The following is a 57,671-nucleotide window of genomic DNA, read 5'->3' as shown; positions in this document are numbered from 1 at the left end:
AAAAATGGATTGCGTGGGTGTCTGTATGAAATTATCACAACGATTAAACACGATTTGCAAACTGATTCCGCCCGGCAGCCGCCTGGCGGATATCGGTTCTGACCATGCGTTGCTGCCGACATGTGCCGTGCAGGAAGGGCGAGTGGTTTCGGCCATTGCGGGAGAAGTGAATCGCGGGCCTTACGATGCTGCTGCGAAGCAAGTCGCGGCAGCGGGACTGCAAGACAAAATTTCCGTAAGACTCGGAGATGGCTTAGCTGCGATTCAGGCAGGAGAAGCGGACGTGATTACCATTGCAGGCATGGGCGGCGCATTGATCGTTCGCATTCTGACTGAAGGAAAGTCCAAGCTGGAGGGCGTGAGCCGTCTGATTTTGCAGCCGAACGTAGGGGAAGATTTGGTTCGCCGCTGGCTGCTGCAAGAGGGATGGCTGCTTCGCGGCGAGACGATCCTGGAGGAAGACGGCAAAATCTATGAGGTACTGACAGGTGATCGCAGCGAGTCGGCGGAAGAGGAAAATGCCAAGCTTTATGCGGATACAACGGTCGGAGAACCTTCGGTAACGCTCGACCGCGAGCAATTGCTCGATTTCGGTCCTTTTCTTGTGCGTGCGGCTTCACCTGTGTTTCATGAAAAATGGATCGGCGAGATTGCCAAGTTGGAGCGGGTTGCCGGTTCAATGGGGCGCTCGGACACCGATGATGCAAGAGGTAAGAAAGAAGCCCTTGAGCGTCATATCGAACGACTTAAGGAGGTGCTGGCATGCTTGCCAAAGGACAAACCGTCATTCAATTGATGGAAAAATTCGCGCCGAAATCATTGGCTGTCGAGAACGATAAAATCGGTTTGCAGCTTGGCACGTTGAATAAGGAAATTACGAAAGTTCTGGTTGCGCTGGATGTCACGCCGGAAATTGTGGATGAGGCGATTTTGCTCGGCGCAAACCTGATCGTGGCCCATCATGCGATCATTTTCCGTCCTCTTGCCAATCTGCGCACGGATACACCGATGGGCGCTCTATACGAGAAACTCATCAAGCATGATATCGCCGTTTATATCAGCCATACCAATCTGGATGTAGCGGAAGGCGGCATGAACGACTGGATGGCGAGCTTGGTTGGAATCGTAGATCCGAAGCCGCTTGAAGAGCTGCAGAGCGAGCAGCTATACAAATTGGTCGTCTATGTCCCGAAAACGCATCATCAAAGCGTATTGGACGCTATTCTTGCTGCCGGAGCAGGAGCAATCGGTAATTATTCGCACTGCAGCTTTAATACGGAGGGAACCGGAACGTTCCTGCCGGGCGATCGTGCGAATCCGCATCAGGGCAGCGTAGGCAAGTTGGAGCGCGTGGAGGAAGTTCGAATCGAGACGGTTCTTCCGGAAAACCTGCGTTCCAAAGCCGTACAAGCGATGCTCAAGGCTCATCCTTACGAGGAAGTGGCTTACGACCTGTACGCGGTTGAACAAAAAGGCAAGTCGTACGGACTCGGACGCATCGGCAAACTGGCAGAACCGAAGACATTGGCGGAATTGACCGAAGTCGTGAAAAAAGGCTTCGACGTGCCTGCGGCTCGCGTTGTGGGGGACCCGGAACGTTTGGTGAAAAAAGCAGCCGTACTCGGCGGCTCGGGCAGTCGATACATTCATCACGCGATTCGCCAAGGCGCGGATGTGCTGATTACCGGCGACATCGACTATCATACGGCGCATGACGCGCTGATGGCCGGGCTTGCGATTATCGATCCGGGACATAATTCGGAGAAAATCATGAAGCGCGAAGTAGCGGATTTGCTGGGTCGAATGCTGGCCGAGAACGGCAGCGAAACGACTGTGCATGCGTCGGAACCCAACACGGAACCTTTCCGATTCGTGTAAAGAAAAAACGCTTGTCACCTGCATTTTTTTGAGGTATACTAAATGCCGTTGCTTAAGGGAAGTTTAACAGACAATCGCCGGTGTCGCGTAAGGCGGCACGGGAGGAAAGTCCGGGCTTCGTAGGGCAGGATGCTGGATAACGTCCAGTCAGCGCGAGCTGAAGGATTAGTGCCACAGAAATGGACCGCCGATGGCCGCCTCCGGGCGTGCACAGGTAAGGGTGGAACCGGAGTGTAAGAGACTCCGAGGGGCGCTGGTGACTTCGTCCCTGGTAAACCCCATCCGGAGCAAGACCTAATGAAACGCGGTTTTCGGCTTTGCCGGAAACAGCCCTTGCCCGGGGTGCGTTTAGGTTGGTCGCTTGAGCCGTTTAGCAATAAACGGCCTAGACAGATGATTGTCGCTCAAAGCGGGAGGGTAGTTCCCGTCTGCACCGCAAAGCAGCACAGAACCCGGCTTACGGTAAACTTTCCGAACTGACGCAACCCGACAAGCTTCTTGATCGACCGAGCAATCGGCTGCTTCAAGAAACGTGAGAATTGTTTGCACGAACAATCCGATCGGCGGCGTCCGGTACCTTCATTAAGAAGGTACCGGACGCCGTTTTGCGTTGCGATCGTTTTATTCCAAGACGGTCGCAAGAATCGCCGAAAAGTTTTGAAATCGGCATGGCGGTTAAGTAAAAGGTGAACGGCTAATTTAATGGCTCACAGATTCAAATGTTGAGGTTACGTCAAAAAAAATCGAGAGAATCCTGCTTTAAGAACGAATATTGATGATAGGCTCACATTTTCTTATTCAAAAAGCCCAAATGGCTCTTTTTATTGAAAAATGTGCACAAAACATCAACTTGAATAAGAAAGTCAGGCAGGGATCGATTTATGCTAGAAGTGTGCAATAAAGCGCATTGCATGTAATATGAACTTCTCTTAGATGCTGAGGATATAAACGACGTCATGATAAAGAGCTTAGGTATCAGTCCAAAACCAAGAACATAAGCAATCTTGAATTTCAAATGGCTTAGACTTTAACAATGCCAATAGGCGAAGGGAGAAATTCAGTGTAGGAGAAGCATTTCGAAGAAATGCACTTCGGAAGCATATGTTATTGGCGTTCGCCTTTGCATTTGGGAAGTTTCCTTATTCAAATCCAATCCAGCTTCCCAAATGCAACACGCGACCTGAAGCCTTTCGAAGAAAGGCACATCGAAAGCATACGCTAACGAATTTCTCCCGCAGCCGCTAGGTTTCCTTACGGATAGGAATTTAATAAGCGACTCTGCATGTCGCCACCTTCGCAACTGGTTGCGAATGGTCCGCTTGCGACTCGATGTGTCGCTACCTTCGCAACTGGTTGCGAATGATCCGCTTGCGACTCGATGTGTCGCTACCTTCGCAACTGATAACTATTGTTTATCAGTTAGCTTTATTGCCTGCGCGCCGGATGCTTTTGCTTAAAATTTATGCTACGATGGACGGAGCAAGAATTGGGTTTGCAAGGAAGCCCGGTTCGCGCCGAGCGCGCGATCAAATACCAAGGGGGAAACGCCGTTATGTCAGCGCCTAACGTACAGAAATTATGTGAATCAACCAGAGAAAAGTTGAAAGCCGCCAGTCTGAGAGTCGAAGCTTTTTTGAACGAGTATTCGCTGCCTCAGCTTGCGGAGTCGCAGGACGAGGAAGAAGTTGCTTACTACAAGGGATTTTTGTCTGATCTTCGCCATCTGCTCGTGTTCTCGGAAACGTCCTCCGAAAAAATCGGGGTGCTGCTTCGTCGGGCCAATTTCGACGTGAATTCCGCGGAAGATACACTGTACAAGGTGTACCATAACGTCATCAATAGTTTCTTTTATCCGAAAAACGAATGTTACGCCGAAGATGGCCGTTACGCGTACACGGGGCAGGAAGCGATTCGTTTCCGCAGACAGATTGCCGCTCCGGCGCGCGAGATCATTCTCGACGTAACCAAAACATATGAAGAGCTGCGCGATGACCTGGACTATTACGAAAGCGATTATTTGAGCCAGCGTCGCATGAGCGCGCCGCGCTCGTAAATAGACGGAATCCCGGATAACCGGTCCGTAAGTCCCTTTGCAAACCTGGTCTGTCGGGTCTAAGCTGGATTTAACACCGAGGAAGGGGAATGCTACCGATGATTATCGAACCGAAGACAGCCAAGCAGCTTATCGAATTCCAATGGATGGATAGCATGAATTTGGACAAGTCTTCTCTCAATAATATGGCACAGGGCAAGATCGACTCTTCTGTTTTCGCGGCGCTTTTGCAGCAAAAAATGGAGCAGTCCGGGACAAGTTCGATCTCCGCGGAAGAACTGCTCAAGACGCTGGCGGCCATTTCGCTGCCTGCCGATCAGGTCGATTCGCTCAAAAAAGGCGCGATGTCGTTAAACGGAGCTTCTTCGTTGGACGGTTCGTCTGCCAAGATCGAGATGCCGCAGGTATCGGAACCCAAGGTAAGATCGGGTACGCCGAATACGGGAGCGGCGCAATACGCGGACATCGTGCAAGCCGCGAGTGCCAAATACGGCATTCCGCAATCGCTTATCAACGGAATCATCGATGCGGAGTCTTCGTTTAATCCGAATGCGCAATCCGGAGCCGGAGCGAAAGGCTTGATGCAGTTGATGGACGGCACGGCTGCCGGCCTGGGCGTAACGAATTCCTTCGATCCCGAACAGAACATCAATGGCGGTTCCAGCTATATCGCTTCGATGTTGATTCGCTTCGGAGGCTCCCAGCGTCTTGCACTTGCTGCTTATAATGCAGGACCCGGAACGCTTCAACGTCTTGGAATCCGTACCGAAGAAGATCTGAACGCCAAGTTCGATCAACTTCCGCGCGAAACGCAGAAATATATCGGCCGGGTTGAATCTGCCCAAGCCAAATATATCTGAGACGTTCCAGGATCAGGTAAAGATCAAAGAGGGAAAGCTGCTTGTAGCTTGTCTTGTCGAGACGAGATGCCGGCTTATCCTTTTTGATCTTTTTGCCGTTTGGAAGAATCGGCGATACGCGTTAAGATATAAGAATCGACGTAAGGAAAGAAGGTTCAAAGCATGTTGAATTTTGACCAAGCGGCGTCGACCCCGACTGATCCGGATGTCATACGTACCATTGCCGAGGTGATGGAAGCGCATAGCGGAAATCCGTCGTCGATCCATCGGGGCGGAGAAGCGGCGTCGAAGCTGCTGGAACGATCACGAGAGGTGTGTGCGGTTGCTATCGGAGGCGTGAAGCCCGGAGAGATCGTTTTCACTTCCGGCGCCACCGAGAGCAACAATCTGGCGATTAAAGGCATGATGCTGGGTCGAAGCGACGGGAAAAAACATATCGTAACGACAGCGATCGAACATGCTTCCGTATATGAAAGTTGTCAGCAGTTAGAGGAGTTGGGGTTTGAAGCCACTTACGTAATGCCTGGAGCTGACGGTGTCGTGTCCGCCCAAGCCGTGCTGGCTGCTGTTCGAGAAGACACGGCGCTTGTTAGCGTGATGCATGTGAACAACGAAACGGGCGCGGTACAGCCTATTGCCGAAATCGGCCGACAGTTGAAAAAGCTTCACCCGCGCGTCCGTTTTCATGTCGATGGCGTACAGGGTTTTAGTCAGCTTTCACTTGATTTGAACCAAGCGGGGATCGACCTGTATAGTTTATCTGCCCATAAGATCCGCGGGCCGCGGGGAGTCGGTATTCTTTATGTGCGCGAAGGCGTTCGTTTGCTCCCCCTGTTCTCCGGAGGCGGTCAAGAAAACGGTCTGCGGGCAGGAACGGAGAATGTGGCAGCTATTGTGGGCGCGGCGAAATCTTTCCGTTTAGCGGCAGAAGGACGAACGGAACGTGCAAAAAAAATGAATACGCTGCGTGAGACGGTTGCGGCCGAAGTCAATCGGCATGCCGGACTTCGATTGACTGAGCCGGAGCAATCATCGCCGCATATTATACATTTTACATTTCCGGGCTTGAAATCTCAGGTGATTCTGAATACGCTGGAAGAGCTTGGAGTGCAAGTGTCCGCCCAATCGGCCTGTTCGGCCAAAACGGAGAAGCCGAGCCGTGTGCTCAGCGCGATGGGGCGGGGGCATGAAGAAGCGATATCCGGTATTCGAATCAGCTTGGGCGACGAACATGGGCAATCCGAGATTCGAGAGCTGGTGAAAGTGATCGGCAGTGCCGTAGAACGTCTTGCACCGCTTGAGGGGAGAAAAAGATAATAGATGAAGAAATATGATTATTTACTGCTTCGTTTCGGCGAAGTTACGCTTAAAGGGCGCAATCGTGCTCGTTTTGAAAAGGCAGCGGTCGAACATGTTCGCGCGTTGATGCGTCCGTATCCCGATGCGAAAATCCGCCGCGAATTCGGACGGATTTATGTCGATCCCGGCAGCGAAAACGTCGAAACGTTGATTCCGATCCTGCAAAACGTATTCGGAATGACGTCGCTCAGTCCTGTTCGCGCCGTGCAGCCTGAACTGGATGAAATCATCCGTGCAGCCGGAGAACTGATCGAAGCCATGAACCTGGATCGGGAAACGACGTTCAAAACTAATGTTCGACGGGTGTGGAAAGACTTCCCGCATCCCTCGCAGGAATCCAATCCATTGGTGGCGACTCCGCTGCTCAAGCGTTTTTCGTTGTTGAAGGTAGATGTGCGCAACCCGGAGTTGGAACTGAGAGTCGAAATCCGGGATAAAGCCGCCTATGTGTACGGAGAAGTGATTCCCGGCGTCGGAGGCTTCCCCCTTGGCACGAACGGCAAAGCACTGCTTCTTCTGTCCGGCGGCATCGATAGTCCGGTGGCCGGCTGGTCCGCGCTTCGGCGCGGGCTGGAGCTGGAGTGCATCCATTTCCACAGCTATCCGTTCACGAGTGAGAAAGCCAAAGAAAAAGTCATCGATCTGGCGCAGGCACTGGCTGAATATGCGGGCAAAGTGCGATTGCATATCGTGCCTTTTACCGAAGTTCAGACTTCCTTTACGCAAATGGGCCAAGATAACCTGATGATCACGTTGATGCGACGGGCCATGCTGCGGATCGCGACGAAGGTTGCGGAGCGAGAGAAAGCACTGGCGTTGGTAACCGGTGAAAGTTTGGGTCAGGTAGCCAGCCAAACGTTACCCAGCATGAACGTGATCGAACGTGCGACCGAGCTGCCGATTCTTCGGCCGCTGGTGATGACGGATAAGGATGAGATCATCCGTCTTTCGCGAAAAATCGGAACGTACGAGACGTCCATTTTGCCCTATGAAGATTGCTGCACGTTGTTTGTTCCGAAGTCTCCGACAACCAATCCGAATTTGCGCATCGTGAACAAGATCGAAGCCGTGACTCCGAATTTGGAGCGTCTGATTGAAGAAGCGGCAGCCGGGACGGAGACGATCGAGTTGTTGGCGGGCGGTTCGCGTTTGCGTCGTGAACAAGCAGATGCCGAAGCGGCGATCAAGCAGGACTGGTTCTGATCGCATTTCTTTAAAATTTTGCCTAGTGACTGAATAAACAGCCGGAATATTCCGATAACAAAAGGGAAGGACGCGTTCTCGCGCTCCCTCTCCACGCAAGGCGACGCGAAAATTCCGCAAGGAGAGAATCGGATGCCAAACAATAACAAGAAGGCTGTCGGAATTTTTGTTTTAACTGCCGGACTCATCATTCTTTTGGGACAGTGGGGCGTGTTTGCTTTTCTCGGTCGCGTCTTCTGGCCGCTTCTGATCCTGATTCCCGGCGTAGCGCTGCACTTGGCTTTCGCGGTCCGCACGCTTCCGGCGTGGGCGCTGGTTCCGGGCGGTACGTTGACCGTATACGGGATAGTACTCTCGCTGTGCAATACTTGGGGCTTTGGTTTGATCGAAGTGTTATGGCCGGCGTTTCTTTTGGGACCGGGTGTCGGTCTCTATGAATACGCGCTGCTCGATGCACAACGTCCGAAGGGTGTTTATTATGCTTCGCTAGGCTTGATCGGGTTGTCGATCATCTTGTTTGTTTTCAGTTTGCTGGGTCCGTTTTTTCTTTATGCTTTCTCGATTATTCTGATTCTCGCAGGATCCTGGCTGCTGTTTTGGCCGGAGTCCAAGAGCGGTAAACGCAGCGGATGGCGCAAAATGTAAAAAGGCTTGAAATTTCATGAAAATCATGTATAATCAAAGGGATTGAGGAGCGTCGGCAGGATTGCCGGACGCTTCTTTTGCGAGAACCACTAGCATCCGTTTTTTAACATTTTTAATAGAGAAGGGAACATTCCATTCATGCATTCGAGAGAACAAATCCGCAATATCGCGATTATCGCTCACGTCGACCACGGTAAAACGACGCTGGTGGACAAACTGCTGCAACAATCCGGTATCTTCCGCGACCACGAGCATGTGCAGGAGCGCGCCATGGACTCCAACGATCTCGAAAGAGAACGCGGTATCACCATTCTGGCGAAAAATACGGCGATTACTTATAAAGATTACCTGATCAACATTGTGGACACTCCAGGACACGCCGACTTCGGCGGCGAAGTGGAACGGATCATGAAAATGGTTGACGGCGTTCTGCTCGTCGTTGACGCTTACGAAGGCTGCATGCCGCAGACTCGTTTCGTATTGGGCAAAGCTTTGGCGCACAACCTGACTCCGATCGTAGTTGTGAACAAAATCGACCGTCCGGCAGCTCGCCCGTCGGAAGTCATCGACGAAGTGCTCGATCTGTTCATCGAACTGGGCGCTAACGATCACCAACTCGACTTCCCGGTCGTGTACGCTTCCGCGCTGAACGGTACGTCCAGCAAAGATGCGGCGCAACAAGACGACAACATGCAGGCGATGTATGACACGATCATCGAAAACATTCCGTCGCCGACGGAAAGCACGGAAGATCCGCTGCAATTCCTCGTTACGCTGATGGACTACAACGAATACCTGGGCCGTATCGCGATCGGTCGCGTTAACCGCGGCGTGATTCGTCAAGGTCAATCCGTTGCCGTCATGACGCGTGAAGGCGGAATGAAGCAAGCGCGCATCGAGAAGCTGTTCGGATTCCAAGGCCTGAAGCGTATCGAGACCGAGCAAGCGGGCGCGGGTGACATCATCGCAATCGCAGGGATCAAGGACATCAACATCGGCGAGACGATTGCTGATCCGCAAAACCCTGAAGCTCTGCCGGTCCTCAAGATCGACGAGCCTACTCTGCAAATGACATTCCTGGTCAACAACAGTCCGTTCGCGGGCCGCGAAGGCAAATGGGTCACTTCCCGCAAGCTGCGCGACCGTCTGTTCTTCGAACTGGAAACCGACGTAAGTTTGCGCGTCGAAGAAACCGATAGCCCGGATGCTTTTGTCGTATCGGGCCGCGGCGAACTTCACTTGGGCATCCTGATCGAAAACATGCGTCGCGAAGGTTACGAAATGCAAGTATCGAAACCTGAAGTTATCGTGCGCGAAGTTGACGGTAAAAAAATGGAGCCGATCGAACGTCTCCTGATCGATGTACCGGAAGAAAGCATGGGCGCGGTTATGGAAAGCCTGGGTATGCGCAAAGCCGAAATGGTCAACATGATCAACAACGGCACGGGCCAAGTTCGTCTGGAATTCCTGATTCCGGCTCGCGGTCTGATCGGTTACCGTACGAACTTCCTGACTCTGACACGCGGCTACGGCGTCATGAACCATGCGTTCGACAGCTACGGCCCGCTGATCGGCGGTCAAGTCGGCGGACGTCACCAAGGCGTTCTCGTATCGACGGAAAACGGCAACGCAACCCTGTACGGCATCCTCGGCGTCGAAGATCGCGGTACATTGTTCGTTGAACCGGGCGCAGAAGTTTACGAAGGCATGATCGTCGGCGAGCACACGCGCGACAACGACATCGTCGTTAACATTTGCAAAGAGAAACAACTGACTAACGTACGTTCGGCAACCAAGGACGATACCGTTAAAATGAAAACACCGCGCCTGTTCTCGTTGGAACAAGCTTTGGAATATCTGAACGACGACGAATATTGCGAAATCACGCCGAAAAACGTTCGTCTGCGTAAAAAGATCCTGCAAAAAGGCGAGCGCGAGCGTGCGGAAAAACAACGCAAGCAAGCTCAAGCTAACGCATAATTTTTTGAACAAAGCAAGCAATCGGTAACTTTTCCCGCGCCATCGACGTCTTTAAAAAAGGACGTTCGGTGGTCCGGTGAACAGGGTCCGCCGCCGGGGTGGCGTGCGGACCCTGTTTTCATTTGTGCGAAAGAACGCTTGCGCCTTTCGTGCGGATCGTACAAGAGAAGGAGCTGGGTATGAAATGGGCAACACAACAGGCGGCGGCTTGCCGCCGCGTTCAAGCGGTAACCGCGGGCGTTCTGCTGAAGCTGCTCCGCCTCGTCGGAGTTCAGGATCTTCCGGCGGCAACGGTGGAGGACGCAAACCACCTACCCCGAAACGCAAAAAGAGCGGCGCAAAACGTTTTTGGACGATTTTCTCAATCGTGCTTATCTTATTGATCATAGGCGCGGGAGTTTATCTGGGATGGATTTATCAAAAATCGCAGTCGATCGGCGAGGCGGGAGAGCCAGTTAAGCCGGCGAATACCCAACCGATCGCGATGGCGCTGCTTGGAACCGACTTCCGTTCGGAAACGGGATCGCACCTCACCGATGTCGTGATGGTTGCGGCGATGAATCCGAATACGAATACAGCTACGATCGTTTCGCTGCCGCGCGATACGCGTATTGAACTTGAGGGCTACAAAGTTCGCAAAGTTAACGCGTACTACCCGACATTCCTCGCTCAGGAGAAAAAAGGCGAGACCGAAGCGAAAGAAGCCATGCAGCGAATGCTGGGCAAATATTTTGATATCCCGCTCGATTACGTCACGGTGGTCAACTTCCAGAGCTTGCGCGATATCGTGGATGCGCTCGGAGGCGTCGATGTCGATGTCACGATGGACATGTGTTACAAAGACACGGCCGACGGTACGGATATCGATCTGAAAGCCGGGCCTCAGAAGCTTGACGGCAAAAATGCGCTGGACTACGTCCGTTATCGGAAAACGAACTGTAACCCGCCAACCGGTCCTTCGGACGACTTTAGCCGCAACCAGCGTCAACAACAGGTGATCGGCGCCATTATGGACAAAGTACAGTCGTTTAATGCGCTGACCAAGTCAGGTTCGTTGATTGATGCGGTTGCCGGTAATACCGATACCGACTTGGAGAACAAGCAGATTCTGAACCTGGTGAAGACGTACTGGGATATTCCGAAAGAAAACATCAATTTCCCGAAAGTGACGGGAACCTGGAATAGCCCTTATGTCTACATTAGCGATAGCGAGCTTGCCGCTGCCAAACAAGCGTTGAAGGATGAATTGGCCGGTAATCACCAGCCTGCCGTACCCGCTGCCGGAGAATGATTGAATGCCTGATTCACGATATGTTATAATGAGGCGAGCATTTAAAGATTCCGATCAGACGCCGTATAGGAGGCCTTGTGATGTCCGAAGCCGTTACGCAAATGACCGAATTCCTGTTCACGCAGCTGCAGAGCGATACGTTCGCCCTGCTGGCTACCGTTGATGCCGAAACCAACGGTCCGACTTCAACGGCTATTTCTTGGTTGTATGCCGTTAATCCGGCGACGCTGCGTTTTGCGGTCGATCATCGTTCGCGTCTGGTTCGTAACATATTGGAAAACCCGAAGGTGACCCTTACCGTCTTTGGAGGCGAGAAAATGTTTGCCATCAACGGGACCGCGCGCGTGGCGCAAAATCCGCTTCAGGATGTTCCGTTCAAAATGTGCTGTTTCGACGTGAATGTCGAAGCGGTTCGCAATGCTTTGTTTTACGGGGCTCATTTGTCTTCGCCTCCCGAATATACCCGTGCGCTGGACCGACATGCTGCCGAATTGCTCGACGGCCAGGTCATGAGTGCCATGAGAAAAGCCTAGCGGCTCGCCGCGGGCTTTTTTTCCTTCATTCGACGTTTTATTGAAAGGGGGTGGTGAACGTTTCGATCGGTGCTTCTTGAATCGTTCGACAATTCAATGAAGACTCGCGGTTCCACTAAGCCTCGGGAGGGATTTCTCGTGAAAAAGCTCTTTGTACTCGATACCAATGTTCTGCTGCACGATCCCCGATCCATCTTTTCGTTTCAAGAACATGAAGTGGTCATTCCGGCTACGGTGCTGGAAGAGATCGATTCGAAAAAGAGGCTGGCCGACGAGATCGGGCGTAATGCGCGGAGCGTATCGCGGGAATTGGACGCCTTGCGGGAACGCGGGCATTTGCACGACGGAGTAGAGCTGCAATCGGGCGGAATGCTCCGGGTTGAACTCAATCATCGCAGTTTCCAGAGCATGCAGGATTTCTTCGGCGAAATGACGAACGATAACCGCATTCTGGCTGTTGCGCTTAATTATCATAAAGAACAGGAAGACCTGCCGGAGGCGCAGCGGCGTCTGGTGGTCATGGTGAGCAAAGACGTGTTGGTTCGGGTCAAAGCCGACGTGCTTGGTCTTGTCGCGCAGGACTATATGACGGATCGCACGGCCGATCCGGATTCGCTCTACGCGGGTTATGTACCGTTAATCGTGCCGGACGAAATCGTAGATCGCTTTTACCGGGACAAATATTTGTTTGTCTCGGATATCGGCGGTCCGGCCGAGCAGCTCTATCCCAACGAGTTTGCCATTCTCAAGGATGAAGGCGGAAGCAAGTCGGCGTTGGTCAAGCTAAACGCAGACGCGAAGCGGTTGGAGCCGTTGTTCCAAGGACATGATCCGGTATGGGGAATTGTCGCTCGGAACGCGCAGCAGCGCATGGCATTGGAACTTTTATTGTCGGAAGACATTCCGCTGGTCACGATTACGGGCAAGGCCGGAACGGGCAAAACGCTGCTGGCTCTCGCCGCCGCTTTGATGAAGGTCGAAGATGAGCGAAAGTATAAAAAGCTGCTGGTTGCGCGCCCCGTCGTCCCGATGGGCAAGGATATCGGTTATCTGCCGGGCGAAAAGGAAGAAAAGCTTCGCCCGTGGATGCAGCCTATTTACGATAATCTGGAGTTTTTGTTCGATACGAAAAGCGCCGGGGATATCGATAAGATTTTGATGGGCATGGGCAGCATTCAAGTCGAAGCTTTGACGTATATCCGCGGGCGCTCGATTCCGTCGCAGTTCATCATTATCGACGAAGCGCAAAATTTATCCCGTCATGAAGTGAAGACTATCATCTCGCGTGCCGGCGAAGGCAGTAAGATGGTGCTTGTCGGGGATCCGGATCAGATTGACCACCCGTATCTGGATACGGCCAGCAATGGTTTGACTTATGCGGTGGAGCAATTCAAATCGCAAAAGCTGGCGGGACATATTCACTTGGAAAAAGGCGAGCGTTCCAAGTTGGCCCAACTGGCGGCAGACTTATTATAGAAGAAAAACAAGCAATCAAATTCCAAGAATCCGGGTTTTGCTACCGGATTCTTTTTTTGGTTAGAAAAAGGATCGTTTGGTACAATAGGAAAAGCAGGAAACGGAGGGGACAGAATTGAAGCGAAAAAACCATTTCGTGCTATTCGGCATATTGCTGCTTGCTCTAATCAATCTGTCGCCGTCTCTGCCCGAGACTTCGCAGACCGGGCCGCGGCAAGAGCCGGATGAAGGATCTGCTGCGCTTCGAGGGGGAGAATCCCGACAGCCTTTACGCGAGATCGAAGTGTATACGATGATGGGCACGTCGGAGTTTAACGTGTTGAAAGCCTTGAATGAAGAGTATCAGCAGCGATCCGGTGCCGTTGTTACTTTGGTGAATATCGCTCCCGAGCAAGCTTACAAGACATATCGCGAAGCGTATGCTGCCGGCAGGGAACCGGATGTATTGATGCTGGATGGAGCTTGGGTTGCCGATTTTGCGTCTTCCGGTCGTTTATTGCCGGCGGATTTGTATGAGGGGGGCGCAGGGGCGGCTTCGGATTCGCTTCCGATTTCCGCGGCCTCAGTCGAATGGAATGGATATCGTTGGGGCGTGCCGCTCGACTTCGATCCTTACGGTGTGATTTGGAACCCCGAACAATTCACAACGACTGCAGGCGAACTGCCTCGGAATTTGGAAGAGTGGAGGAGCTGGGAAGAAAGCCTTCTTTCTACTTCTGAAAAGGCACAGAATGCCACCAAGCCGGTTGTTGGATTTTCAAATGGAGACGTTCGTGCATTTGCAGCTTTAATTGCTTTATGGAAAGGTACGGAACAAGAAGAGTCCGAACAGTCTTTGGATGAGGCTTTAGCTTTGGCGGATCATTTGAGAGATCGAACGTACCTGCACGGAGTGTCCGTGCAGAGTGGACAAATGCTTTCTGATTTTCGAACACTGGTCGAATCTGACGAACTGCCGCTAGCGGTTGATCGATTATCTCGTTTGGGTACGCAAGATACTCCAATATCGCGACTGGCTCCGATTGCTTCTTCGTTCAAGACGGCGGCTTTGCGTGGTTTGGGTATCGCGGCGAATACGGATCGCGTGCGTGAGTCATCCCTTTGGATTGCCTACATAACAGGTCATGAAAATCAATCGTCTTGGTATGAATCCACGGGACATTTGCCTATGTTGCGGGCAATTTACGATGAACCTGCGTATCTTTCTTTACAACGATGGATACCGGATGCCCAAGTTGGACGTTCTGCGGCAGACTCCAAAAAGACGGCTGCTCGCGAAGGTTCCTGGAGTCGATCTTTGGATCGTTTTTACGAAGGGACATTAGGAATTGACGGCCTTGCCGAATTTTTTCAGCCCTGAAGTTCTTGTAAAATGAAGCAAACGCCCTGCCTATTTTCGGCAGAGCGTTTGTTTTTGCGTCGCGGATAGATCGGTTGCGCGCGTCCCGGCTCAAAGAACCAGGCGAAGAGAAATTTTAAGATGGCCGTCCGCCATTTCGACTTCGCGTACTTCGACCGGAGCAACCTGTTGCGGATAAAATCCCAGATCATATTTTTGTTCAAGTTCCGCGCGAGTGCTTGCAGGAAGTTCCAACCCGTTAAATACCAGTCGATCCACATGGAACAAAACAGCGTTTTGGGGTTCCGTTTCAAGCGTATATCGACCTTCGATGCGCAACGTAAGCCGATCTCGCCGGCCTTCGGCGACAACGAGTCCGTCTTCGAAGCTAAAAGCAAAGTTTTCGAAATCCGAATTTTGGGATCGAAGGAAATCGTTCAACTCCTGATCCGTAAGCTCGATCGTGTACCTCGTCCCTAACCCGGATACTTTAAGCTTGCCGCTATCTTGCAGGTAGCCGGGCAAGTTGTTGCTGGCAGCGGCCAATTCGGAGAAATATTCATCCACCTCGTAAAGGCCCACATTATCCCAATACGTATTTAACTCTTCGGCAAGCCGATTCAAGCTCTCGGGATCGTCGCTCGTCAGCAAGCCGTCGTCAATATCTTTTTGGAGAGCGAGCAAGCGGCTGCGCTGCTCCTCGATGCCGCTTTTGACTTCCTCCAAGCGTGCGGAATTTGCGGCAAGTTGATCACGACGTTTTTGCAGGGCGTCCGTGTCTTCGCGGAAACCGGTCAAAATTTTCTCGTCATGGCGGATAGCCAGGCGATAATACGTATATAAACGATTAAATTCGCCAAATGAACGAGCGTTGAGCAAAGATAAAAGGAAAGGTCTTTGCTGCTGCATATACTGCGTTCGAACGATTATACCTGTACGCTCCTGATTTTCCGAGATCCGTGCCTCAAGTCGTCGAACTTCTTCGTTCAATTGCTTTCTTTGCTTGGACAATTCATTTTGTTCCTCGGCAATTCGCTGCGTATCCCGCTGCAACTCGTTCAGGGATAGCGTATCTTGGAGCAGTTTGCGTTGCTCCGGTGTCCATTCACCAGGCATTGCTTCGGCGACGGCCGAACCGGCCGGGGCACCGCAAATGAGCACTGTTGCGAGCAGCCCGGCACATAGACGTTTTGACACAAAGGAACCCTCGCTTTCCAGTACTGCATTAGACGCATTTTTTCAAACGTAATTATGATGACTTCTCTGCTATGGTAAAATAATGGCTTATAACAGGTTTTTCTTAATTTAATTATACGGCTGACCGGTACGGGCGTAAACCGCGTCAGGAGGTCAATCCGATCGGTAAGGGGGATTAAAATGCGAATCGAAGTCATCGGCGGGGGTTCGCTCGGCCAATTGTTTGCGGCATCAGCAGCGAGGGGCGGGGCAGAGGTGGTATTGTACACCCGCACGATAGAACAAGCGGAGCGGATTATGGATTCTGGGATTCAAGTAAGCGAAGCGACGGAGCATGACGCGTGGAAAATAAGGTTTCCTTCAATCGTCGCTCGCACGGTGGATCATTTTTCTGAAGCGGACGGTAAATTGCGTTGGATCGTGTTGGCCGTTAAGCAAAAACATCTGAATGATTCATTGCTTGCCAAGCTTCAATCGAATGTTCGAGCACAAGATCGGCTTTTTTGCTTGCAAAACGGAGTGGGTCATATCGAGCGTTTGATGGAGGCTTTGCCTGAAGTACCCGTGTATGCCGCTGTAACGACAGAGGGGGCCCGCAGAATTGATGCCGCATCTGTCTTTCACGCGGGCAAAGGGAGCACTTCTTTCGGAAGGACGGCATCTGCTCGGCAACAATCATCGGTTGAGCAGGTGCAGGCGGAGAAAATGTTGATGGACGCCTTTGGTTCGGGAGGATTATCGCTAACCGTGTCGAATGAAATCGAGAATGCGATGTATCGAAAACTGCTCATTAATGCGGTGATCAATCCTTTAACTGCCCTCTGGAAAATAGAAAATGGTGCTTTGCTGGAAAAGGAAGAGCGAATAACGACCATGCGGGCTGTGTTTGATGAAATTATGATGATTTACTCCGCCGCCGGAATCGAAGCTCCTTTAGTTTGGTGGGAGGAACTGCTGGGCGTTTGTCGGGCGACAGCCCGTAATCGATCTTCGATGCTGGAGGATGTAAGTCGCGGAGATCAGACAGAAGCGGCCTGGATCAGCGGGGGCGTCGTCGAACTTGCCCGTCGTGCGGGCAAACAGGCGCCGATTAATCAGACTCTTCTGAATCTGATTGAAGGGTTGGACAAATAGACATTACGAATCGAAAATTCGTTGAAGCAGGAGGAATGATATGTTTCAAACGGTCTCCGGCGTGCTGATTACCCTATGCGTCTTGCCTTTTTTGCCCTTCGTGCTCGTCTATGCGATTAGCGCGCTTCGTAAGGAACCGAAAAAACAATCGTTTCAGCGGGCCATGGACTTTACGACGCCCTTTTTGATTTTTGCGGTTTCTGCTCTTTATAATTACGTTTTTCATTCTTCTATAGGTTTCTATGCGCTGCTGCTGATTCTGTTGATTATTCTAGGATTGCTTGGGAGCGCTCAAAATCGTAAACGCGGACGTGTCGAACCGGGTCGGTTGGCGAGAGGGTTTTGGCGTATGAGCTTTCTTTTATTGGCACCTTGCTACATTCTGCTGGGGATTTTTGGTTTTATCATGCATATCGTAAATAGCTAACATTACGATGTTACATAATGAAAACAAAATTAAAAATAAAACCGGATTTTTTGCCGGAAAATCAAGGTTTGAGACAGGAAATGTGACAGAAACAGAGCGATGATTGAAAAAAAGCGCAAAATTCTGAAAAAAGGTTATAGATTTTTTTTGCGGTGCGGGGTATAATCAATAAAAAAATTAATCTTTTTTTAGGGGGAAAGTTGCAGGATGAAAAAGAAAAGCTGGATGATGCTTCTGACGCTGGTTCTTGTAATCGGCACGGTTCTCGCGGCATGCGGAAGCGCCGAAGAGACAACTACTACGGATTCGGGTACACCAACCGAAACGACGACAGGTGAGGGTGCAACTACCGAACCTGCTACCGATGCCAACCTGGCAGCTGACCAAACCCTGCGCTTGAACCTCAGTGCAGAGCCGCCGACACTTGATCCGGCACAAGCTCAAGACAGCCAAGCCAACACTGCGCTGCGCTTCATGTATGAAGGTCTTGCGACGATCGGCGAAGACGGCCAACCTAAAGCAGGCGCCGCTGAAAGCTGGGATATCTCGGAAGACGGCCTGACTTACACGTTCCACCTGCGTCAAGGCGCAACATGGAACAACGGCGATCCTGTAACAGCAAACGATTTCGTATTCGCTTGGCAGCGTGCGCTGAGCCCGGAAACTGTTCCGGCTCCGGTATATGCTTACCAATTGTACTACATCAAAGGTGCTGAAGCTTTCAACACCGGCGAAACAACAGACTTCTCGACTGTAGGCGTTAAAGCCGTTGACGAGAACACGCTGGAAGTAACACTGACGAACCCGACTCCTTACTTCTTGGGTCTGACTTCGTTCTACACGTACTACCCGGTTCACCAAGCAACAGTTGAAGGCAACGAAGCTTGGGCTGCTGACCTGAACACGATGGTTACCAACGGACCGTTCACGCTGACGACTTGGACTACGGGTTCCGAGATGGGTTGGACGAAAAACGACAAGTATTGGGATGCTGCCAACATCAAGCTGACGAATGTTACGGCTTCGATCGTAAACAGCGGCGCTACTGAAACAAGCCAATACCAAGGCAATGAAATCGATTACGCTGGCGCACCTACCGGCGAAATCCCGACTGACCAAATTCAACCGCTGTCCGAGCAACTGAAAGACGAGTTCAAACTCACGGACATCGCTTCGACTTACTACTATGAGTTCAACACGAAAGAAGCACCGTTCAACAACGTTAAGATCCGTAAAGCCTTTGCAATGGCAATCGATCGTCAATCTCTGATCGACAATGTTACAAAAGCGGGTCAAACTCCTGCATTCGGTTTCGTTCCGACTTCGATCGCAGGCCTGAACAACCAATCGTTCCGCGACGAGCATCCGGATTCCGATTACTTCAAGGAAGATGCAGCAGCAGCAAAAACACTGCTTGAAGAAGGTATGAAAGAAGAAGGTTACACGACTCTTCCTCCGATCACTTTGCTCTACAACACAAGCGAAAACCACCAAAAGCTGGCTCTGGCCGTAGCTGACATGTGGAAAAACAACCTGGGCGTAGAGATTCAAACGAAAAACGAAGAATGGTCCGTATTCCTGGAAAGCAGAAAAACGGGTAACTTCCAAATCGCTCGTGCCGGTTGGTCTGCCGACTACAACGATCCGATGACTTACATGGATATGTTCGTAACAGGCGGCGGCAACAACAACACCGGTTTCGCAAACGAAGAGTATGACGCTCTGATCGACGCTGCTTACAAAGGCGGTAACGACCCAGAGAAACGTATGCAGGATATGGCTGCCGCAGAGAAAATCCTGATCGGCGACAACATGGTTATCATGCCTGTTTACTACTACACTCAAGCATCGCTGACTAAGCCTTACCTGAAAGGCGTAACGACTGACTTCTCCGGTGCGATCAACTTCACTCGCGCTTACCTGGAACAACAATAAGACTTCTAAAGTCTGATTGGCACGACCCAAGTTAATAACAGCTCGGGATATATATGGAAACACATATATATCCCGATTTTTTTGCATGTTCGTCAAACTTCCATTTTTGCTCTTGCTTAACCAGTAAATAGGGTTGAAAATAATGAATGTGCAATTATAAATCAGGTAGGTTACTATTAAGCAGAATGAACAAGGAGGAGAGGTTCGCAGATGGCACGCTATGTAACCAGCAAGCTTCTATATACGCTGCTCTCGCTGTTTATCTTGATTACAGCGACATTTTTCTTGATGAAAGCAATTCCGGGCGATCCGTTCATGTCCGAAAAAGAAGTACCCGCTCCGATCCGAGCGCGACTCGAAGCGCAGTATGGTCTCGATAAGCCTCTGATGACCCAGTATGTGAATTACCTCGGTAATATCGTACAGGGTGATTTGGGGATTTCGATGAAAAAACTCAATCAAGAAGTCGGTAACATCATCGGTCAAACCTTCGGTGTTTCGCTTCGTTTGGGTCTTATTGCCGTTGTCGTATCGACGATCGTCGGCGTAACTTTAGGCTTGCTTGCCGCGTTATATCATAGGAAATTCATCGATAGCTTAGTCATGGTGGTCGCCGTCATAGGCATAGCGGTGCCGAGTTTCGTGCTCGCGTCGCTGCTGCAATACACGTTCGGCTTGAAACTGGGCTTATTCCCGATTACGGGAACGAAAACTTTACTTGGATATGTCCTTCCGGTTATGGCTTTGTCCGCAGGTCCGATCGCGTATATCGCGCGTCTGACGCGTTCGAGCATGCTGGAAGTTTTGAATGCCGACTATATCAAAACGGCTAAAGCCAAAGGTTTGAAATGGCCGGCCATTCTTTGGAAGCACGTGATTCGCAACGGTATCCTGCCTGTTGTTACTTACGTCGGTCCTATGACAGCTAACGTTGTTACGGGTTCGGTCGTCGTGGAACGGATCTTCGGGATCGGCGGTATCGGTAAGGTGTTCGTCGATAGCATCACCAACCGCGATTACACCTTGATCATGGGCATTACACTCTTCTACGGTATCATCTTGATGGCTGCGCGCTTCATTACCGATATCGTTTACGTACTCGTCGATCCTCGAATCAAATTGACATCGGGCAAGGAGGGCTAAGCAAGTGGCGAATGACAACATCACAAATAAGCAGTCTCTTCCCGCTTTGACGGCGGCTGACTTCGAGCCTGTTAATATTAATGAACGCGAATCCGAAGTCATCAAGCGCGAAAGCCTAACGGCTTGGCGCGATACTTGGGAACGCCTGCGTCGCAATAAGGTAGCGATGAGCGGCCTTGTGGCGCTGATTGTAATTATTATTGCATCGATCCTCGGGCCTTACGTGGCTTACTGGGTACACGGTTATGACTACCAGACGAACGACCTGATGGCAACCAACCAAAAGCCGTCGGCTCTGCACTGGTTCGGTACCGACGACCTGGGCCGCGACATGTTCGTCCGCACATGGTCCGGCGCCCGGATTTCCTTGATCGTCGGCGTCGCTGCGGCGCTGATCGACTTGTTGATCGGGGTTATCTACGGCGGAATCATGGGTTACTTCGGCGGCCGCGTCGATACGATCATGAACAAGTTCTCCGAAGTTCTGTACGCAATTCCTTACCTGCTCGTTACAATCCTGCTGCTGGTTGTATTTGAGCCAAGCTTGGGTACGATCATTCTGGCATTGACGATTACAGGCTGGATTAACATGTCCTGGATCGTTCGCGGCGAAATCATGAAACTGAAAAGCCGCGAATATGTTCTGGCTTCCCGTTCGATGGGTGCGGGCACGGGCCGACTGCTGTTCCGTCACCTTCTGCCGAATGCGAGCGGTCCGATCATCGTTACCTTGACCTTGTCGGTTCCGAACGCGATCTTCGCCGAGTCTTTCTTGAGCTTCCTCGGCCTGGGCGTGCAAGCTCCGATCTCGTCCCTGGGTTCGATGGTCGAAAACGCTCTGACAGGCTGGATGTATTATCCTTGGCGGATGTTGTTCCCTGCAGTTCTGATCAGCGTAATCATGCTGGCGTTCAACCTGTTGGGAGACGGACTGCGCGATGCGCTTGATCCGTCGCTTAAAAACAAATAATTCGCAGATTTTATAAAGAAGGAGGCGTCAGCCATGGGAGCCATGACGGGAAAGAATCTGATTGAAGTCGAAGGACTGAAAAAGTATTTTAATGTAGGCGGCGGCAAAGTACTCAAAGCGGTCGACAACCTAAACTTCTTTATTCGCGAAGGCGAGACGCTCGGGATGGTAGGCGAATCCGGTTGCGGGAAATCGACAGCCGGACGTACCATTCTTCGGTTGTATGAACCGACCGGAGGCAGCGTTCGTTTTAACGGTACGGATATTTACAAGCTTTCCCCGGGTAAAATGAAAGCGATGCGTCGCGATATGCAAATGATCTTCCAGGATCCTTACGCTTCGCTCAACCCGCGCTTTACGGTATCGGATATCATCGGCGAAGCTTTGGATATTCATAAAATGGCAGGCAGCTCGGGCGAACGCAAAAAGCGTATCGAAGAACTGCTTGACCTGGTAGGTCTGAACACGGATCACGCCACGCGTTATCCGCACGAATTCTCGGGCGGACAACGTCAACGGATCGGGATTGCCCGCGCTTTGGCGGTTAATCCTAAATTCATCATCTGCGATGAGCCGATCTCTGCTCTTGACGTATCCATTCAAGCGCAGGTCGTTAACTTGCTGCAGGAGCTGCAAGACCGTCTTGGACTGACTTACCTGTTCATCGCGCACGATCTGTCGATGGTTAAGCACATCAGTGACCGCGTAGCCGTGATGTACCTGGGTAAAATGGTCGAATTGGCGGACAGCGAAGAATTGTACAGCAATCCGATCCATCCTTACACCAAATCGCTGTTGTCTGCGATTCCGGTTCCGGACCCGGAAGTCGAATCGCAAAGAAAGCGTATCTTGATGTCCGCCGAAGGCGGCGGTCCGATTCGTTCGGCCGATGAAAAAACCGAAGAAACGTCGCTGGTCGAAGTTTCGCCGGGACACTGGGTTGCCATGCCTCACTAAGTTGGTTTTGAGTAAAGCAAGTATCACCGCCCTTTCGAACGGATGCCGTTCGAAAGGGCGGTATTTTCTTTTTCTTATGAAAAATAACTTTCTTCCGAAAAGGATGAAAGTTATTTTGACGACTTGGGAGCGATTGGGTACAATCAAGAAGGGTTTAAGCAGATTGCAGACAGGAGGCAAGGCCAGACATGAATGTCATTCCGCAGGCGCTTCGCAAGGGTTCGGCCTTGGGAGAAGATTACGTGCGTGGGCAACATGCACATGAATTATACGAATACGATTTACAAAGCGATCAATCGCTTCAGCATCGTGCTGAATGGCTGGATACCGCTCATCGTCCGCGTGTTGACCGCAACGCGCTGGTAAAGGTGTTGACGTCTTACAACGCAACCTATAACGATGATCCGGCCGTACGTGAGTCGTTGGAGAAATTAAAGGACGAGCAGTCGCTCGTCGTCGTAGGTGGGCAGCAGAGCGGATTGTTTACCGGTTCACTGCTCGTTGTATATAAGGCGGCAACGATTGTCCATGCTGCTCGTATGGCTTCGCAAAAGCTCGGTCGTGAGGTCGTGCCGGTATTTTGGATTGCCGGCGAAGATCATGATTGGGACGAAGCCGATCATACTTATGTGTTGACTTCGGAGCTTGAAGTACGCAGACTGCGCATGGAATCTTGGCATGACGGGAAATCTTCGGTCAGCCAGGTTGCGGTTCCGAAGAAAAAATGGGAAGAAGCCATTACGGAACTTGAGCTTGTCTTGGCAGACTCCGAATTCAAAACAGAGATCTTGGAGCTTTTGCGAGGCGAGCTTGCACAGGCATCGAACTTAAGCGAAGGTTTTGCCAGATTGGTGGGCCGTTTATTCGGTCGTTACGGTCTGGTGTTGGTTGATTCTGCCGATCCGGCGCTGCGGGCGATCGAACGTCCGATGTTCAAGCAATTGATCGAGCGGAGCGACGAATTCGAACAGGCTTATCTGACTGCCGCCGCACGAATAGAAGAGCTTGGTTACGAGCAGCAGGCTCAAGCCGTAGAAGGCGCAGCGAATCTGTTCTATATCCATGAAGGCCAGCGCATGTTGTTGTATAAGCAGGACGGAAAATTCATGGATCGTCGCGGTACCGTCATTTTTGCCAAAGAAGAATTGCTTGATCTATTGGAACGATGTCCCGAGCGATTCAGCAATAACGTCTTGACCCGTCCGCTGATGCAGGATTATTTGTTCCCGGTGCTTCAAGCGGTGTTGGGACTGGGCGAGATCGCTTACTGGGCAGGTACGAAGGACGGATTCAAGGTCGCAGGCATGCAAATGCCGATTTTGCTGCCCCGTATGTCGTTCACGCTGCTTGATCCGGTGACGAAGAAGCATATGCAGCAGTACGGTTTGACTTTCGAGGATGTCATGGAGCGTTTTGAATCTCGAAAAGAAGCTTGGCTGGCCGAGCAGGATAAGCTGGGCATGGACGGAATGTTTGAACAGGTAAAAGCCGAATTTGAACGTTTATATGCACCGTTGATTGGACGCTTGGGTGAACTTCAATCCGGCCTGTCGAGTCTGGGGGAGAAAAATCAGGCGAAGATCGTCGATCAAATTTCTTTTTTACAGACCAAAACCAAACAGACCATCGCCCGGCAAAACGAAGCGGAGCTGCGCAGATGGGATCGAATGTACAAAACGTTATTCCCGCTGGATCGTCCGCAGGAGCGCGTGTACACCGTCTTTTATACGCTGAACCGCTATGGCTTGGATTGGATCGACACGCTGATGAGCGTTGAACCGGATCTGACGGGCGGGCATCGGATTATCGAAGTATAAGCGAAGAAACAGGAGGGATACGATGAGTTCGTTGGCGAAACAAAACAGCATCATTGCCGATATCAATCTTGCTCCGGAAGGTCGCTTGAAGATCGAATGGGCGGCGGCGCATATGCCCGTGTTGAATCGGATTCGGGAACAATTCGAACAGGATCAACCTTTTAAAGGGCTGAAAGTATCCGTTTGCCTGCATCTTGAAGCGAAGACGGCCTATCTGGCCAAAGTCATTCAAGCGGGCGGGGCGGAAGTGACGATTACGGGAAGTAACCCGCTATCGACCCAAGACGATGTGTGCGCGGCATTGGTTGAAGACGGAATTACCGTTTACGCGAAATACCAACCGGCTCCGGGAGAATTGAAAGCCCTCAATATCAAAGCGCTCGAAGCAGAGCCTGATTTGATTATCGACGACGGCGGCGACCTGGCGACTATCCTGCACGGCGAGCGTCCGGAATTGCTGAAGACTATTCGCGGCGGGGCGGAAGAGACGACGACCGGCATCATCAAGCTTCGCTCTCTGGAGAATGAAGGTACGCTAAAGCTCCCGATGATCGGCGTCAACGACGCGTTCTGCAAATCGTTGTTCGATAACCGCTACGGCACCGGACAATCTGCGTGGGACGGCATTATGCGTACGACCAACCTGATCGTAGCCGGCAAAACGGTTGTCGTGGTCGGCTATGGTTGGTGCGGAAAAGGGATGGCTATGCGTGCTCGCGGGTTGGGAGCCAACGTCATCGTGACCGAGATCGATCCGATCAAGGCCGTTGAAGCGCACATGGAAGGTTTCCGCGTCATGACGATGAAAGAAGCAGCTCCGCTCGGCGACTTCTTCATTACCGTAACCGGAAATAAAGCCGTGATCGCGGGCGAGCATTTCGACGTGATGAAGGACGGGGCGATCCTGTCCAATGCCGGTCATTTCGATGTTGAAGTGAACAAGCCGGATATGGAAGAGCGGTCGGAATCGATCCGCACCGTGCGTAAGAATATCGAAGAATATCAATTCAAGGACGGACGTAAAATCTACCTATTGGCTGAAGGTCGATTGGTGAACCTGGGCGCGGCTGATGGCCACCCGGCGGAAATCATGGATATGACGTTCGCTCTGCAGGCGTTGTCGCTTCGGTACGTGAATGAGCATTACGAAGAAATCGGCAATCATATGATCAAAGTTCCGTTCGAGCTGGACGAGCAGGTTGCGCGCTACAAATTGGAAAGCATGGGCATTCAAATCGATGAACTGAGCGACATGCAAAAGCAATATCTGCAAAGTTGGAACGTTTAACCAGCATGCGGCCAGGCCGTTATTTCCCTGCAAATAGGGAGTAACGGCCTCTTTTTTGTGAAAAACAGAGAATGAGTTCGAAAAAAACGTCAAATTCGGCGAAAAATCGTGAAATTTGCGGAAGGACTTTGATTTTGCTCGTCGAATCTATTATGCTGTAAGTGGTGGAAAGTGGTATGAAGTGGAGGAAAAAAGGCGAGGAGTGGTCAAGCGGTGCTTATGGGGGAGTACAAACATAACATCGATGACAAGGGACGGATCATCATGCCGGCCAAATTCCGCGAAAAATTGGGCACGGCTTGCGTGATTACGCGCGGACTGGACCAGTGCCTTTTTGTTTACTCCGGACAGGAATGGGAACTTCTCGAACGCAAGCTGAATAACCTGCCCTTGATGAAGTCCGATGCCAGAGCGTTTACCCGGTTTTTTTTCTCGGGTGCGGCAGAGTGCGAATGGGATAAGCAGGGAAGAGCAAACCTGCCCGCCAACTTGCGCGAATACGCGCAATTGGACAAGGAATGCGTCGTGATCGGCGCAGGAAGCCGGGTAGAAATTTGGAGCCGAGACAACTGGGACCGTTACTACAAGCAGTCCGAAGAGTCTTTCGGCGACATTGCGGAGAAGCTATCCGATTTCGATATTGACTTTTAAATCGTATATTTATTAATTCGACAGCGTACGTCTGGGGGATACGAAATTGTTTCATCACATCACGGTACTAAAGGAAGAAGCGGTCGCAGGGCTAAACATTAAGCCGGACGGCATTTATGTCGATTGCACGCTGGGCGGAGCCGGGCACAGCGCATTGATTGCGTCGCAGCTGGGTGAAGGCGGTCGTTTGATCGCGTTGGATCAAGACGATTGGGCGCTCGATAACGCACGCGAGAAGCTTGCGGCGTATGAAGATCGGGTGACGCTGGTCAAGACCAACTTCCGGGAATTGGAGCATGCGCTGAAGAAGTCCGGCGTTCCGCTTGACGAAGAAGGCAATCCGCAAGTGGACGGTTTTTTGTTTGACCTTGGCGTTTCTTCGCCTCAATTTGACGAAGCATCTCGAGGATTTAGCTATAATCACGAAGCGCCGCTCGATATGCGAATGGATCGTTCTTCCGAGCTGACGGCGAAAATCATCGTTAACGAATGGTCGGAGGAAGATATCGCGCGTATTTTGTATCGGTACGGCGAAGAGAAATTCTCGCGTCGCATCGCGGGCAAGATCGGGCAGTATCGAGCGAAACAACCGATCGAGACCACGACGGAACTTGCGGAGATTATCAAGGAAGGCATTCCGGCCGCGGCAAGAAGAACGGGCGGTCACCCGGCCAAGCGCAGTTTCCAGGCTTTGCGCATTGCAGTCAACGATGAATTGTCCGCTTTTGAAGACGCGCTGCATGCTTCGGTCAAATGTTTGGCGAAAGGCGGGCGCGTGAGCGTCATTACTTTCCATTCGCTCGAAGACAGAATCTGTAAACAGATTTTGCTGGGCTACACCGGCAAAAACGTTGCTCCTCCCGGATTCCCGGTGGAAGTGTACGAAGGACCGAACAGCATCAAATTAATCAACCGCAAGCCGACTTTGCCTACGGATGAAGAAATCGAGCAAAATCCGAGAGCGCGTTCGGCCAAACTTAGAGTGGCGGAAAAAACGAAATAAAATTTGACTTCCAAAATGAGGAGATTGATCAATGGCACAGACACGCGGAAATCTGGCGATCCGGGAACGGGAGAAGCAGCAATCTTCACAGCAGTACCGGCAAAAGACAACGGTAGTGACCCGCCGGGTCGAACTCCCGATGCGGGAAAAAATGCTTTATCTGGCCAGCGTGCTGGTCGCGGTCGCCTTGTGCAGTATCGTGGCATGGCGATACGTACATATCTATGACCTGAATCATCAGATCGCGTCGGTTCAGAGCCAGACGAATCAAATTAACAAGGATATCGCGCAGGCACAGCGCGATCAGCAGGAACTGCGTCAGGATATCGTACCGAAAGCACTGGCCTTGGGTCTTGTCCAAGCGACGGAACACGAGCCGATCTTCGTCGAGCGTAAAAGCGGCGAATAATCGCAAGCACCGGCAGCAGACGCGAATAATGAGTAAAGAAAGCGGCCATGGCGCCTTTCGGCGCCTAGCCCCGCGCGAAAGCGTTGATCGAAACAAGCAGGAGGTTCTATCGCCATGCTGACAAAAAGAGTAAGAATGCGCACGCTGTTAATCGGAGGGGGGATTACCCTCTTTTTTCTCGTTCTGGTCGGAAGAGTTTTTTTTCTTCAGATTATTCAAGGCGATTTCTGGCATAAGCAAGCCGTCGATCAATGGTCGGCTTCCAAGATTCTGCGTTCGGAGCGAGGCGCCATCACGGATCGCAACGGCAAAGAACTTGCCGTAGACTCGCCGGCCTATTCCGTCGTGGTGGAACCTAATATTATCGGTAAGCGGGGAACCGCGGACGACGTCGTGGAAATCCTGCACAATAAGCTGGGCGTATCCGAAGATAAGCTGCGGGAGATGGTTTCGCGCACTTACGAAAAGGACAGCGAGTCGGGCACCTATAAAAAAGGCGATCCCAGCGTCTGGGTCGAGGTTCGTCCGCAAGGCTGGAAGATCGACGGCGATCTCAAAGCGGAGATCGAAACGGAGATCGCCGCGGTTCGAAAAGAAAAGGAACTGAGCGAAACGACAGATATCGGCATCGTTTTCGATGATCAGATCAAGCGTTTCTATCCCCAGCATACGCTGGCGGCCAATGTGCTCGGCTTCGTCGATAACGACGGAAATCCGAAGTACGGCATCGAGTCCTACTTTGAAGACCAGTTGAAAGGCGAGGACGGCAGGATCGCTTATCAAAGAGACGCCAAAGGCGTCGAACTGCCCGAAGGCAGCAGCGAGGTCGTCGCACCGAAGGACGGCACTTCGATCCAATTGACGATCGACAGCACCATTCAGTATTATGCCGAGCAAGCGGCGAAAAAGGCTTTCGAGCAATACAAGCCGAAAAGTGCTTCCATCATCGTGGCCGATCCCAATACGATGGACATTTTGGCGATGGTGAATATGCCGACGTTCGATCCGAACGAATATTCCGGCGTAAAGGCGCTTGAAGATTTTAATAATCTGTCCGTTACCGGACAATACGAACCGGGTTCCACGTTCAAGATCGTGACGCTGTCCGCGGCGGTGCAAGAAGGAAAATTCAATCCCAATGCCGAGTACCAATCGGGCGCTATTCAAATCGGCAGGCAGACCGTGCACGACGTCAGCCGGAATTGGGGAACCATTTCTTATTTGAAAGGCGTCAAACATTCAAGTAACGTGGCGTTCGTCAAATTGGGGATGGAAATGGTCGGAACGAGCAAACTGACCGAATACATCAAAAACTTCGGATTCGGCGAGCCGACCGGCATCGAATTGCCCGGCGAACTCAAAGGCACGATGAACGTAACCGAAAATAGTCCGTTGATCGATCAGGCTGCGATCACGTTCGGACATAACGTGGCCGTAACCCCGATTCAGCAGATCGCGGCGATTTCCGCGGTAGCCAACGGCGGCAAATTATTGAAGCCTCATATCGTCCAATCGGAAAGCAATCCGCAAACGGGCGAAGTGATCAAACGGAACGAAGTCGAAAAAGTTCGCGACGTGATTACGCCGGAAACGGCAAAAGCCGTCAGCGGTTATCTGGAACAAGTCGTGTCGGACCAAGAAATCGGTACGGGACGAAACGCATATATCCCCGGTTACCGCGTAGCGGGCAAAACGGGTACCGCCGAAAAAACGGGTACCGTCGATGCTTCGGGGAATGCTTACGACAAAACGCGCTCGGCCGTTTCTTTTATCGGTTACGCTCCGGCGGACGATCCCAAAGTGGCGATCTTCGTTATGTTGGACGAACCGGAAGATCCGAACGCGAGCGGCGGCAGAATCGCTGCGCCGATCGCCAAAGAAATTTTGTCCCAAACGCTTGAATATATGGGCGTCGCCAAAAAGTTTTCCGACACCGAAATTCAAAGCCAAAGCGAAAACGCCGAAACCGGAGAAACGCTGCTTAAAGTCACGGCTCCGAATTTGTTGAAAATGAAGCTTGAAGACGCGAAGTCGAAACTTCTGGACGAAGGCGTCGCTTACGAGCAGGTAGGAGCAGGGGCAACCGTTCTTGAACAGTATCCTTCCGCAGGAAGCGCGATGTATGCCGGACAAAAAATTTATTTGCTCACGGAAGACAAAGACGAAATGAGCGTGCCTGACCTGACCGGATTGTCGCTTCGGGATGCCGTCGATATTTTGACTTTGTTGAATGTATCGATCAGCACAAAAGGTTCGGGGTTCGTTTCCGAACAAAGATTGACCCAAAATGCCGAAGGCCATCGGATCGTGGTCCTGACGCTAAAGTCGGCGAAAACGACGATAACAGGTACGGAAGACACCGAATCCGAAGACGTGTCTATCGGCGGGGAAGCCGTGGCCGACGAGCCTGTCGAAGAAAGCGCGGAGACCGAAACCAGCGATCCGGTAATCGACGGCGGAACCGTTGTCCCGGCCGATCCCGCGCCGGAAAGCGATGCAGCTCCGCTCAACTGAGGGAAGCACTGCCCGGGCCTGCCATTGGCGGGCTCGGGCATTTTGCGGCTCGGGCATAAGGGAACGGCGGAGGCTGCTTAAACATGAATAATGAAATAAGGGGAGAATAGGCTATGCGATTGGACCAACTGGCGCAACAATTGATTACGGCTCGATTGATCGGCAACGGAGATACGGAATGTACGGGGATCGAAATCGATTCCCGTAAAGCGGGTACGGGTGATTTGTTCATCTGTTTGCCCGGGTTCACCGTAGACGGGCATGACTATGCGAAGCAAGCCGAAGAACAAGGCGCGGTCGCGCTTGTCGTTGAACGTGAACTGGATACGAAGCTGCCGCAGCTGCTCGTGCGGGACAGCCGTATGGCGATGGCGGTGTTGGCGAACGCGTTCTTTAACGAACCGAGCCGCAAAATGCGCATGATCGGCGTAACCGGAACGAACGGCAAAACGACTACGACTTACTTGATCGAACGCATCATGCAAGATCACGGCGTGAACACGGGCTTGATCGGCACGATCCAAATGCGCTACGACGGCGAGACGTTCCCGATGTCCGGCACGACGCCGGAATCGCTGGGACTGCAGCGTTCGCTTGCGGACATGGTCAACCGGGGCGTGGAATGCTGCGTCATGGAAGTTTCTTCTCACGCATTGGAGCAAGGACGCGTGAAGGGAACGGATTACCGCACGGCCATTTTCACCAATTTGTCTCAAGATCATCTGGATTATCACCACTCGATGGAGGAATATCGCGCAGCCAAAGGCTTGTTCTTTTCTCGCCTGGGCAATGCGCTTCCGGCGGATTTGTCCGAGCGCAAATATGCAGTATTAAATGCGGACGACGAAGCATCGGCGGAATATGCGAAGATGACTTCCGCGGAAGTCGTCACTTACGGCGTGGAACAGGATTGCGACGTTCGTGCTTCAGAAATTCAGATCACGGCTAAAGGAACGTTTTTCCATGTGGATACATTCAAGGGCTCGGCCGACATCCAACTGCGCATGGTCGGCAAATTCAATGTCTATAACGCCCTGGCTGCGATTACGGCTGCGCTGATCGAAGGCGTGGAGCTGGATCGGATCAAGCAAAGTCTGGAGTCGGTTGCAGGGGTAGACGGTCGCGTGGAAGCGGTCGACGCCGGACAGCCGTTTGCGATTATCGTCGATTATGCGCATACGCCTGACGGTCTGGAAAATGTGCTGAAAACGGTTGTTGAATTTGCGGAAAAGCGCGTATTGTGCGTTTTCGGCTGCGGAGGGGACCGCGATCGGACGAAACGACCGATCATGGGACGCATTGCGGTGAAATACAGCGATATCGCTTACGTAACTTCGGATAACCCGCGTACCGAAGATCCGGATGCCATTTTGAAAGATATCGAAGCAGGCTTGATTGAAGACGGCGTAGAAAAATCCCGTTATACTCTGGTTGTTGATCGTGCGGAAGCGATTCGCTTGGCTGTTGCCGAAGCGCAGCCCGGAGACGTGGTGCTGATCGCGGGTAAAGGACATGAGACGTATCAATTGGTGGGCAAACAGGTGCTGGACTTCGACGATCGTCTTGTTGCAGCGGAAGCCGTAAGGGGAGTCGCAAAGTGATTGAACGGACACTCGGCCAGGTTGCCGATATGTGCGGAGGCCGACTGATCGGTACGGCCTCCCCGGAAAAAAAGATTGCCGGAGTCGCTATCGATTCCCGCAAAATCACGACCGACGTTCTTTTCGTGCCGCTTGGCGGAGCGAATGTGGACGGACATGCGTTCGTCGAAGGTTCTTTGCAAGCAGGCGCCGGAGCTTCGCTGTGGCAGCGTGGACGCGAAGGGGCTCCCGAAGGTGCATTGATTGAAGTCGAGGATGTGCTTGAAGCTCTTCAACAATTATCTTCCGCGTATCTGCTTGAGAGCGGTGCTAAGGTTATCGGAATTACAGGCAGCAACGGCAAAACGACAACCAAGGATATGGTGTTTGCTCTGCTGGGCGATTCTTTCCGCGTTCACAAAACACAGGGGAATTTCAATAACCATCTGGGGCTGCCGCTGACTTTGCTGTCGATGCCGGAAGATACCGAGATTGTCGTGCTTGAAATGGGCATGAGCGATCTTGGCGAGATTGCCTTATTAGCCAAGATCGCGCCTCCCGATGTTGCGATCGTCACGAATATCGGAGAGTCTCATCTGCTCAATCTGGGCAGTCGGGAGAATATCGCCCGTGCCAAATTGGAGATTGCTTCGGGAATCAAGCCGGGCGGTCTGCTCGTGTACAACGGCGATGAACCGCTGATTCCGCTTGTGTTGAAGGAGATTGAACATTCGCTGCCTGAAGGGCTTCGTACGTTTACGTTCGGCCTGGAAGGTACCAACGACGATTATCCGACAGGCATGATGCGCCGAGGCGGAGGCATGACCTTTTCTGCTCGCAGCGAAGGAGACCTGTGTTTCTCCCTTCCCGTACTCGGCAGCCATAACGTAACCAACGCGCTTGCGGCGATGGCCGCAGCTCGCACCTTTGGTGTCGGGTCGGCCAAAATGAAAGACGGGCTTGCGACGATGCAATTGACGGGCATGCGAATCGAGCGTTTAGTCGGCATATCGGGGCTGACGATTTTGAACGACGCCTATAACTCAAGCCCGACTTCGGCGCGTGCCGCAATCGATGTGCTTGCCGCGCTGGACGGATACGCCTCAAATATATTGGTACTTGGCGATATGTTGGAGCTGGGCGAACAAGAGCGCGAGTATCATCGGGAAATCGGACGTTATGCCGCGAAGGCGGGAATCCGTGCGATTTATGCGTACGGGCCGTTGTCTGCCGACTCGGCAGAAGGTGCCCTGGAGACGATGGGAGCAGGGTCCGTGCATGCTTTCCTCGACAAAGAGGAAATGATCGCCCATCTACGCCGGAATTTGAAGCCGGACGATGCCGTTCTGGTCAAAGCTTCGCGCGGCATGAAGCTTGAAGAAGTGGTCTATGCCCTGCGCGACGAGCCACTAGTTATAGAAGGAGTTTAATAGACTTATGGATTTGCAGCTTTTATTTGTGACGGCCGCTGTTTCATTTATTCTTGCCGTATTGGCAGGCCCGCTGTGCATCCCGTTGCTGCAAAAACTAAAGCTGGGTCAGCAGGTTCGCGGCGAAGGGCCCCAAGGGCATTTGAAGAAGGCCGGAACGCCTACAATGGGCGGTGTAGTCATTCTGTTGGCTTTTACGCTGGCCTTCGTCAAATTTTCCGTCGTCAATACCGAATTTTATGTGATATTGGTTGTAACGCTCGGTTTCGGGTTGGTTGGTTTTTTGGATGATTGGATCAAAATATTGAAAAGACGTTCATTGGGTTTAACCTCTTTGCAAAAATTGCTGGGACAGCTTTTGTTTTCCGCGGTTGCCTGCTGGTTGCTGATCGACTCGGGCCATAGCACGGCGTTGTCGATTCCGGGCACCTCGTTCTCTTTTGATTGGGGAGCATGGTTTTACTATCCGTTTATCGTGTTGATGCTGCTGGCGATATCCAATGCGGTCAATTTTACGGACGGCGTAGACGGCTTGCTTTCGGCGGTCAGCGTTCCGGCGTTCGGCGCCTACGCGCTGATTGCCGTGCAGGCGACGCAATTTCCATCAGCTCTCGCGGCTTCTGCAATGGCAGGCGCGGCACTAGGTTTTTTGGTGTACAACGCGAATCCGGCCAAAGTATTCATGGGAGATACCGGGTCGCTCGGCATCGGCGGAGCGATCGGAATGATTGCGATTTTGACCAAGCACGAGTTTTTGTTCCTGATTATCGGCGGCGTCTTCGTCATCGAAATGCTGTCCGTCGTGCTTCAGGTCATTTCTTTTAAAACGCGCGGCAAACGAATCTTCAAAATGAGTCCGATTCATCACCATTACGAATTGTCCGGCTGGTCGGAATGGCGAATCGTCGGGATTTTCTTCGCCGTATCGTTGATTTTGGCGGCTATCGGACTTTATCTGGATAAGGGGCTGTAGAGAGATGGAACATCCAAAGGAGTATGCAAATCGGGAAGTTGTCGTTTTGGGTCTGGCTCGAAGCGGCGTGTCGGCGGCCAAAACCATGCACGCTTTCGGCGCAAAAGTGACGGTTAATGACCGTAAACCTCGCGAAGAAAGTCCGGAAGCCGCCGTGCTTGAAGACCTGGGGATTTCGGTGGTCTGCGGCGGGCATCCGGACGATTTGATTCGTTCGGACGTCGCTTTGGTTATTAAGAATCCGGGTATCCCGTATTCGGCTCCGCCTATTGCCAAAGCTTTGGAGCTTGGAATCGAAGTCGTGACGGAGGTTGAAGTCGCTTATCACTTGTCATCGGCCCCGATCATCGGCATCACGGGTTCGAACGGGAAAACGACCACGACGACCTGGATCGGCAATATGCTGGAAGGTGCCGGATTAAAGCCTATCGTTGCAGGCAATATCGGCACCCCGCTCTGCGATGCCGCGCTGGAAGCAAAAGACGACAATTGGCTTGTTGTCGAATTGAGCAGCTTCCAGCTCAAAGGCACGCAGACTTTTGCTCCGCGGATCGCTTGTCTGTTGAACGTGGCGGAGACGCATCTGGATTATCATGGTTCCATGGAAGATTATACGTCATCCAAGGCCCGGATTTTCGTCAATCAGACGCCGGAAGATACAAGCATCATTAACTGGGATGATCCATTCTGCCGCGAACTGGTGCCTTATTTGAAAGGGCGGGTCCTTCCGTTTTCCTTAAATGAAGAACTGAAGTTGGAAGGCGTCTATGCTTCACCTTCCTATCCGGCAGACGGAGAAGCGGATGATATAGAGCGTCTTATCGTGTATCGGGATGCGGCCGGAGAGGTTCACGAGATCATTAGAACCTCGGAACTCGGCATTCCGGGCGCATACAATGCGGCGAATGCGATGGCGGCTTGCGCAGCGGCTATTGCCGCCGGAGTGAATCCTGCCGCGTTAAAAGGCCCTCTGAGCAGCTTCGGAGGCGTGGAGCATCGTCTGGAAGCCTTGGGCGAACACGGAGGCATTCTTTACTACAACAACTCGAAAGCAACAAATTCCAAAGCGACGCTCACGGCATTGTCGGCTTTTGACCAACCTGTCGTTCTGATTGCGGGCGGTCTTGACCGCGGTTCCGACTACGAAGAACTGATGCCGGCCATGCAAACGAAGATCAAGGCGATCGTTACGTTAGGGGAGACGCGCGAGAAAATCGCAGGCGTTGCCGGACGCGCGGGAGTCGAGCGCATTTCGGTGGTAGAGCCTATGGAAGATCCGGCAGATACGCTGCGCCAAGCCGTGCGCGAGGCTCGGCGATTGGCGGAAATCGGAGATACCGTGCTGTTGTCTCCGGCTTGTGCGAGCTGGGATATGTTCGCATCATTCGAGGAGCGAGGCCGCCTGTTCAAGGAAGCCGTTCGCTCGATATCCGAATAGACGGGAGGACATCGTATGCGCGTCGTATTGACCGGAGGCGGGACGGGAGGACATATTTATCCGGCTCTTGCCATTGCCGAACAGTTGAAGACAGACAGGCCCGACACCGAGTTTTTGTATATCGGAGGCAAGCGGGGATTGGAAAATTCAATCGTTCCCGAAACCGACATGCCGTTCGAAACGCTTGATATTACGGGTTTTCGGCGAAGTTTGTCAGCAGATAACATCAAGACCGTGCTTCGTTTTTTAAAAGGCGTGCAAGCTTCGTCCGAGTTGTTGGAGAAGTTCAAACCCGACGTGGTCGTAGGAACCGGCGGTTATGTATGCGGACCTGTGGTCTACGCTGCCCATAAACTGCGAATTCCGACCTTGATTCACGAACAGAATGCGATTCCCGGACTGACCAATCGTTTTCTAAGCCGATACGTGAGTACGGTCGCCGTAAGTTTCGACGGCACGCAGGATCAGTTTCCCAAGGCTAAAAGAGTGATGTACAGCGGGAACCCGAGAGCCACGACGGTTCACCGGGCGAATGCCGCCGAAGGATTCCGTTTATTGGGATTGTCCCAAGGAACGCCTGTCGTGCTTGTGGTTGGCGGAAGTATCGGGGCAAAAGCGATTAACGAGGCCATGCTGCAAATGGTCACGGATATCGTGCGCATGCCGGACGTGCACTTTGTGTACGTGACGGGTAAACGGTATTACGAAGAGGCAAAGCGCAGTTTGGAAGAGGCACCGTGGGTAATGCCTTCCAACCTGCACGTGCTGCCTTACGTGGAGCGCATGCCGGAAGTGCTGGCGGCGTCCATGCTTGTCATCAGCCGTGCGGGAGCTTCATTCTTGGCCGAAGTGACTTCTCTGGGGATTCCCGCCGTATTGATTCCGTCGCCGAACGTGACCAATAATCATCAGGAAGTCAACGCCAGGGCGTTGGAGGACGACGGAGCAGCCATTGTGATTGCCGAGCGGGATCTCAGCGGGGAAAGTCTTTTAAGGGCAGTGGAAGCAGTCGTTCAAGATGAGTATTTGCGGCTCAGAATGGCTGAATGTTCGGCAAGGCTCGGCAAGCCGGATTCCGCGGCCGTGATCACGGCGGAGCTTCGAAAGTTAGCCGTGCGGGCCCAAGCCATTCGCCGGGGCGCTTTGTGAGCAACCTTCGTCTTTGCCATCGAGCGCGGCACGTGTATAATGAACGTAACACAAAATTCCGTCGCCCGAACAGGCAAGCCCAACCGCAAATAAGATTGGGCTTATATGGAAGAGACGTAAATTCCGCGTACTGTGCAATTAACCGCTTGGCTTCGTCTTGTCGTGCTTCCGGGACGGACGTCTGGCGGCCGGATGGAGAATGGCCATGCTGAAAGTCGTTAAACCGATCGAAAATCAAGAGCAAGAGTCGCGCAAGCCCGGACGCAAGGGACGCTGGAAACTTTGGCTGCTCCTGACCGTTCTGCTGGTCGCAGCGTTGAGCGTTATTTTTTTCCGCTCTTCGCTAAGCCATATTCAGCAGATCGAAGTCGAAGGCAACGTGTACGTCGACCGCTCGGCGGTGATCGAAGCGGCGGGACTGCGTATCGGAGGTCAATTCTTCGCGTCGAGCGCAACGAACGTCGAGCAGCGGATCGTGTCGAATCTGAACGCGGTCGAGTCTGCGACGGTAGAGAAGCGGTTTCCCGGGAAGATTCTGCTTCGCGTAGACGAGTACAGTCCGGTCGCTTACGAGCTGCTTGAGGACGGCAGCGTACAGGCTCTATTGGGCAGCGGCGCCGAGATTCCGCTTCGGGATCAGGGGCTGCCGGCCGAAAAGCCGATGCTGACTGAATGGGAGGGGAAAGAAGAAGAAAAGGCAAGGCTTTGCCGCGTGTTGGCTTCGGTGCCGGACGGTTTGTTATCCGATCTGTCCGAGATCATGCCGGCTTCCACGGAATCGTATCCCGACAGAATCCGAATTTACACGCGATCGCGTTTTGAAGTGGAGACCACCGTGTCCCTGCTCAAAGACCGCTTGGAAATTTTGGACGGCATTACCGAAACCCAAAGTCCGGGATCGATCAAAATGTTCGAAGCCAATGTTTACGTTCCTTTCGTAAATGCCGAACTCGAAACCGAGTCGGGCGAATAAGAGCCTTAAGGCCTGCTACTCCCGGATTATAAAAGATGCTATAATGTTTGCTGTATTCTCGCAAAAAGATACACAAACTGCATAAAAAAATTCGAAATGAAAGAGGGAAAGTTTAAGCCGTGTTGAATTATTCTATGAAGATACGAATAAAGCCCGGCTTTAAACGAACCAAGTGATCAATTTTGCAAACGGGAGGTGCCAAGGGCTTGAGCAACAATGACATCATTGTTAGTTTGGACATCGGTACATCCAAAGTTCGTGCTATTATCGGGGAAATCAGTAATGGAACCTTTAATATTATTGGAGTTGGATCGGCCGATTCGGAAGGAATCCGAAAAGGCGCCATCGTTGACGTCGATCAAACCGTCCAATCGATTCGCGGCGCCGTGGAACATGCCGAGCGAATGGTCGGCATTCAAATAACGGAAGTTTACGTCGGCATATCGGGCAGCCATATCGGATTGCAAGCAAGTCGTGGAGTCGTAACCGTATCGAACGAGGATCGCGAGATCGGAGAGGACGACATCGAACGCGTAACCAAAGCCGCCGAGGTTGTGGCTCTTCCGCCGGAACGTGAAATCATCGACGTCGTTGCCAAGCAGTTCGTGGTTGACGGCTTGGAGGGAATTCAGGATCCGCGGGGCATGATCGGATCCCGCCTGGAGGTGGAAGCTACGATCGTCACCGGCGCCAAGACGGCTATACATAACCTCTTGCGTTGCGTGGAGAAAGCCGACCTCAAGGTGAAAGAACTGGTGCTGATTTCCCTCGGGGCCGGCCAGCTGGCACTTACCAAGGATGAAAAGACGATGCGTACGGCGATGCTCGACATCGGCGCGGGACAGGCCACGATTTCGATTTTCGAAAATGGCCATCTTGCAGCCGTATCGACGCTTCCGATCGGGGGCGAATACGTAACGAATGACATTGCCTACGGTTTGCGCACAGTAACCGATCAAGCGGAAAAGGTTAAGCTGAAGTACGGTTGCGCCATGATGGCGGACGCTGCGGCGGACGTCGTATTCAAGGTCAATCGGATCGGCAGCTCGGTCGAGAAGGAATATACCCAGGAAGACTTGGCTGCGATTATCGAGCCGCGTGTTCAGGAAATTTTCCAACTTATCCATCAGGAGATCCATCGTATGGGTTATCGGGACATCTCCGGGGGGTATGTACTGAGTGGCGGAACCGTTGCGATGCCGGGTGTTTTGCAGGTCGCGCAGAGCGAACTTTCGGCATCCGTCAGACTCGCGGTGCCTGATTACATCGGCGTTCGCGACCCGGCTTTTGCCAGCGGAATCGGTATCCTGTACAGCGTGATTCGCAAGAATCGCAGTCGGGGCGCCGCAGTTCCGGGTAAAAAGCCCGTGAACCGTCCTCAATCGAGCCCAAAACCGGAGACGGGCCAGAAAACCGGTTTCCTAGAAAAGCTCAAAAATATGTTTAGCGAATTTATATGAAGAACACAAAAACGAGCCCATCCAAGGAAAACGAGGGGGAGATGGAGGAATATGTTGGAATTCGATTTCGAAATGGAGAGCCTGGCACGCATTAAAGTGATCGGCGTTGGCGGTGGCGGCAGCAATGCGGTCAACCGCATGATCGAGAACGGCGTGCAAGGCGTGGAGTTTATTACGGTCAATACGGATGCGCAAGCCCTTCATTTGGCCAAGTCGGAGCACAAATTGCAGATCGGCGATAAGCTGACTCGGGGTCTTGGCGCGGGGGCCAATCCGGATGTCGGTAAAAAAGCGGCAGAAGAATCCCGTGAACTGATCAGCAACACGCTCAAAGGCGCGGATATGGTATTCGTCACCGCGGGTATGGGCGGCGGTACGGGAACGGGCGCGGCTCCGGTCATTGCGGAAATCGCTCGCGAGTGCGGCGCGCTGACGGTGGGGGTCGTCACGCGTCCGTTCACGTTCGAAGGCCGCAAACGCGCCGGTCAAGCCGAGCTGGGCATTGAAGCGCTGAAGGAAAAGGTAGATACGCTTATCGTCATTCCGAACGACCGGTTGCTTGAGATCGTCGATAAGAAAACGCCGATGCTCGAAGCCTTCCGTGAAGCGGATAACGTATTGCGTCAAGCCGTTCAAGGCATTTCCGATTTGATCGCGGTTCCGGGTCTGATCAACCTTGACTTCGCGGACGTGAAAACGATCATGACCGAGCGCGGTTCCGCGTTGATGGGAATCGGGGAAGCAGCAGGCGAAAACCGTGCGGCGGATGCGGCGCGCAAAGCGATCATGAGCCCGCTGCTCGAAACGTCCATCGAAGGCGCCAGAGGCGTAATCATGAACATCACCGGCGGATCGAATCTGTCGCTGTACGAAGTTAACGAAGCGGCGGAAATCGTCATCGAGGCTTCCGATCCGGAAGTCAACATGATCTTCGGTGCGATCATCGACGAGAACATGAAGGAAGAGATCAAGGTAACGGTCATCGCAACCGGGTTTGAACACAAACCTGCTCCATTGAAGCCGATCGTCCGCAAACCTTCGACTCAACAACAGCCTGAAGCTCAAAACGACCGTTCGCAGCAGCAGCCGCAGCGTCCGGCCTTTGATCCTCAACAGCAAGGCGGAGATCAGTTGGACATCCCTACGTTCCTGCGCAACCGTTCACGCCAAAACAACGATTAAAAAGCAGTCCGATTCAAGGGAGATCCGCTTTCGTCACTCGGAAGCGGATCTTTTTTCAATAGAGAAAGGGAAGCGTCGATAAAGCGCTACCCGCATGCCGGTAAGGAGGAAGCGAGAGAAATGACAAGCTTTCAAGAGCCGTTTGTCCGTCGAGTGGCGGATAACGGAGCTGAAGTATTCGATATTGCAGCTTGGAAAAGTCTTGATTACTTAAGTGCAGGTTTTACGGGACGCTCAGGTGGGGTAAGCAAAGGGTATCATGCCGAATTGAACTGCGCGCTGCATGTGGGCGACGATCCGGAAGCCGTGGCGGAAAATCGCTCCAGAGTGGCAGAAGCGGCAGGGTTTCGTTTTGAAGATTGGACGAGCGGCGAGCAGGTGCACTTGGCCGAGATTGCGGTTGTGACCGCAGCGGATCGCGGCCGGGGACGGCTGGATCGCGAGAGTGCTTTTCCCGATACGGACGGTCTCCTCACCAATGTTCCGGGCGTGCTGCTTACTTCGTTTTATGCCGATTGCGTGCCGCTGTACTTTTTCGATCCGGTCAAGCTGGTTGTCGGTCTTGCGCATGCCGGATGGAAAGGAACCGTCGCGGAGATCGGCCTTCGCATGGTAGAAAAAATGAACGAACAATACGGCAGCCGCTCCGAAGATATCCTCGCCGCGATCGGACCTTGCATCGGCGAAAGCCGTTATGAAGTCGACGCAACCGTGCTGGATCGGGTACGCGAAGTGCTGAGTCGGGACTTACCCGCCCGATCGCGCGAATTATCCGACTTTTCCGCGGATTCCGGGGGCGGGAAAGCGCTGCTGAACTTGAAAGAATTGAACCGACACATTATGATAAGATCAGGAATACGTCCGGAAAGCATCGCGTGCACGAGTTGGTGTACGAGCAGCCGGACCGATCTGTTCTTTTCGCATAGACAGGAAAAGGGACAGACCGGAAGAATGGCAAGCTGGATAGGACTGAAAGAAGGAGGCACGTTCCGGTGACATTGGAACAGCGGATCGCGCACGTGAACAAGGTCGTATCGGAAGCTTGTGAACGCGCGGGCAGATCGCCCGAAGAAGTGAACATTGTAGCGGTGACGAAATACGTTTCTGTCGACAAAACAAAGCAAGTGCTGGATAGCGGCATCGTCCATCTTGGGGAAAATCGCTGGCAGAGCGCCAAACCGAAGTGGGAAGCGCTGGGAAGCCGAGGCATCTGGCATTTTATCGGCCAGCTCCAGAGCAACAAGGTGAAGGATGTGATCGGCAAGTTTGCGTATATCCATTCCTTGGACCGTTTGTCCCTGGCCAAAGAACTGGAGCGCCAGGCGTCAGCGGCCGATATAACGTTAAAAGCATTCGTTCAGGTTAATGTGTCGGGCGAAGATACGAAAGCAGGCTTGCCGCCCGAAAAAGTATTTGATTTTATCCGGCAGCTGGGTGAATTCCCTCACATCGAAGTGATCGGACTTATGACCATGGCCCCGTTTGATTCGGACGCAGAGTCGGCTCGACCGGTCTTTCGCGGATTGAGAGAGCTGCGAGACGAATTGAATGCGAAAAACGTTCAAGCAAAGCCGATCGAACATTTGTCGATGGGCATGTCGGGAGATTTTGAAGTCGCCATTGAAGAAGGTGCGACCTGGGTTCGCCTGGGCTCTATTCTGGTAGGAAAAGAGGAGGACTGAAGATGGGTGTCATGAACCGTTTTATGAATTTTCTCGGCCTGCAGGAAGAAGAGGAGATCGTGGAGCGCGAAAAAGTCGTGGAGTCCGATGATCAACCGTATGAATCGGCCGCCAATCAGGAACCGCGGAAGAACGGCAAAGCGAATAACGTGGTGAGCATTCATTCGCAAAAAAACGTAAAGGTGATTCTGGTCGAGCCCCGTACGTACGACGATGCCCAACAGATTGCCGATCATCTGCGCGCGCATCGTTCCGTGGTCGTGAATTTGCAGCAAGTGCGCCGTGACCATGCCAAACGGATTATTGACTTTTTGGGCGGTACGGTCTATGCGATCAACGGAAACATATCCAAAGTCGGAGGAGACATCTTTCTTTGCACGCCGGATACGGTCGAGGTCGAAGGTACGATCGCGGACCTGATTCGCGAGGATCACGAATTTAATCAAATGAGGTGACGATAGCTTGGTAGGATTGCTGATTCAGATTTATCAACTCATCCCAACGTTATTCCAGATTTATTCTTGGATTCTGATTATTTACATCCTTATGTCTTGGGTACCCAATGTTCGGGAAAGCCAAGTCGGCGTAATTCTGGGGAAAATCGCCGAGCCGTACTTGTCCATTTTCCGCAGATTCATCCCGCCGATCGGCGGCATGCTGGATATTTCCCCGATCGTCGCGTTGTTCGTCCTGCAGTTCGTGCAAGGCGGAATTTTATATTTGTTCCAATTGTTGATTCGTGCCATAGCGTAAACGGATCATGAATGTCAGAGGAGTTTGACAGATGTCTAAAAACACACATGAACACGTCCATCCCGACGAGCGGGAATTCGTGGATCGTGCTTCCGAATGGCTTGAAGGAGCGGCCCGCTATCACGAGTTGAAGCTGACCGACTTTCTTGATCCGCGCCAGCTTCAACTATTGTCGATGTTGGCGAATTCGGAACAAGACGTAGCGATTCGCCTTGAAGGCGGAAGTCCCCAGGCGGAGCGGCGCCGAGCCGTAATCGCGCCGGATTATCGGGACCTGGGCGACGAGGATATGAAATTGGCCGTGCTGTCGATCACTCCGGCGGACAGCAAGTTCACGGAGCTTGCGCACGGTGACTATATGGGATCGGTACTTGGACTTGGCATGAAGCGTTCCAAGATCGGTGATATCCATCCGCGCGAAGACGGTTGCCACATCGTGGTAGCTGCCGAGATCGCGGATTTTCTTAATCTGGAGCTGAGACAGGTGCATCGGGTCAGCGTATTTACCGAAGTGCTGCCGATTGCCTCATTGCGCGCTTCGGAATCGGAGCTTGCCGAAATGGAACTCACCGTGGCTTCACCGCGTCTTGACGGAATTGTCAGCGACGTTTACCGCATGAGTCGGGCAAAGATTCTCGCGCCGATCAAAGCCGGCCGCTGCCGCGTCAACTGGAAAGTCGAAGAAGATCCTTCCAAAACGCTGCGTGAAGGCGATACGGTATCGCTCCAAGGATTCGGTCGCTTCCGGGTGTTGGAGATCGGCGATCTGACGAAAAAAGGGCGTTATCGTGTCCGCATCGGAAAATTCGTATAACGGTTTGTGTGGAACTATGCAGGAATTCACGTTTCGATGTCGAAATTCCGATAAAACCAAAAGGACTGCCTGCGCGCAAGCGCAGCGGTCTTATGCACGGACGTGATGCAGCCTGAGCTTTCGCCGAGGGGTTGGCAGCGTGCTTAATACATTGGAGGTGCACATCATGGCATTAACACCGCTGGATATACATAACAAAGAATTCAGCCGGCGTCTTCGGGGATACGACGAGGATGAAGTCAACGAGTTTTTGGATCAGGTCATTAAGGATTACGAAAGCGTGATTCGGGAAAACAAAGATCTGCTGCATCGGATGACTTCCATGGAAGAACGTCTGAATCACTTCATGAACCTGGAAGAGACGCTGAGCAAGACGATTATCGTGGCGCAGGAAGCGGCGGATGAAGTCCGCGGCAACGCGAAAAAGGAAGCACAGCTGGTCGTGAAAGAAGCGGAAAAGAACGCCGATCGCATCATCAACGAGTCGCTCGTCAAATCTCGTAAAGTTGCTGTAGAGATGGAAGAACTGAAGAAGCAGGCTTCGATCTACCGCACGCGTTTCCGGACGCTGATCGAAGCGCAGCTTGAACTGCTGGCCCAGGATGGTTGGGATGCCCTGGATCGTCAAAGTCGCGAGCTTGATCGCGAAATGGAACAAGCCCAGGCTGATCGTCGCTCAAGCGAACTGTACTAAGCGGCGGCTGACCGTCCTCTGTGTCAACTATTGACAACCGGCGCGGTTAGCGCTATAAATAAAAGACGCCGTATCGGCGTTTTATTCGTAAACAATCATGAATCAAATTCAACGATGGGAACAGTAAGTCATGCTATTCGTTCTTCAGAGAGCCGGGCCTTTACGAGCTGCAAGCCGGCGTGCGAAGCATAGACCGAAGATCATCCCGGAGAAGTACGTTCGAATCCTTTTTGCCAAGTGATCGCGAGGTTCGCAAAAAGAGAGTAGGCCGTACCGGAAGCCGACCGTTACAACGGACCCGTATTGATCGATACGGAGACTAAGGTGTCGCTTTTTTGCGCGGTGCCCGAAAAGCGGAGTGCTCAGACGTTTTTCGGACAGGACGTGCAATCGGCGAAACAAGGGTGGTAACGCGAGCTAACCTCGTCCCTTTTCAGGGACGGGGTTTTATTTTTGACCAAAAAAGGAGCCGACAACGATGCAAAGAGTCGATGTGAAAGAAAAAGCGCGCGCACGCGACCTGCGTGTGCTAAACCGTTGGAATGAAGAAAATACGTTCAAACAATCGATCGAAAACCGCGAAGGCAAGCCGAATTTCGTTTTCTACGAAGGTCCGCCGACCGCAAACGGGGTACCGCATATCGGACACGTGCTGGGACGCGTCATTAAGGACTTCGTAGGCCGCTACCAGACGATGAAAGGCTTCCATGTCGTGCGCAAAGCAGGCTGGGACACGCACGGACTTCCGGTCGAACTGGGCGTGGAAAAGCAGCTCGGCATCTCCGGCAAGCACGATATCGAAGAGTACGGCGTCGAGAAGTTTATCAAAAAGTGTAAAGAGAGTGTCTTCACGTACGAGAAACAGTGGCGCGATCTGACCGAAGCGATCGGCTACTGGACAGACCTCGATAACCCGTACATCACGCTCGACAACAAGTACATCGAGAGCGTCTGGAACCTGCTCGGCACCATCCACGACAAAGGACTGCTGTACCGCGGACACCGCGTCAGCCCGTACTGTCCGTCCTGCCAAACGACGCTGAGCTCGCATGAAGTGGCCCAAGGCTACGAAGACGTCAAAGACCTGAGCGCCACGGCCAAATTCAAGCTGGAAAACGGCGAATTCGTTTTGGCTTGGACGACGACGCCTTGGACGCTGCCTTCCAATATGGCTTTGGCCGTTAATCCAAGCATGACGTACGTGAAGGTAAAGCAGGAAGGCGAAGTGCTGATCCTGGCGAAAAACTTGACGGGAAGCGTGCTGAAAGGCGAATACGAGACGTTGTCCGAGCTGCAAGGCTCCGAGCTGGTGGGCTTGAGCTATGACGCTCCGTTCCATTACTTTACGCCGGAAAAAGGACATGTGGTACTCGGCGCGGACTTCGTTACGGATTCCAGCGGTACGGGTATCGTGCATTTGGCGCCTGCTTTCGGCGAAGACGATTACCGCGTTTGTCGCGAAAACGGGATCAGCTTTATCAATCTCGTCGATTCGCAAGGCCGTTTCGTGGACCAAGTGACCGACTTCGCCGGACGTTTCGTCAAAGACGGAGAAATCGACATCGAAATCGTGAAGTACCTTTCCGAAAAAGGCCGTCTGTACAGCAAAGAAAAATACGAGCACAGCTACCCGTTCTGCTGGAGATGCCACACGCCGCTGCTGTACTACGCGACGGACAGCTGGTTCATCCAAACGACTGCGGTCAAAGACAAGCTGGTCGAAAACAACAAAGGCGTAAAATGGTACCCGGATCACGTTCGCGACGGCCGCTTCGGCAAGTTCCTGGACGATCTGATCGACTGGAACATCAGCCGTAACCGCTACTGGGGCACGCCGCTCAACGTCTGGGTATGCGAAGAGACAGGCAAGCAGTACGCACCGAAAAGCATCGCCGATCTGCGCGAACGCGCCGTAGACTTCGTGCCGGAAGACATCGAGCTGCACAAGCCTTACGTGGACGAGATCAAGCTGAAATCGCCGTTTGCCGAAGGCGCGGTCATGACCCGTACGCCGGAAGTGATCGACGTCTGGTTCGACAGCGGATCGATGCCGTTCGCCCAACAGCATTATCCGTTCGAAAACGAAGAAACGTTCAAAGCGCAATACCCGGCCGACATGATCGTGGAAGGCATCGACCAGACGCGCGGCTGGTTCTACAGCTTGCTGGCGGTATCGACCATGATCACCGGCGAAGCGCCGTACAAATCCGTGATGGCGACCGGCCATATCCTGGACGAGAACGGTCAGAAGATGTCCAAATCCAAAGGCAACGTGGTCGATCCGTGGGAAGTGCTCGAAGAGTACGGCATGGACGCGTTCCGTTGGGTCATGCTGGCCGACAGCGCGCCGTGGAACACGAAGCGTTTCTCGAAGAGCGTCGTCGGCGAAGCGAAGTCGAAGGTCGTGGACACGATCGTGAACACGCACGCGTTCCTGACGCTTTATGCGGATATCGACGGTTTCGATCCGGCGGAATATCCGTTCCAAGTGCCGACGGGCCGTCTGGACCGTTGGATCTTGTCCCGTCTGCACAGCCTGGTGACAACGGCGAACGAAGCGTTGTCCGACAACGACTTCCTGACCGCGGCAAAAGGCATCGAAGAATTCGTCGACGGTCTGAGCAACTGGTATATCCGTCGTTCGCGCGACCGTTTCTGGGGCAGCGGCCTGACGGAAGACAAGCTTGATGCTTACCGTACGCTGGCCGAAGTGCTGAGCACGCTGGCGCGTCTGATCGCGCCGTTCATGCCTGTATTGGCGGAAGACCTGTACAGCAATCTGGGCGGCAAAACAAGCGTGCATTTGGCCGACTATCCGGAAGCCGACGCTTCGCTGATCGATGCCGAGCTGGAGCGCGATATGAAAACGTCGCAGCAGATCGTTGAACTTGCGCGCAACGTGCGGAACGAAAACAGCTTGAAGACGCGTCAACCGCTGTCCGAGCTGATCGTGTCGATGGACCGCGAATTCGATTTGGCGGATTACGCCGAGATCGTCAAAGACGAGATCAACGTGAAGGAAATCCGTATCGAGAGCGGGGACAGCGACTTCGTCGATTACACGCTCAAGCTGAACTTGAAGGTAGCAGGCAAAAAGTACGGCAAAAACGTCGGCTTCCTGCAAAACCATTTCAAAGGCATGACGGCGGAAGAAACGCGCGCGGTCGTGGACAGCGGCTCGTTCAATATCGCATCGACCGACGGCGAAGAGCTGCAGGTGACAAGCGAAGAGCTGTTGATCGAGAAAAAGGCCAAAGAAGGTTTTGCTTCCGCTTCGGGCTACGGCTTGACCGTCGCATTGAATACGGATGTGACGCCGGAGCTTGAACAAGAAGGCTGGGTTCGCGAGATCGTCCGTGCGGTTCAGGATACGCGCAAAAAGCTCGACCTCAAGGTTGAGCAGTACGTGGATCTGAAGCTCGACGTCGACGCCGAACTGCAAGCCGCGCTTACCGCGTTTGAATCTGTGTTGCGCGAGAACGTATTGGTCAACCATGTATCGTTCGGCAGCGCGGACGGTATGGAGCGTATGACGCTGAACGGTAAAGAAGTCGGAATCAAAGTCGATTGATGTAAGAATAAGGGACGAATCAAGCAAATAAGACGCAGCAAACAGTGCCTGTGCAAATCTGACAGGCACTGTTTGTTTGTTATAAAGAGAAGATGTATTCAAAGCGCCTTCCTTCGAGGTAGGAAGATACGCTTTGGGACGATAGACGCTCTATTCGGCGCTGTGCTACAATAGACGGGTTGGAAAGGACGCACTTGCTTCCGTTTCCCGGGACTCATGAGCATGTATCTTAAATACGAGGTGACGGATTAACGTGATTTATTATGTGATCGCGCTTGTAGCTTTTCTGATCGACCAAGGAACGAAGTATCTGGTAGCTACGCGTATGGAAATTCGAGATCAAATTCCGGTCATCGGCGATTTCTTCATTTTGACTTCGCACCGAAATAAAGGCGCCGCATTCGGCATTTTGCAGGAGAAACAGTGGTTCTTTATCATTGTGACTCTGGTGGTCGTAGCCGGGATCATTTGGTATCTTCAGCGGGTAAAAAGTGCCAAAGGTTCGGCACGCATGCTTCCGATCGCCCTCAGCTTGGTACTGGGCGGAGCGCTCGGCAACTTCCTGGACCGCGTTCGCATGGGCGAAGTCGTGGACTTTTTCCTGTTTAATTTCGGCAGTTACAGCTTTCCGATCTTCAACGTGGCCGATGCCTGCATCGTGGTCGGCGTCGTGCTGATTATCCTCGATACGCTGCTCGATTCGCGTCGTCCGAATGAACCTCAGCCTGCAAACCAGCCAGAACAACGTACGGAGGACTAATTAATGACTGAACAGCCATCCAATGTTCCTGACGCTTCGGCGGAAGAGAACGGTAACGAAGAAGAAGTTTTGCAATGGAACGTTGCTGCCGAAGACAATAAGCAGCGCCTTGATAAATACGTCACCGAATCGATCGAAGGCGACGTATCCCGTTCCCAGATTCAACTTTGGATCGAGCAGGGGCACGTTACCGTAAACGGACGTACCGCGAAAGCCAACTACAAGCTGTCCGCAGGCGAGCAAGTCGAAGTCCGCGTACCGCAGCCGGAATCGGTCGATATCGTAGCCGAAGACATTCCGCTTGAGATCGTCTACGAAGACGCCGACGTGATCGTCGTCAACAAACCCCGCGGCATGGTCGTCCATCCGGCTGTAGGTCATTCATCCGGCACATTAGTCAACGCCCTGATGTTCCACTGCAAAGACCTGTCCGGCATCAACGGCGAACTCCGCCCCGGTATCGTGCACCGCATCGACAAAGACACCAGCGGCCTCCTGATGGCTGCCAAAAACGATAAAGCGCACGCGTCTTTGTCCGCGCAGCTCAAAGACCACTCCGTGAGCCGAATCTATAACGCATTGGTACGCGGCAACATCGCGCACACCCACGGCACCGTCGAAGCCAACCTGGCCCGCGACCCTCACGACCGCAAAATGTACACGGTTGTCCAAGCCGGGGGCAAACACGCCATCACGCACTTCAACGTCATTGAACGCTTCGGCGATTACGCTTTGCTTGAACTGAAGCTCGAAACCGGCCGTACCCACCAGATCCGCGCCCACATGAAATTCATCGGCCACCCTCTGGTCGGCGATCCCATGTACGGCCGAAGCGGCGGCATCAAAATGCAGGGCCAAGCCCTTCACGCCGCTTCACTGGGCTTTACGCACCCGACGACCGGAGAACGCCTTGAGTTCTCCGCCCCGTTACCTGCCGATATGGAAGAGCTGCTGACCTACCTTCGCAGCCGCTAACGCGATTGCCTTCTATGCGCTTGGCGATTCGCGCAGCGAGAGCCCCGCACTTGACCTGGCCCTCGGCGATTCGCAAAGCGGAGCCCATCTTTATAGTTCGCCTCCCAATCAGGCGAACCGAAGGGCAACGCCCGCCCCTGCACCTGCCCCTTTCAAAAGGGGCAGGTGCTTTTCTCTCTCGCTCTTTGCCCCCTTACCACAATGCGCGGACGGAGCGGAGGGGTGGAAGGAGCCGTAGGAAGCGCAGCGCTCGCCTTTGCATTCCGGTTTTTTACCACCAGTAAAGGTTTTGTTCCAATCGGGAAAAACCGGAATGCAACAGCGATCCGCAGGCCCTTCCACCCCGAAGCGTCACACCCCCCTCTGCGCAAAAAAACTAAATTTTCCGCCACATAATCCATGTCCCTGCCCCCGAATTTGAGGCATGATAGAACATAGAACATTCTGCCCAAGGAGCTGACCTTAACCATGAGTATCGAACAGTATCAAAACACATTCGTCCAGCAAGTTTTCGCCGATCGGATCGGCGGAGCAAACTACGGCAAGGACACCAACATTTATAAATTCGAAAAAATCAAACGCGCCAAAGCAGCAGCACGCCAAGCTTTCCCGGATGTCGAACTGATTGACATGGGCGTAGGCGAACCCGACGAAATGGCGGATGCAGGCATCGTGGCCAAGCTCGCCGAAGAAGCGGCAAAGCCTGAAAACCGCGGTTACGCGGACAACGGCATCCCGGAATTCAAAGCCGCTGCGGCTCAATACCTGGCAGACGTGTTCAAAGTCGAAGGCATTGACCCGACGACGGAAATCGTGCACTCGATCGGCTCCAAGCCGGCCCTCGCGATGCTGCCGTCCGTGTTCATCAACCCGGGCGACGTGGCAATCCTGACCGTTCCGGGTTACCCGGTTCTGGGCACGCACACCAAATACGTAGGCGGCGAAGTCTACAACGTGCAGCTGACCAAAGAAAACGACTTCCTGCCGGACCTGGACTCTATTCCGGCCGACATCGCCAAGCGTGCCAAGCTGCTGTACCTGAACTATCCAAATAACCCGACAGGCGCCAGCGCGACTCCCGAGTTCTTCGCTAAAGTTGTAGAGTGGGCAAAAGCCAACGAAGTCATCGTGGTACACGATGCTCCGTATGCCGCGCTGACTTATGACGGCCTGAAGCCGCTCAGCTTCCTGAGCACGCCGGGTGCGAAAGACGTGGGCATCGAGCTGCATTCCCTATCGAAGTCGTACAACATGACGGGTTGGAGAATCGGTTTTGTAGCCGGTAACCCGCTCATCGTCAAAGCGTTCAGCGACGTCAAAGACAATAACGATTCCGGCCAATTCATCGCGATTCAAAAAGCGGCCGCTTACGGCCTGGCCAATCCGTCGATCACGGAAAAAATCGCCGAGAAATATTCGCGTCGCCACGACATGCTCGTAGCCGCGTTGAACGAGTTGGGCTTCACGGCGACTAAGCCGAAAGGCTCGTTCTTCCTGTACGTACAGGCGCCTAAAGGCATCAAAGGCGGCGAAGCGTTCGGCAGCGGCGAAGCATTCTCGCAGTTCCTGATCCGCGAGAAATTGATCTCTACCGTACCTTGGGACGATGCAGGTTCGTTCGTGCGTTTCTCCGTGACGTTCGAAGCAAAAGGCGAAGAGCAAGAAAAACGCGTGATCGAAGAAATCAAGCGTCGCTTGAGCGATGTGGAATTCGAATTTTAATCGGCAACCGCCATTCATGTGAACGATTAAAAAGCCCGCTTCCGGATATTCCGGAAGCGGGCTTTTTTCTGTCGGGTTTATGCCGGCGGATCAGTCGATTTTGAAACGTTCGATCTCGTTTTGCAGCTGCTCGGCGAGCAGGGCAAGCGAAGCGGACGATTGTCCGATCTCTTCCATCGAAGCCAGCTGTTCTTCGGCCGCGGCGGCGATTTCGTGCGTGCCGGATTGGTTCGTTTCGGCTGCTTTGGCGATTTCGCGAACGGACTGAGCGACTTCTTCGGCATGGCCCGCGATTTCGCCGACCTGAGTATTCATGCCGTTCAGATCGTCGGACACTTCTTCCGAAGCCGTTTTGAGCTGACGCAGGTTGTCGGCGGTGCGTTCGGCCGTTTCCAATCCGCCGGTAACGGAGGATCGGATCTTGACGAAAGTTTCCAGCGAAGCTTGAATATCGGCCACGATATCCTGGATCAATCCTTCGATCGTTTTGGCCGAGTCGGCCGATTGCTGAGCAAGCTTTTTGACTTCGTTGGCAACGACGGTAAAGCCGAGACCGGCTTCGCCGGCGCGTGCCGCTTCGATGGAAGCGTTCAGCGCCAACAGGTTGGTCTGCGAAGCGATCTCGTCGATCGTATGCAAAATGCCCGTGATCGTCTGCGATTTATCCGACAGGCCGGAGATGACCTCGCCGCCTTCGCGGACGGAAACATCGATTTCGCGGATGCGGTCCAGCGTTTGGTCGACGAGCAGATCGCCTTCTTCGGCCATCTCGGCCGAGCTGCGGGAAGCTTGGGCCAAACGCTCCGAATTTTTGCGGAGCTCGGACAGCCATTCGAATATTTCGGCCAATCTGCGGGAGCTGTCCGCCACGCTGTCGCTTTGACGTTCGCTGGTCGCGGCGAACGCCTCGATCGATTCGGTGATTTGGCGGGTCGCTTTGCCGGTATGCTCGGCGCTGGCGCTCAGTTCTTCGGAAGACGCGGCCACGTCCGAGACGGAGCCCGTAATCGAACGGACCAGGCTGCCGAGCGAAGCGTTCATGCTTTGGAACGAAGCGGCCAACTGACCGATTTCGTCCCGACCCGAATCGGTTACCGTTCCGGTAAGATCGCCCGCGCTGATCGCTTCGGCGGCCCGGGATACGTTTTTAAGCCGACGCGCGATCGATCGGGTCAGCAGCCAAATGAACAGCCCGCCGGCGACCAGCGATACGGCCAAAACGATAATCAGGCGATAAAAGATCGGTTGGGCGGCTTCCTGAACCTCGTTTTCGTAATAGCTGCCGGCGATGATCCAGCCGCTGAGTTCGTTTTTTGCGTAAACAAGTACTTTCGGTTCGTCTTCGAATACGTAGTCGAACATGCCGTTAGCCGTTTGTTGTTCGGCGAGCCGCATAGAGACGGTATTGCTGGAACCGGCTTCGACGGTGGGGTGTGAAATATACGTGCCGTTTTCCGTCGTGATGAAGGCATACCCTTCTTTGCCGATATGCATCGTTTCCGTCGTTTGCAGCAAAGCGTCGATCGAAATATCAAGACCGATCACGCCGCTTCCGTCGTCCATGCGCTTGGCGATTGTAATTCCCGTTTTTCCGCTCGAAGCCGAAATGTAAGGCTCGGTTACGACGGCACGGTCCGGATTTTCCATGGCGAGGCTATACCAACTGCGCGTGCGGGGATCGTAGTCTGCGGGAAGGTCTACATAACTGGAAGCCGAACCGATGTACACGCCCGCTTCCGATCCGGCATAAGCCAAATCGACATCGTTTTGCGTCAGATCGTAATTTTCGAGCGGCGCGTTGACCGAGTTCGTTTTGAAGCCTCCGGTATCGAAATCTTCAGAGGTGACGATGGAGGCCAAATAATCAACCGCATCGACTTTTGCTTGAATATCGCGCGTAACGATCGCATTCATGGTCTGAACGCTAGACGTCGCATTGGAAGTCAATTCTTTGCTAAGCGCGCTTTTTGCCGATTCATAAGAAAGGATAGCGGAAACCAGAAGCGAGATAACAAGAATAGCCGTAAAGAAAATCAAAAGTTTGTTGCCTAAAGATAATGAAACACGCCTGTTTTTAAAAAAGTTCATTCTGTGTAATCTCCCCTCATTGCATAGATATCTTATATTTCGGCAGGTTTCGACTGAAATTCAAGCAAACGTTTTCGGAAAAAAGCCATGTCCAGAATCCTTATTTATGGGTCTTTCGGTTGATATGTTCGCGCAGACATAAAGATTGGGGATAAAAATAGAATTCAAAAAAACTATTGAATAAATACAACATTTAAATGTATAATTATGAATAAGGGAATAGGAGAGCGCAGTGTTATTTTATGATTCATGTGTAAAAGGTGCATATCGGTCAACTTCATTTCGTTTCTCCCATATGTAAAAAGGATCGACGAAATGAAATACAGGTGGTTGACAGGAGATAACCCTTCTGTCATAATTCATTGCAACAGAGGCGGAACTTGCGCCCAATGAATAGCACCTTTAATTCAGTCCCGTGAGACTGGCAAGGTAACGTGAACGACGATTCACCAAGAATGCGTCCGCCGAGAGCGGAACGATTTTTGGCGCTCTTCGTCGAATCAACATGTCGATTTCGACTCCTTGCCCGCCTGGGCAAGGAGTCTTTTTGCATACAGACGCAAAAGAAACCGACGTTCACGGGGCCGAAGGGTGACAAACCTTTTGCCTGAGGAGGCGCACACACATGAACGAAACACACGTCATTATGGATGAAGCCGCTATTCGCCGCGCACTGACCCGGATCGCCCACGAAATTTTGGAGAAAAACAAAGGCATCGAAGGCTGCGTGCTCGTCGGAATCAAAACGCGCGGAGTACCGCTGGCGCAGCGGATCGCCAAACGCATCTTTGAGATCGAAGGAACGCCAGTCGCTTGCGGGGAGATCGACATCAGCTCGTATCGCGACGATCGTCAGAAGAGCGAGGCTACGATCAACTGCCAGGAACTGTTCGGCGAATCCCAAGTCTCCATAGAAGGAAAAACCGTGATCCTGTTCGACGACGTGCTCTACACCGGCCGCACGATCCGCGCCGCGATGGACGCCCTGATGGACTGCGGAAGACCGCAAATGATCCAACTCGCCGTGCTCGCCGACCGCGGACACCGCGAACTGCCGATCCGCGCCGACTACGTAGGGAAAAACGTGCCGACCTCGCGCACCGAAGAAATCGAAGTCTTTTTGACCGAGATTGACGATAACGAAGAAGTGCGCATCAGCAGCCGCCGGGAGGTGTTGGTATGATCGCCTACCGCTCCTCGCTTCGCGAACGCGAACTGCTCGGACTCAAAGACTTGAGCGCCTCCGAGCTTGACTCGATCCTGCTGAGAGCCGCTTACTGGGAAAGTCACACGGAAAAAAGAGCGCCGATCCTGGAAGACCGCTTTATCGCCAACATGTTTTTCGAAAACAGCACGCGGACAAGATTCTCGTTCGAAATGGCGCAAAAGCGTCTGGGCACGCAGGTGCTGAACTTCGCGGCCGCCGCTTCCAGCATGGAAAAAGGCGAGTCGATCTACGACACGGTACGCACGCTGGAAAGCATGGGCATCGACGCGGGCGTCATTCGCTTGAAGCCGATCGGCGTGCTGGAAGAACTGGCGAAGCATGTGCGAGTGCCGCTGATCAATGCCGGGGACGGCAACAACGAGCACCCGACGCAAGCGCTGCTGGACGTGTACACGATGCGCAAACAGTTCGGCGAGATTCGCGGCCTGACCGTTTCCATCATCGGAGACGTGAAGCACAGCCGGGTGGCGCGCTCCAATCTGTGGGCGCTGCGGACGCTGGGTGCTACGGTTAAATTCTGCGCGCCGGACAGCATGAGAGCGCCGGAGCTGGAAGCTTACGCACCGTATGTGACGATGGAAGAAGCGCTGAATGCGGATGTGGTCATGATGCTGAGAGCACAGCTCGAACGTCACGGCGAAGGCATCCTGAAGTCGAAAAGCGAATATCGCGCCCAGTATGGATTGACGGTGGATCGGGCGAAAACGATGAAGTCGCACGCGATCATCATGCACCCGGCTCCGGTCAATCGCGATGTCGAAATCGACGGGGATTTGGTCGAAGCGCCGAACTCGAAGATTTTCTCGCAAATGAGCAACGGCGTGCCGATTCGCATGGCGGTCGTCGAACGGGCATTGAGATAATCCGTCAAGCTGCCAGGCATGGATAACGAATGGCGGGAAGCCTGAATAAGCGCGAAAGCGAAACGAGAATGGAACCGGAGGGATTTGGATTATGATGAACTACTCGAACGTGGACGTGTGGATTCAAAACGCAAGCGTACTAAGCGAAGACGGACAACTGCAGCGGAGCGACGTTCTGATTCAGGACGGCAAGGTGCTGGCGATTCTGTCTTCCGGCTGGTATCAATCGGCGGATGACCGGATGATCGAGAATGTAAATGAAGGAATGATCGTGTACGACGCACAAGGCAAGCTGGCAACGCCGGGTCTGATCGACATGCACGTACATTTGCGCGAACCGGGCTTCGAACATAAAGAAACCATCGAGAGCGGCGCGCGTTCGGCGGCGCAAGGCGGATTCACGACCATCGCCTGCATGCCGAACACGAAGCCGGTCACGGACAACCCGGAGACGGTCAAGCTGGTACTGGACAAAGCCAAAGAAGCCAGCCTCGTCAACGTGCTGCCTTACGCGGCGATCACCAAGAACGAGCAGGGTCAGGAACTGACCGACTTCGAAGCGCTGAAAGCGGCAGGGGCGATCGGCTTCACGGACGACGGCGTAGGCGTGCAGAACGCGCAGATGATGAAGGACGCCATGACCCGTGCCGCCGCGATCGGCATGCCGGTCATCGCGCACTGCGAAGACGATTCGTTGGTCAAAGGGCTATACGTATCGGAAGGCAGCTTCTCGAAAAAACACGGCATCAAGGGTATCCCGAACGAGTCCGAAGCGATTCATGTCGGACGCGACGTCCTGCTGGCCGAAGCGACAGGCGCGCACTACCATGTCTGCCACGTCAGCACCGAGCAGTCTATTCGATTGATCCGCCTGGCGAAGTCGATTGGGGTCAAGGTAACCGCAGAAATTTGTCCGCACCACCTGGTGCTGTCGGACGAAGACATTCCGGGCATGGACACGAACTGGAAAATGAATCCGCCGCTGCGCACGCCGCGCGACGTTGCAGCTTGCATCGAAGCGCTGGAAGACGGCACGATCGACATCATCGTTACCGACCATGCGCCGCACAGCGCGGAAGAAAAAGCAAAAGGCATGGAGCTCGCACCTTTCGGGATCGTCGGTTTCGAAACGGCCTTCCCGCTTCTGTATACCGAATTCGTCAAAACCGGACGCTGGACGCTCGACTTCCTGGTCCGCCGGATGACGCAAGATCCTGCGCGGGTGTTCGGTCTGGAATCCGGCAAACTGGAAGTCGGTGCCGTCGCCGATATCGCGATCATCGACCTGGAGCTTGAAAAAACGGTCGATCCGGAAACCTTTGCCACCAAAGGGCGCAACACGCCGTTCACGGGCCGTACGCTCTTCGGTTGGCCGGTCATGACGCTCTTGGCCGGCCGCCCCGTCTACGGAGCAGAGCTGGGTCAAAACGTGAATGCTTAACATGGACGCAAACCGCACGGTCAGGCCTTAACAGCCTGACCGTGCAAGCAAGTCCGGCAACTCGGAAAAGGCCTTCACCATCTAACCTTTTTCGCATCATCACCTTACAACGACTACCCGAAGAAATTCTTCTTCTATATAAAAGCAACTGCAAGCTCACCCGAACCGTCGAGAAGTTTGAGCATCAAACTTCAATGACGCTTTCCAAATCAATCTTTCCAGTCTTTAAGCTCTTCCGCTTTTAAGAAAGTAGCTTCACCCACCAACAGGAGCGGAGGGCTGAAGAGGAGCTGAAGAAGCGTAGCGCTCGCCTTTGAAATCCGTTTTTCTCCCACCAGTTATGTCTTATTCCAATCAGAGAAAAACGGATTTCAACAGCGATCGAAAGCCCTCTTCAGCCCGCAGCGTCCCGTCTCCCATCCCCGCCAAACTTAAGGAGGACTCATATCCATGCAGGCAAAACTTCTGCTCGAAGACGGCACCCTTTTCACAGGTCGCTCGTTCGGCGCTCAAGGCAATACGACCGGCGAGGTCGTGTTCAATACAGGGATTACAGGCTACCAGGAAGTGCTGTCCGATCCGTCGTACTGCAACCAGATCGTGACGATGACCTACCCGCTGATCGGCAACTACGGCATCACCCGCGACGATTTCGAATCGGTCCGTCCGTTCGTGAACGGCTTCGTGGTGCGGCGCTACGAGCCGGTGCCGAGCAACTGGCGCGCCGAGTATACGCTGGATGAGCTGCTCAAGGAGCACGGAATTGTCGGCATCAGCGATATCGATACCCGCATGCTGACCCGCATTCTGCGCAACCACGGCACGATGCGCGG

At 52.9% G+C, this 57,671-nt stretch carries 49 protein-coding genes and 1 other RNA gene (2 of these 50 running past the window's edge); 48 read left to right on the top strand and 2 right to left on the bottom strand.

Features of this window, described 5'->3' with window-relative positions:
- The 14 genes from HRQ63_RS20850 to HRQ63_RS20785 form a co-directional block, all read left to right on the top strand.
- Positions 1–29, top strand: partial view of a hypothetical protein gene (locus HRQ63_RS20850; RefSeq protein WP_172247099.1) — the final stretch only. The gene continues 670 nt to the left of window position 1, outside the view; only the last 29 of its 699 coding nucleotides appear in the window; the start codon falls outside the window, past its left edge; the stop codon is at positions 27–29.
- Positions 26–796, top strand: coding sequence for a tRNA (adenine(22)-N(1))-methyltransferase (locus HRQ63_RS20845; RefSeq protein ID WP_172247098.1), 771 nt, complete (start codon positions 26–28; stop codon positions 794–796). Before HRQ63_RS20850 ends, HRQ63_RS20845 begins: the two co-directional genes overlap by 4 nt.
- A complete protein-coding gene (locus HRQ63_RS20840) occupies positions 763–1,878 on the top strand; it encodes a Nif3-like dinuclear metal center hexameric protein (RefSeq protein WP_172247097.1) in 1,116 nt (371 codons plus the stop codon). Before HRQ63_RS20845 ends, HRQ63_RS20840 begins: the two co-directional genes overlap by 34 nt.
- A 58-nt stretch (positions 1,879–1,936) precedes the next feature.
- Positions 1,937–2,353: RNase P RNA component class A (gene rnpB / locus HRQ63_RS20835), an RNA gene on the top strand.
- A gap of 1,077 nt (positions 2,354–3,430) precedes the next feature.
- Positions 3,431–3,931: a DUF3907 family protein gene (locus HRQ63_RS20830; RefSeq protein ID WP_037293421.1), complete on the top strand. Its 501-nt coding sequence runs from the start codon at positions 3,431–3,433 to the stop codon at positions 3,929–3,931.
- A 98-nt stretch (positions 3,932–4,029) separates the two neighbouring features.
- Positions 4,030–4,791, top strand: coding sequence for a lytic transglycosylase domain-containing protein (locus HRQ63_RS20825; RefSeq protein WP_172247096.1), 762 nt, complete (start codon positions 4,030–4,032; stop codon positions 4,789–4,791).
- A 162-nt stretch (positions 4,792–4,953) separates the two neighbouring features.
- A complete protein-coding gene (locus HRQ63_RS20820; RefSeq protein ID WP_172247095.1) occupies positions 4,954–6,108 on the top strand; it encodes a cysteine desulfurase family protein in 1,155 nt (384 codons plus the stop codon).
- Between the two features lie 3 nt (positions 6,109–6,111).
- Positions 6,112–7,353: a tRNA uracil 4-sulfurtransferase ThiI gene (gene thiI, locus HRQ63_RS20815; RefSeq protein ID WP_172247094.1), complete on the top strand. Its 1,242-nt coding sequence runs from the start codon at positions 6,112–6,114 to the stop codon at positions 7,351–7,353.
- Positions 7,354–7,485: 132 nt separating this feature from the next.
- On the top strand, positions 7,486–7,998 hold the full coding sequence (locus HRQ63_RS20810; RefSeq protein ID WP_172247093.1) for a hypothetical protein: 513 nt from the start codon (positions 7,486–7,488) through the stop codon (positions 7,996–7,998).
- Positions 7,999–8,136: 138 nt separating this feature from the next.
- Complete coding sequence (typA, locus tag HRQ63_RS20805; RefSeq protein WP_172247092.1) at positions 8,137–9,978, top strand: translational GTPase TypA; 1,842 nt, start codon at positions 8,137–8,139, stop codon at positions 9,976–9,978.
- Between the two features lie 184 nt (positions 9,979–10,162).
- Complete coding sequence (locus HRQ63_RS20800) at positions 10,163–11,269, top strand: LCP family protein (RefSeq protein WP_172247091.1); 1,107 nt, start codon at positions 10,163–10,165, stop codon at positions 11,267–11,269.
- A gap of 80 nt (positions 11,270–11,349) precedes the next feature.
- The gene (locus tag HRQ63_RS20795; protein WP_172247090.1) at positions 11,350–11,802 is read left to right on the top strand and encodes a pyridoxamine 5'-phosphate oxidase family protein; all 453 of its coding nucleotides are present in this window, start codon (positions 11,350–11,352) and stop codon (positions 11,800–11,802) included.
- A 138-nt stretch (positions 11,803–11,940) separates the two neighbouring features.
- Positions 11,941–13,278 (top strand): PhoH family protein, encoded by a 1,338-nt coding sequence (locus HRQ63_RS20790; RefSeq protein WP_172247089.1) that lies wholly within the window; start codon positions 11,941–11,943, stop codon positions 13,276–13,278.
- A gap of 115 nt (positions 13,279–13,393) precedes the next feature.
- Entirely contained in the window at positions 13,394–14,638 is a 1,245-nt protein-coding gene (locus tag HRQ63_RS20785; RefSeq protein ID WP_172247088.1) for an extracellular solute-binding protein, read from the top strand.
- A gap of 90 nt (positions 14,639–14,728) precedes the next feature.
- Here HRQ63_RS20785 and HRQ63_RS20780 read toward each other — a convergent pair whose 3' ends face one another.
- Complete coding sequence (locus HRQ63_RS20780) at positions 14,729–15,814, bottom strand: hypothetical protein (protein WP_172247087.1); 1,086 nt, start codon at positions 15,812–15,814, stop codon at positions 14,729–14,731.
- A 180-nt stretch (positions 15,815–15,994) separates the two neighbouring features.
- Here HRQ63_RS20780 and HRQ63_RS20775 point away from each other — a divergent pair, with 180 nt between their 5' ends.
- The 30 genes from HRQ63_RS20775 (at position 15,995) to HRQ63_RS20630 (ending at position 51,218) form a co-directional block, all read left to right on the top strand.
- Entirely contained in the window at positions 15,995–16,948 is a 954-nt protein-coding gene (locus HRQ63_RS20775; protein WP_172247086.1) for a ketopantoate reductase family protein, read from the top strand.
- Positions 16,949–16,988: 40 nt separating this feature from the next.
- Positions 16,989–17,375, top strand: coding sequence for a DUF3397 domain-containing protein (locus HRQ63_RS20770; RefSeq protein WP_172247085.1), 387 nt, complete (start codon positions 16,989–16,991; stop codon positions 17,373–17,375).
- Positions 17,376–17,582: 207 nt separating this feature from the next.
- Positions 17,583–19,310 (top strand): peptide ABC transporter substrate-binding protein, encoded by a 1,728-nt coding sequence (locus HRQ63_RS20765; RefSeq protein WP_172247084.1) that lies wholly within the window; start codon positions 17,583–17,585, stop codon positions 19,308–19,310.
- 210 nt (positions 19,311–19,520) lie between these two features.
- Positions 19,521–20,453 carry an ABC transporter permease gene (locus HRQ63_RS20760; protein ID WP_172247083.1) on the top strand — a complete coding sequence of 311 codons (933 nt, stop codon included), beginning with the start codon at positions 19,521–19,523 and terminating at the stop codon, positions 20,451–20,453.
- Positions 20,454–20,499: 46 nt separating this feature from the next.
- Complete coding sequence (locus HRQ63_RS20755) at positions 20,500–21,423, top strand: ABC transporter permease (protein WP_172247280.1); 924 nt, start codon at positions 20,500–20,502, stop codon at positions 21,421–21,423.
- A 42-nt stretch (positions 21,424–21,465) separates the two neighbouring features.
- A complete protein-coding gene (locus HRQ63_RS20750) occupies positions 21,466–22,380 on the top strand; it encodes an ABC transporter ATP-binding protein (RefSeq protein ID WP_037293413.1) in 915 nt (304 codons plus the stop codon).
- A gap of 188 nt (positions 22,381–22,568) precedes the next feature.
- Positions 22,569–24,197 (top strand): bacillithiol biosynthesis cysteine-adding enzyme BshC, encoded by a 1,629-nt coding sequence (gene bshC, locus HRQ63_RS20745; RefSeq protein WP_172247082.1) that lies wholly within the window; start codon positions 22,569–22,571, stop codon positions 24,195–24,197.
- 22 nt (positions 24,198–24,219) lie between these two features.
- Positions 24,220–25,485 carry an adenosylhomocysteinase gene (locus tag HRQ63_RS20740; protein WP_172247081.1) on the top strand — a complete coding sequence of 422 codons (1,266 nt, stop codon included), beginning with the start codon at positions 24,220–24,222 and terminating at the stop codon, positions 25,483–25,485.
- A gap of 213 nt (positions 25,486–25,698) precedes the next feature.
- Positions 25,699–26,136 carry a division/cell wall cluster transcriptional repressor MraZ gene (gene mraZ, locus HRQ63_RS20735; protein ID WP_172247080.1) on the top strand — a complete coding sequence of 146 codons (438 nt, stop codon included), beginning with the start codon at positions 25,699–25,701 and terminating at the stop codon, positions 26,134–26,136.
- Positions 26,137–26,182: 46 nt separating this feature from the next.
- Positions 26,183–27,139, top strand: a complete 957-nt coding sequence (gene rsmH, locus HRQ63_RS20730) for a 16S rRNA (cytosine(1402)-N(4))-methyltransferase RsmH (RefSeq protein WP_172247079.1) — start codon at positions 26,183–26,185, stop codon at positions 27,137–27,139.
- A gap of 31 nt (positions 27,140–27,170) precedes the next feature.
- Positions 27,171–27,548 carry a hypothetical protein gene (locus HRQ63_RS20725; RefSeq protein WP_172247078.1) on the top strand — a complete coding sequence of 126 codons (378 nt, stop codon included), beginning with the start codon at positions 27,171–27,173 and terminating at the stop codon, positions 27,546–27,548.
- 114 nt (positions 27,549–27,662) lie between these two features.
- Positions 27,663–30,062, top strand: a complete 2,400-nt coding sequence (locus HRQ63_RS20720) for a penicillin-binding transpeptidase domain-containing protein (protein WP_172247077.1) — start codon at positions 27,663–27,665, stop codon at positions 30,060–30,062.
- 113 nt (positions 30,063–30,175) lie between these two features.
- Entirely contained in the window at positions 30,176–31,663 is a 1,488-nt protein-coding gene (locus tag HRQ63_RS20715; protein ID WP_172247076.1) for a UDP-N-acetylmuramoyl-L-alanyl-D-glutamate--2,6-diaminopimelate ligase, read from the top strand.
- The gene (locus tag HRQ63_RS20710; protein ID WP_172247279.1) at positions 31,663–33,072 is read left to right on the top strand and encodes a UDP-N-acetylmuramoyl-tripeptide--D-alanyl-D-alanine ligase; all 1,410 of its coding nucleotides are present in this window, start codon (positions 31,663–31,665) and stop codon (positions 33,070–33,072) included. The genes HRQ63_RS20715 and HRQ63_RS20710 overlap by 1 nt, the downstream gene beginning before the upstream one ends.
- 7 nt (positions 33,073–33,079) lie before the next feature.
- Entirely contained in the window at positions 33,080–34,045 is a 966-nt protein-coding gene (gene mraY / locus HRQ63_RS20705) for a phospho-N-acetylmuramoyl-pentapeptide-transferase (RefSeq protein WP_172247075.1), read from the top strand.
- Positions 34,046–34,049: 4 nt separating this feature from the next.
- Complete coding sequence (gene murD / locus HRQ63_RS20700) at positions 34,050–35,483, top strand: UDP-N-acetylmuramoyl-L-alanine--D-glutamate ligase (RefSeq protein WP_172247074.1); 1,434 nt, start codon at positions 34,050–34,052, stop codon at positions 35,481–35,483.
- Between the two features lie 15 nt (positions 35,484–35,498).
- On the top strand, positions 35,499–36,632 hold the full coding sequence (gene murG / locus HRQ63_RS20695; protein WP_172247073.1) for an undecaprenyldiphospho-muramoylpentapeptide beta-N-acetylglucosaminyltransferase: 1,134 nt from the start codon (positions 35,499–35,501) through the stop codon (positions 36,630–36,632).
- Between the two features lie 205 nt (positions 36,633–36,837).
- Positions 36,838–37,605: a cell division protein FtsQ/DivIB gene (locus HRQ63_RS20690; protein WP_172247072.1), complete on the top strand. Its 768-nt coding sequence runs from the start codon at positions 36,838–36,840 to the stop codon at positions 37,603–37,605.
- A 206-nt stretch (positions 37,606–37,811) separates the two neighbouring features.
- Entirely contained in the window at positions 37,812–39,065 is a 1,254-nt protein-coding gene (gene ftsA / locus HRQ63_RS20685) for a cell division protein FtsA (protein ID WP_172247071.1), read from the top strand.
- A 51-nt stretch (positions 39,066–39,116) separates the two neighbouring features.
- Positions 39,117–40,247, top strand: coding sequence for a cell division protein FtsZ (ftsZ, locus tag HRQ63_RS20680; protein WP_172247070.1), 1,131 nt, complete (start codon positions 39,117–39,119; stop codon positions 40,245–40,247).
- Positions 40,248–40,367: 120 nt separating this feature from the next.
- Complete coding sequence (gene pgeF, locus HRQ63_RS20675; RefSeq protein WP_172247069.1) at positions 40,368–41,243, top strand: peptidoglycan editing factor PgeF; 876 nt, start codon at positions 40,368–40,370, stop codon at positions 41,241–41,243.
- Positions 41,240–41,929, top strand: coding sequence for a YggS family pyridoxal phosphate-dependent enzyme (locus HRQ63_RS20670; RefSeq protein ID WP_172247068.1), 690 nt, complete (start codon positions 41,240–41,242; stop codon positions 41,927–41,929). The genes pgeF and HRQ63_RS20670 overlap by 4 nt, the downstream gene beginning before the upstream one ends.
- Positions 41,930–41,931: 2 nt before the next feature.
- Complete coding sequence (locus tag HRQ63_RS20665) at positions 41,932–42,384, top strand: cell division protein SepF (RefSeq protein ID WP_172247067.1); 453 nt, start codon at positions 41,932–41,934, stop codon at positions 42,382–42,384.
- 16 nt (positions 42,385–42,400) lie between these two features.
- On the top strand, positions 42,401–42,682 hold the full coding sequence (locus HRQ63_RS20660) for a YggT family protein (protein ID WP_172247278.1): 282 nt from the start codon (positions 42,401–42,403) through the stop codon (positions 42,680–42,682).
- 31 nt (positions 42,683–42,713) lie between these two features.
- On the top strand, positions 42,714–43,496 hold the full coding sequence (locus HRQ63_RS20655) for a YlmH family RNA-binding protein (protein WP_172247066.1): 783 nt from the start codon (positions 42,714–42,716) through the stop codon (positions 43,494–43,496).
- A 166-nt stretch (positions 43,497–43,662) separates the two neighbouring features.
- Positions 43,663–44,190: a DivIVA domain-containing protein gene (locus HRQ63_RS20650; RefSeq protein ID WP_037289870.1), complete on the top strand. Its 528-nt coding sequence runs from the start codon at positions 43,663–43,665 to the stop codon at positions 44,188–44,190.
- Between the two features lie 478 nt (positions 44,191–44,668).
- Positions 44,669–47,761: an isoleucine--tRNA ligase gene (gene ileS / locus HRQ63_RS20645; RefSeq protein ID WP_172247065.1), complete on the top strand. Its 3,093-nt coding sequence runs from the start codon at positions 44,669–44,671 to the stop codon at positions 47,759–47,761.
- 253 nt (positions 47,762–48,014) lie between these two features.
- On the top strand, positions 48,015–48,521 hold the full coding sequence (gene lspA / locus HRQ63_RS20640; protein ID WP_172247064.1) for a signal peptidase II: 507 nt from the start codon (positions 48,015–48,017) through the stop codon (positions 48,519–48,521).
- A gap of 3 nt (positions 48,522–48,524) precedes the next feature.
- Entirely contained in the window at positions 48,525–49,496 is a 972-nt protein-coding gene (locus HRQ63_RS20635; RefSeq protein ID WP_172247063.1) for an RluA family pseudouridine synthase, read from the top strand.
- 468 nt (positions 49,497–49,964) lie between these two features.
- Positions 49,965–51,218, top strand: coding sequence for an LL-diaminopimelate aminotransferase (locus HRQ63_RS20630; protein ID WP_172247062.1), 1,254 nt, complete (start codon positions 49,965–49,967; stop codon positions 51,216–51,218).
- 90 nt (positions 51,219–51,308) lie between these two features.
- Here HRQ63_RS20630 and HRQ63_RS20625 read toward each other — a convergent pair whose 3' ends face one another.
- Positions 51,309–53,306, bottom strand: a complete 1,998-nt coding sequence (locus HRQ63_RS20625) for a methyl-accepting chemotaxis protein (RefSeq protein WP_268239431.1) — start codon at positions 53,304–53,306, stop codon at positions 51,309–51,311.
- A gap of 625 nt (positions 53,307–53,931) precedes the next feature.
- On the opposite strand from HRQ63_RS20625, the gene pyrR reads away from it, so the two are divergent.
- The 4 genes from pyrR to carA form a co-directional block, all read left to right on the top strand.
- Positions 53,932–54,489, top strand: a complete 558-nt coding sequence (gene pyrR / locus HRQ63_RS20620) for a bifunctional pyr operon transcriptional regulator/uracil phosphoribosyltransferase PyrR (RefSeq protein WP_172247060.1) — start codon at positions 53,932–53,934, stop codon at positions 54,487–54,489.
- Complete coding sequence (locus HRQ63_RS20615; RefSeq protein ID WP_172247059.1) at positions 54,486–55,397, top strand: aspartate carbamoyltransferase catalytic subunit; 912 nt, start codon at positions 54,486–54,488, stop codon at positions 55,395–55,397. Before pyrR ends, HRQ63_RS20615 begins: the two co-directional genes overlap by 4 nt.
- Before the next feature lie 91 nt (positions 55,398–55,488).
- On the top strand, positions 55,489–56,838 hold the full coding sequence (locus HRQ63_RS20610; RefSeq protein ID WP_172247058.1) for a dihydroorotase: 1,350 nt from the start codon (positions 55,489–55,491) through the stop codon (positions 56,836–56,838).
- Positions 56,839–57,288: 450 nt separating this feature from the next.
- Positions 57,289–57,671: the 5' end (the start) of a glutamine-hydrolyzing carbamoyl-phosphate synthase small subunit gene (carA, locus tag HRQ63_RS20605; protein WP_172247057.1), read on the top strand. Its footprint extends 748 nt past the window's final position; the window shows 383 of its 1,131 coding nt (coding positions 1–383); it begins with the start codon at positions 57,289–57,291; its stop codon lies beyond the right edge, outside the window.

Origin of the sequence: Saccharibacillus endophyticus (assembly GCF_013185185.1) — a bacterium.
GTDB lineage: Bacteria > Bacillota > Bacilli > Paenibacillales > Paenibacillaceae > Saccharibacillus > Saccharibacillus endophyticus.
Note: the sequence above shows the minus strand (reverse complement) of the source record. Positions and strands in the feature narration are given on the sequence as shown.

Coding starts and splice junctions, on each gene's coding strand:
- HRQ63_RS20795 (WP_172247090.1), top strand. CDS start 11,350: ATGTCCGAAGCCGTTACGCAAATGACCGAATTCCTGTTCACGCAGCTG.
- murD (WP_172247074.1), top strand. CDS start 34,050: ATGGAACATCCAAAGGAGTATGCAAATCGGGAAGTTGTCGTTTTGGGT.
- HRQ63_RS20630 (WP_172247062.1), top strand. CDS start 49,965: ATGAGTATCGAACAGTATCAAAACACATTCGTCCAGCAAGTTTTCGCC.
- HRQ63_RS20610 (WP_172247058.1), top strand. CDS start 55,489: ATGATGAACTACTCGAACGTGGACGTGTGGATTCAAAACGCAAGCGTA.
- HRQ63_RS20760 (WP_172247083.1), top strand. CDS start 19,521: ATGGCACGCTATGTAACCAGCAAGCTTCTATATACGCTGCTCTCGCTG.
- HRQ63_RS20615 (WP_172247059.1), top strand. CDS start 54,486: ATGATCGCCTACCGCTCCTCGCTTCGCGAACGCGAACTGCTCGGACTC.
- HRQ63_RS20765 (WP_172247084.1), top strand. CDS start 17,583: ATGAAAAAGAAAAGCTGGATGATGCTTCTGACGCTGGTTCTTGTAATC.
- ileS (WP_172247065.1), top strand. CDS start 44,669: ATGCAAAGAGTCGATGTGAAAGAAAAAGCGCGCGCACGCGACCTGCGT.
- HRQ63_RS20635 (WP_172247063.1), top strand. CDS start 48,525: ATGACTGAACAGCCATCCAATGTTCCTGACGCTTCGGCGGAAGAGAAC.
- murG (WP_172247073.1), top strand. CDS start 35,499: ATGCGCGTCGTATTGACCGGAGGCGGGACGGGAGGACATATTTATCCG.
- typA (WP_172247092.1), top strand. CDS start 8,137: ATGCATTCGAGAGAACAAATCCGCAATATCGCGATTATCGCTCACGTC.
- mraY (WP_172247075.1), top strand. CDS start 33,080: ATGGATTTGCAGCTTTTATTTGTGACGGCCGCTGTTTCATTTATTCTT.
- HRQ63_RS20800 (WP_172247091.1), top strand. CDS start 10,163: ATGGGCAACACAACAGGCGGCGGCTTGCCGCCGCGTTCAAGCGGTAAC.
- HRQ63_RS20840 (WP_172247097.1), top strand. CDS start 763: ATGCTTGCCAAAGGACAAACCGTCATTCAATTGATGGAAAAATTCGCG.
- HRQ63_RS20725 (WP_172247078.1), top strand. CDS start 27,171: ATGGCACAGACACGCGGAAATCTGGCGATCCGGGAACGGGAGAAGCAG.
- HRQ63_RS20665 (WP_172247067.1), top strand. CDS start 41,932: ATGGGTGTCATGAACCGTTTTATGAATTTTCTCGGCCTGCAGGAAGAA.
- HRQ63_RS20825 (WP_172247096.1), top strand. CDS start 4,030: ATGATTATCGAACCGAAGACAGCCAAGCAGCTTATCGAATTCCAATGG.
- HRQ63_RS20690 (WP_172247072.1), top strand. CDS start 36,838: ATGCTGAAAGTCGTTAAACCGATCGAAAATCAAGAGCAAGAGTCGCGC.
- pgeF (WP_172247069.1), top strand. CDS start 40,368: ATGACAAGCTTTCAAGAGCCGTTTGTCCGTCGAGTGGCGGATAACGGA.
- ftsZ (WP_172247070.1), top strand. CDS start 39,117: ATGTTGGAATTCGATTTCGAAATGGAGAGCCTGGCACGCATTAAAGTG.
- HRQ63_RS20720 (WP_172247077.1), top strand. CDS start 27,663: ATGCTGACAAAAAGAGTAAGAATGCGCACGCTGTTAATCGGAGGGGGG.
- HRQ63_RS20845 (WP_172247098.1), top strand. CDS start 26: ATGAAATTATCACAACGATTAAACACGATTTGCAAACTGATTCCGCCC.
- bshC (WP_172247082.1), top strand. CDS start 22,569: ATGAATGTCATTCCGCAGGCGCTTCGCAAGGGTTCGGCCTTGGGAGAA.
- HRQ63_RS20650 (WP_037289870.1), top strand. CDS start 43,663: ATGGCATTAACACCGCTGGATATACATAACAAAGAATTCAGCCGGCGT.
- thiI (WP_172247094.1), top strand. CDS start 6,112: ATGAAGAAATATGATTATTTACTGCTTCGTTTCGGCGAAGTTACGCTT.
- HRQ63_RS20810 (WP_172247093.1), top strand. CDS start 7,486: ATGCCAAACAATAACAAGAAGGCTGTCGGAATTTTTGTTTTAACTGCC.
- HRQ63_RS20715 (WP_172247076.1), top strand. CDS start 30,176: ATGCGATTGGACCAACTGGCGCAACAATTGATTACGGCTCGATTGATC.
- HRQ63_RS20820 (WP_172247095.1), top strand. CDS start 4,954: ATGTTGAATTTTGACCAAGCGGCGTCGACCCCGACTGATCCGGATGTC.
- HRQ63_RS20775 (WP_172247086.1), top strand. CDS start 15,995: ATGCGAATCGAAGTCATCGGCGGGGGTTCGCTCGGCCAATTGTTTGCG.
- HRQ63_RS20655 (WP_172247066.1), top strand. CDS start 42,714: ATGTCTAAAAACACACATGAACACGTCCATCCCGACGAGCGGGAATTC.
- HRQ63_RS20830 (WP_037293421.1), top strand. CDS start 3,431: ATGTCAGCGCCTAACGTACAGAAATTATGTGAATCAACCAGAGAAAAG.
- pyrR (WP_172247060.1), top strand. CDS start 53,932: ATGAACGAAACACACGTCATTATGGATGAAGCCGCTATTCGCCGCGCA.
- HRQ63_RS20740 (WP_172247081.1), top strand. CDS start 24,220: ATGAGTTCGTTGGCGAAACAAAACAGCATCATTGCCGATATCAATCTT.
- HRQ63_RS20750 (WP_037293413.1), top strand. CDS start 21,466: ATGACGGGAAAGAATCTGATTGAAGTCGAAGGACTGAAAAAGTATTTT.
- HRQ63_RS20770 (WP_172247085.1), top strand. CDS start 16,989: ATGTTTCAAACGGTCTCCGGCGTGCTGATTACCCTATGCGTCTTGCCT.
- HRQ63_RS20625 (WP_268239431.1), bottom strand. CDS start 53,306: ATGAACTTTTTTAAAAACAGGCGTGTTTCATTATCTTTAGGCAACAAA.